Origin of the sequence: Streptomyces sp. NPDC085927, from assembly GCF_044540975.1 — a bacterium.
In the GTDB taxonomy this organism is placed as follows: domain Bacteria; phylum Actinomycetota; class Actinomycetes; order Streptomycetales; family Streptomycetaceae; genus Streptomyces; species Streptomyces hirsutus.
Window position 1 is genome coordinate 328,212 of sequence record NZ_JBITSN010000003.1, and the last position, 53,081, is coordinate 381,292.

Below are 53,081 nucleotides of genomic sequence, written 5' to 3' on the forward strand. Positions count from 1 at the left end.
GGGGGGGGCACGGCCGGATCCGAGCCGAGCGGCACCTCCCCTCCCCGGGGGGGCGCGGGGGGGGCCCCCCCCCCCCGCGCCCCCCCGCCCCCCCCGCCCCCCCCCCCCCCCCCCCCCCCCCGCCCCCCCCCCCCCCCCCCCCCCCGGTCCGCCTTCGGGGCGACGGCAAGGCGCACGTGGCGGACCGACGTCGGAGCCGGAACCTTTCACTCGCACGGGCTGAAATCTGTCCTGGCTGATGTAGACATGCAGCCACGAGGGGCTTAATGTGTCTGCTGTAGCCAGGAAGTCAGCGAGGCGCGGCAGACATGAACTGCCCGCACGGAACAAAAGGTGTGGCACGGCGGTGGAGTGGTGGGGCCGGAGTAGGCTTTGGGTCCCCTCGCTGATCGCCGGGCCGGGTGGCCTCATAAGGGCTGCCGGCAGTACGCAGGACCCGCAGGACCAAGAGGTTTGTCAGAAGGAAGAGAAAAGGAGGCGGACGCCATCAGGATCGCCCGGGCGAGAACGGTTCGCTCGGGTACCGCAGGCCCCGGAACGGAAGGTGGTCCCACGGTCACGCATCCGCGATCCCCGCACTCTCCGCCCCCCGTCGGGGGCAGATGCGGAAACAGAAGGCCGGCCTCGCAGTAAGCCGGTCGATGGTGTTACAAATCCCTCGGGGCCTTGGTGCCGTACGGCACCAAGGCCCCTCGACGCATTCCCCCATTAGAGGTGCAGATGACCGCAGACACACCGCTCGACCGCATCGATGACGACGACTACCCCGCTTACACCATGGGGCGGGCGGCGGAGATGCTCGGTACCACGCCCGCTTTCCTGCGGGCTCTCGGCGAAGCCCGGTTGATCACGCCACTGCGCTCCGAGGGCGGCCACCGCCGCTACTCCCGCTATCAGTTGCGTATCGCCGCCCGCGCCCGGGAGATGGTTGACCAGGGCACCTCCATCGAGGCGGCTTGCCGCATCATCATCCTGGAGGACCAACTCGAAGAGGCCCAGCGCATCAACGACGAACTGCGAAGCGGTGATGTCGGGGCCGGCCACAAGGCGGACGTCTGACCTGTACCTCACAGCGAACGAAAGCCCCACCGGGCCCGTGGCCGACAGCCGCCGGTCAGGCCGGGCGTCGCCGTCCGGCCCGGGACGGCGGCCCGGGGAGACGCGTGGCGGTGCCGCCGTGGCGGCCTTCGGACCGGCAGTCGCTGCTCCGACTCCCGTCGTCCGACCCGCACGCGAGGTGCCGGTCGCGCAGGCTGCGGCTCACGTCACGCAGGCTGCGGCTCACAAGGCACCCCCTGCGCCCTCACTGCTGTCCTGGCACCGGCTCGCAGTTTCTTCCGCCGGTCAGATGGACAGGGGGGCGCCGAGCAGCGCGGAAGCCCGCTGGAGCGGGTCGACGATCTTCGCGGCTGCCGCCTCTGCGGTCTCCGCTGCCTTGGGAGCGGTGCGGCAGGTGAAGCCGAGCTGGGTCATGGCCCTGAGGACTTCACCGCCGCTGAAATCACGGCGGTCCTGGCGGGTGATGACCTGACCGACCTGCTTGGCGGGGTAGTGGCGGCGTCCGATGATCACGGAGTCGCCGGTGACCGGCTCGGGCTTGACGCCCTTCATCGACTCCAGCACGCCGGCCTTGGTGAGCTCGAACGGAAAACGGGCGATGACACAGCGCACGATGCCTCACAAGGAGAGGAAAGGAGAGGAAGGGGGGAACCGGCCGTGGTGAGGCGGTTCAGCGGGAGAGGGTGAGGACGCCCAGGGCGTTGCCGCGGTCGTCGACCACGGGCAGGACCCCGAGCCGCCGGTGCCGCATCGCGTGCTCGGCCTCGGCCACCGGAGTCGGCGGCGAGGCGAAGAGTCCGCCGTCGTCGGAGATGTCGCGCAGGCGGACCCGGTCGGTGTATCCGGAACTCTCCCGCACGGCGGTGAGCCGGGCCCGGGTGACCAGGTCGGTGCACTGACCGTCCTCGTCACAGACGACGAGGTGACCCGTGCGGGCGGCGGTCATGACGGACAGCGCCACCTCGACGGTCATGTCGTCCCAGACCTGGGGCCCGGCCGCGCCCATGGCATCGGCGACCGTCCTGGGCGCGGCGTCGGTGCTCGTTGAGCGGGAATGCATCTGGACCAGCGTCAAGAGGTGCCTCCTGCAGAGATGGGTCGGCTTCCTGATCAGGACGGTTCCGGGTTCTGGATGCGAGGTTCCGGGCACCGGGACCCGCGTTCTGGGTCCCGGAGCCCGGGTTCCGGGTTCTAGGCTGCCGCGCCGGAGACGGACCGCTGTGCGGGCGCGCGCCGGGCCGCCGGGACGGAGCGGCGCCGGCCGCGTGAGGTGGTGCCGCGCTTGGGGCGTTCGACCACCGGTGCGGTGATGACGACCGGGATACCGGAGGGGGCCTGGGCGCCGGTGATGCGGTGCAGGGCCTCCGCACCGGCCCGGACCTGGGTGGTCTGCGGGACGATGCCGGCCATGGTCATGAGGCGGGTCATGGCGCGGCGCTGGTTCGGGGTGACCAGGGTGACGACGCTGCCGGACTCGCCGGCGCGGGCCGTGCGGCCGCCGCGGTGGAGGTAGTCCTTGTGGTCGGTCGGAGGGTCGACGTTGACGACGAGGTCGAGGCTGTCGACGTGAATGCCGCGCGCGGCGACGTTGGTCGCCACCAGCACGCTGACGTGCCCGTTCTTGAACTGCGTCAGAGTGCGGGTGCGCTGCGGCTGCGACTTGCCCCCGTGCAGGGAGGCGGCCCGCACCCCGCTGTTCAGGAGGTGCTCGGTGAGGCGGTCGACGGCGTGCTTGGTGTCCAGGAACATGATCACGCGGCCGTCGCGTGCGGCGATCTCGGTGATGGCCGCGTGTTTGTCGGCGCCGTGGACGTGGAGCACGTGGTGCTCCATCGTCGTGACCGCGCCGGCCGACGGATCGACGGAGTGCACGACGGGGTCGCTCAGGTAGCGGCGCACGAGCAGATCGACGTTGCGGTCGAGCGTGGCGGAGAACAGCATGCGCTGACCCTGGGGGCGGACCTGGTCGAGCAGGGCGGTGACCTGCGGCATGAAGCCCATGTCGGCCATCTGGTCCGCTTCGTCGAGGACGGTGACCAGGACCTGGTCCAGCCGGCAGTCGCCGCGTTCGATGAGGTCCTTGAGGCGGCCGGGGGTGGCGACGAGGATCTCGACGCCGCGGCGCAGCGCGCCGGCCTGCCTGCCGATCGGCATCCCTCCCACGACCGTGGCCAGGCGCAGCTTCACGGAGCGGGCGTACGGCGTCAGCGCGTCGGTGACCTGCTGCGCCAGCTCACGCGTCGGGACGAGGATCAGCCCCAGCGGCTGCCCGGGCTCCGCGCGCTGTCCGGCCGTACGGGCCAGCAGGGCCAGCCCGAAGGCGAGGGTCTTGCCGGAACCGGTGCGCCCCCGGCCGAGGACGTCACGGCCGGCGAGGGAGTTCGGCAGCGTCGCGCCCTGGATCGGGAACGGGACGGTCACGCCCTGCGAGCCGAGCGCGGCCAGCAGCTCCGCGGGCATGTCGAGATCGGCGAAGCTCGCCACGGCGGGCAGCGCCGGGGTGATCGTCTTCGGGAGGGCGAACTCACCCTGCAGCGCGGCGGGGCGGCGGCTGGGACCGTTGGAACGCACCGGTCCGCCGGAGCGGCCCGGGGACGATGAGCCCGAGCCGAACCGTTTGCCGTTCTTCCCGGGAGTGGCGCTGCCGTTCCAAGTGCGGGCGGATCGGTCGTTCGTGCGTGTGCGGTTCATGCGGAGGACCTTCCTTGATGCGGCACATATCAAGGAATTCCCGCAGCAGTGAGCAGCATGGAGAATTGCAAGAACGGGCCGAATGGGGCGCGAAAACAAATGGTGCGCCACGATGTGATTGAGAGGGGAGGTTCTGGCCTCCCTCGGAAAGGGAATCCGTGGATGTAATTCCGCGGATTCCCGCAGTCGTCCCGCAGGGAAAACCACTGCGGGACGTGCATACAGCTGGGGCCCGCACCCCGAAGGATGCGGGCCCCAGCTGTAAGTGTGCGTCGACGTCAGGCGGGAACGATGTTCTCGGCCGTCGGGCCCTTCTGGCCCTGCGCGATGTCGAAGCTGACCTTCTGGCCTTCGAGCAGCTCGCGGAAGCCCTGGGCGGCGATGTTCGAGTAGTGGGCGAACACGTCCGCGCCGCCACCGTCCTGCTCGATGAAGCCGAAGCCCTTTTCTGCGTTGAACCACTTCACGGTGCCAGTAGCCATGTCATATCTCCTTCGGGGCAGTGAGTCGGCACCCGCACTGTACGGATGCCGTGTCGCCGCGATGATCACCCCGCCGGAAAAGAACCGGTGCCAAAAGGCACTTCCAGTGGCGAAGACGCCGACCGAGAAGAACTTGGAATTCGGGAACCACAACTGCAACTGAGATAGACAGTAGCACGTTGCCGCGGTCCGTGTGCGCTGAGGAATTCCGCTCCGGTCGTTACTGCAAGGAAACTGTCCGCACGGTTCCGTAAAACTCTCACTCCGCGGATACAGATATAATGGTGTCCGGACCCCGCTGGTCCGTAAATACCGACTCCGGTCACGAGGACGAAAATCCGGACCGGTGAAGGCGAACAGCGGTGTGCCGGGACCAATTTTGGTGCCAGTGCCGGGGCCGGTGCATCCCGGCCCCGTGCCGGAGCGGCCTCGCTCCGCAGGCACCGGCGAACCCTGCGGAGCGGTTCAGCCACGGACAGGTCCTGGAGGCCGGCCGGCCACGTGCGGCGGTACCTCGCCGAGAGCTCCTCGCTCCGGGCGCGGAGCCGGCGTACGAGCCCCGCCGGCTCCGCGCGTCGTCGGGCCGCCAAGGTGTCGAGCGGGTGATGTGCGGTCGCCCACTTCAGCGGAACCGGCCCGCCGGCGCGGTCCGATGGCTCGGTGAAGGCACCGGCTGAAGGTCCGAGGCGGGAGCAGTCGGGTGGAGTCAGGTGGCGACGAGGGCGTCGTCGGTGGCGCGGGCTCCGGGCAGCCTGTGGCGAGCGGCGACGAGGGCGGAGTCGATGTCACGGGTACCGGTGGACACGCACAGGGTGTAGGCGACGTCATCCATGCGCCGACGTGCTTCCTCGCTGCCGTTCTCGGCATGCAGCGTGCGCAGCGTCTCGTACTGCTCGATCAGGTTCTTCAGCACGTCCGGGTGTGCCATGAGCATCGGAAGTATCCCTTCTACCACCACTCACATGGGTCGTACACGGACCGTTTGCCCCGGCCTCCGGCCGCTATTCCCGTATGTTCCGAGAGAGCGGCCGGAGCCCGTGGGACCGGCGAGGGCTCAGTCGGTGGACGGGGCTTGGCCCGGGGCGCGCCGGATACCCGGCCGGCATGACTGACACACGACCCCTCGCCCTGATCACCGGCGCGTCCAGGGGAATCGGATACGAACTGGCCCGGCAGTTCGCGGAACACGGCTACGACCTCGTGGTGAACGCCGAGGACGAACAGCTGGAGGCCGCCGCGCAGAGCTTGCGGGCGACCGGCGCGGAGGTACGCGCGGTGCGCGCCGATCTCCTGACCGGTGAGGACGTGGACAGGGTGCTGGCCGCGCTCGACGGGCTGACGGTGGACGTCGCCGCCCTCAACGCGGGGGTCGGCCAGGGCGGCGCCTTCGTGGACACCGATCCCGCCGACGACCAGGCGGTCATCGATCTCAACATCACCGCGACCGTCAGGCTGGCCAAGCCACTGCTGCGGGCCATGGTGGCGCGTGGTGCGGGCAGGCTCGCCTTCACCTCGTCCGTCGCCTCGACGATGCCCGGTCCCTTCCAGCCCGTCTACAACGCGTCCAAGTCGTTCGTGCAGTCCTTCGCCCAGGCGCTGCGGGAGGAGGTACGGGACACCGGCGTGACGATCACCTCGTTCATGCCGGCCGCGACCGAGACGGACTTCTTCCGCCGGGCGGGAATGGCGGACGACACCCGGATCGGCACCATGAAGAAGGACGATCCCGCGCAGGTCGCCGAGCAGGCGTTCAAGGCCATCGTGGAGGGCGAGAAGAAGGTCGTCACCGGGTCGCTGAAGGCCAAGGCGCAGGGACTGGCCGGGAAGGTGATCCCCGACGGGGTCAAGGCGGCGGCCCACCGGAAACTGGCGGAACCCGGAACCGGCAAGGAGTCCGGACGGCAGGAGCGAAGCGGTCCCGGCCATCGTCGGTCGTGACGGTGACGGTGACTGCGGCTATGACTGCGACTGCGACTGCGGCTGTGTCGCCGTGCTCGTCCCGGGCACTCCACGGAAATGAGTCCCCACCGACTGGTTCCCGAGTCCCTGGCCCTGCTGACCGAGGGATACGCCTGGCTGCCCGACCTCATGCGTGCCGAGGGTGACACCGCCCTGAACCTGCGCCTCCTCGGCCACCCGGCCCTGGCCGTGCGGGGGCCCGAGGCGGTCCGGTTCTTCTACGACGAACAGCACGTCCGGCGCCACGGCGCCCTCCCCGGCCCGGTCGTGAGCACGCTCTTCGGCCACGGGGCGGTCCATACGCTCGACGGCGATGCCCACCGGTCCCGCAAGTCCTTCTTCCTTCCCCTGCTGGAGGCCGACGCGGTCGCGGGCTCGGCGGAGCACATCACCGCCGCCTGGGACGAGGCGGTACCGGGCTGGCGGAAGCAGGCGGACGTGGTGCTCTTCGACGCCGTCGGCCGAGTGATCACCCGGGGTGTCTGCCGCTGGGCCGGTGTCCCGTTGGCCGAGGACGAGGAAGAACCGTTGGCGCGGGATCTGCTGGCCATGGTGGACGGTTTCGCCACCCCCGGCGCCCGGCACTGGCGGGCCAGGCGGGCCCGCTCACGCCAGGAGAAGCGGTTCGGTGAGCTGGTGACCGAGGTCAGGTCCGGAGTGGTCCGGGCGCCGGCGGACTCCGTGCTGGAGCGTGTCTGCCGCCACCGCGACGCCTCCGGCGCCGAGCTGACGCCTCGGGTCGCCGCGGTGGAACTGCTCAACGTCGTCCGGCCCACGGTGGCGCTCAGCTGGTTCGTCGCCTTCGCCGCGCACGCGCTGCACCGGTGGCCCGAGAACGGGCGGCGGCTGAGGTCGGGCGACGCCGCGTTCGCCACCGCCTTCGCCCACGAGGTCCGCCGCTTCTACCCCTTCGCCCCCTTCCTGGGCGGTCAGGCCGTCACCGACCTGACCTGGCAGGGCCGGAAGGTCCCGGAGGGCGGACTCGTACTCCTGGACGTCTACGGCCAGAACCACGACGAACGCCTGTGGAAGGACCCGTACGCCTTCCGTCCCGAGCGTTTCCTCGAGCGTCCGCCCGGCCGCGACGTGCTGATCCCGCAGGGCGGCGCGGACGCCCGCACCGGACACCGCTGCCCGGGCGAGGCCATGACCGTGGGCATCCTGGAGACGCTGTCGCAGCGGCTGGCCGACTTGCGCTACGAGGTCCCGGCACAGGACCTGACCATCCCCCTGAACCGCATCCCCACGCGCCCCCGCAGCGGAATGATCATCCAGCCGACCGCCACCCCGCACCCCTGAGCCACCCGCTCTCGGGACCTTCCGGATGAGCATCCTTCCCCCTGGTGGCCTACAGGGTTTCGTCATGCGGCTCGGACGTTTCGCGTGTTTGGCACCGGAACCGTCCGGCTACCCGCGCTGATGCGCGGGACGAACGAGCAGAACCGCCGAACCGAACCGTGAACCGAACCGAACCGAACCGGGAAAGAGGCCGAAGAGCGATGTCGAATCCACAACAGCCGGAGATGCGGCGCAGTGACAAGGGCGCGAGCACACCGCAGGACAGCCGGGAGCTCAAGGCGTCGCAGGAGTCCCAGCACGGGACCCCGGCCCACGGCACGGACCGTGGTGACAAGGGTGGCGGCGAGGGCGGCGGCACGCCTCCCGCACAGCGCCCTGACCACCCGGAGTGAAGAGGCTCCACAGGGAGTGATGGACCAGTTCCCCTGCCCCGGCAACCGGTGAGTTCAAAGCACCTGCCGGTTGTCCGGTCCGGGCCCCACCGATTCTTCCGGAAGAAACGCGAGAATGCTCACGGCGCTGACCACTCTGCACACTCTTGATGAGGTCGCCGACAAAGTCCGTCGGCGGAGTCGTCTTTACATCCGCTGGTCACTCGGTCCGGAGACCGACCTGCGCGGTACGTCCAGCCGTGACGAACTCACCGGTGTGCCTCTGCCCGGGCTGTCCGCCAACTCGTTGGACATCGAGCCCTGGTGGCAGGACCGGTCGGTACGGATCTGGGTCGCCCGCCGCCTCTACGACTACTGCCACCTGCCCCGCCATCGGGGCAACGGCGTGAGGCCCTGGCTACTGCGCGGCCAGGAGAGCGGGCGGGGCCCCGACAACGAACCGTTGGTGGATCATGTGGAGCCGCTGGCCTGGATCGCTGCGGCGGTCATCGACGAGGCGGTGGGAGTGATCGAGGAGCAGCCCGGCCCCTGGGGCCCGATGGAGCGTATGGGGCAGGCTCGGCGGCCGGGTGGAGGTACCCCCGGCGCGCGTTGACCGCCTCGGCGACGGCGGTCCGTTTGCTGTTGGCGTGCTGGGGACCTCCCTGAGCATGGTCGAACCGTCACATGGGCTCCGGTTCGGCGATGCTGCCGACCGGGTCGTCGAGCAGGGCGATGCGGGCGGTGACGCGTTTGCCGACGGGCTCGCGCTGGACCGCGAGACTCTGCACGACGGCCATGACGATCTCCAGCCCGTGCTGCCCCACTCGCTCGGCATCGGTGGCCCGGGCCATCGGCAGTAACGGTTCGGAGTCCCACACCACCACCTCCACCATGCCGCCCGCGATGCGCAGGTCCATCAGCACGGGGCCCGGTGCGTACTTGCGTGCGTTGGTGACCAGCTCACTGACCACCAGCTGGGTCAGGTCCAGGGCGCGCTGCGAGACCCGCAGGCCGTGCTCGGCCCGCATCCGGGTGAGGAAGTCCGTGGCGAGGTGGCGAGCCCGGGCGATGGGCGCGCCCTCCCCGCCCAGAGCCACCGTGGTCTGCAGGGCCGGCCGGTCCGGCGTGGCTCCGTCCTCGCCCATGGGCACAGGTTCCATCCAATCGCCTTCGCTTCCCGGCTCGCACCCCCGCGCATACCCGAGTTCGCACTGGTACACGCCTTGCGCCCCCGCCGGTTTCCCCTCCCCGGCGGCGGAGCATCGTCCTGGCCGTGGGGGCGGCACTTCGGGCGGAAGGTCTGATGTGCAAGTATCACCGACATGGCCGAGGAATCAGTACCGGACAGCGAACGAGCCGGACAGCCCGGCGGACTGTCGGTCGCGACCACTACGACCACCGACGGCATCCGCGTGCTCCACCCGACCGGGGAGATCGACCACCACACCTGCGGACAACTGCGGCAGGCCCTGGACACACTCCCAGCCGACCGGCCCCGCGTGGTCATCGACCTGAGCGGGGTCCCCTTCATGGACTCCAGCGGCATCAACATCCTCATCGCCGCCTACAAGAACGTCACCGCGGCCGACGGCTGGATCCGGATCGCCGCACCCACCACCCCCGTACTGCGCGTCCTGCAACTCGTCCGCGTCGACGGCCTCATCACCTGCTACCCCGACCTGAGCCAGGCCCTCGCCCCTTAACCACTCGCACCTCCCCTGACGCCGGACCAGGGAAAGGCCGGGATCCGACGCGGTCCGTCCCTGCGCACGTCCACGACGACCCCTGCGGATGCCAGCCGGACCTCAGGTCCGCACCCCGTGCGGTCACGGTCCCGGCCCTGCCGCGTCCCTGTCCCGGCCGGGCGGTCGCCGGCGGAGCCGGGGAACACGCCCGATCGGCGGCTTTCCGTATCCATATGGTTGCCAAGAGTGGCGGCCTTGCGGGGTGGCCCATAACGTCGGGCTCATGAGGAAATACCAGGTCACGTGCCTTAGTTGCGCCATCGCACCCCTCGTCGTCGGCATGGGTGCCCTCGCTCCGGCCGCCTCCGCCCGCAGTGGACCCGAGCAAGTGGTCCCTCCGGGCCAGTCCGTCCAGAAGGCCGTTGACGCGGCCGCACCCGGAGCCACCATCGTCCTGACGCGGGGCACCTACCGCGGAAGCGTCACGATCACCAAACCGCTGACCCTCCGGGGCGCGGGCGAGCAGACCGTGATCGTGCCCGGAAAGGACGAGGAGGCACGGGGTGCGTGCGCGGAGGCGGGGAACGGCATCTGTGTCACCGGCACGGACGAACACCCCGTCACCGGGGCGCGGATCCAGTCGCTGACCGTCGAAGGGTTCAAGAAGAACGGTGTCTCGGCCACGCGCACCGACCAGCTGAAGGTCCACCGGGTGACCGCCCGGGACAACGGCCAGTGGGGCATCGCGCAGGATCGTTCCACCCGCGCCTCGTTCCGCTACAACACCGCAAGCGGCAACGGCGACGCCGGGCTCTACACCGCCAACGTGTTCGAGGCCGACGCGGAGAGCAAGACCTTCGACACCCACGGCACGGTGATCAGCGGCAACCGACTGACGGGCAACCGGATCGGCATGACCACCCGTCGGCTCGGGAACCTCACCGTCGAGCACAATGTCGTCACCGAGAACTGCGCAGGCGTCTTCGTCGTGCTGCCGCGCACGGTGGGCGACCTGACCGTCCGCCGCAACGCGGTCTACGAGAACAACGAGTACTGCCCCGCCGCCGCGCGCCTGCCCCACCTCCAAGGGGTCGGCATCGTCCTCGTCGGTACGGAGAAAGTACTGGTGACGCAGAACGCGGTCCGCGGCAACGTGGGTGACTCGCCGTACTCCGGCGGGATCGTCGTGTTCGGCAGCATGGACGACGTCCCCAACGAGCGGAACCTCATCCGCGACAACCTCGTGCTGGGCAACCTCCCCGCGGACCTGGCCACCCGCGACGAGAAGGGGAAGGACAACAAGTTCATCAACAACGTCTGCCAGACCTCCGAACCGGCCGGCACCTGCTGACCGGCCGGGCCGCGGCGGCCCGGGGCGGCCGACGACGCGGACGGGCCACAGCAGCTCGCGGGCCGCGCTGACCCGCCGGCACATGACCAGCGACCGGACCATCGCCGACCGGCTCGGCGCCGTGATCCGGGACAGTGGGAGCAGCGTGGGCGGGGCTCCTCCGGAGGGAGCACCGGGCGGACGCAGTGGCACGTGCGGGGCACGGCGCCCGGAACGACGAAGGGCCGACCCGGCTCCGGATGCTTCGGTGCGCCGTCGTTCACCGGCATCGACGTCGACCCGCATGTGAGAAGTGGCTGTTCACGAGATGGCCTACAGGTCTCTTGCGCGGTGCGGGGGTGTGGACTTGTGAAGTCCGCGGCGCCGGGCAGCAGTGGAACGGTTCGGCGTCCGCCGACGTCGTCTCTCTCCGGGGCACGGTGGTCGTGCCCCGGGGAGGGGAGACCGGGTGCACACGGGCGGCTTCGGCAAGTGGACACGGCGGTTCGAGGACGAGCGCGAACGCAGGCGCGCCCAGGGGGACCCGGACTGGGGGCGAGGCGCGACGCTGCATCCGGCGGTGTGGGCCAGTGTCCAGCGCTTCCAGGTCGGCGAGGACGGTGACGGCGCCAACCTCGTGGGCAAGGCGGACGAGGCCGGTGACGGCGACTACGCGCAGGCGGTCCGGCTCTTCGTCGCCGAGGAGCAGAACCACGCCCGTCTGCTGGCCCGTCTGCTGGCTGCGGGGCACATACCGACGTTGGCCGGGCACTGGAGCGACACGATCTTCGTACGGCTGCGGCGTCTCATGGGCCTGCGCATGGAGCTGCTGGTGCTGATGATCGCGGAAGTGGTGGCACTGCGTTATTACCGGGCCCTGCGCGACGGGACCGACGACCCGCTCACTTCGGATGTGGCGGGACGGATCCTGTCCGACGAGCAGCGCCACGTCCCGTTCCACTGCGAGCGGTTGCACGCCTCCCTGGCAGAGCTGCCCCGCGCAACACGCCGCCCGGTGATGGCCCTGTGGCGGCTTCTTCTGCTCACGGTCGCCCTCGTCGTCGCCGCCGACCACGGTCCGGCGCTGCGACGGCTCGGCATCGGACGCCTGCGATTCGTGGCCGATGCCGCGGCCTCGTCCGGCGCGGTCGTCTCCGCGGTGCTGGCGTCCCGCCCCGACGCGTGGACGAGCGCGGGCTGACAACGGACAGCCCACTGCTTCCCACCCGTCTCATCAGGGGGTTTCCCGGGGCAAGGCCGCACGCGGTCGGGCCCGACTCGAACGAGGGCCGGCGGGGAGCGGGACGGCGCAAGGGCTCGCCCCGGCTGTCGTCAGCGCCGGTTCGACCGTCGACGCACGGTGAAGACACAGGCGAGCATGCCGAGTCCCCAGGCGATGAGGAGGGCACCCCACAGGGGCATGGTCACCATCGGGATGAGAAGGCGGATCTCGACGTGCGCGCGGTTCTCGAAGATGAAGACGAGAGCGATCGCGGTGATCAGAACGAACGGTGCGAGACGGCGGACGCCGGGACGGGAAAGGAACGGCGTATGGGCCTTGTGCTCTTTGGTCCGGGTCATGGGGTGTCTCTCCCTCAGGTTGCCCTCGCGTCCAGCGTCCTCTCTCCGTACAGGGCGCGCCACCGAGGGCACCATGCGGGCGCGGCGGCCGGTCGCGCCTTTCCGCGCGTGGCGCATCCCGACGATGTGAGGGGCGGGAGCGTGCGTCGGGCCGGGCAGAGGTGCAGGGGCGCACGGCTGTGACCGTCCGCCCGGAAGGTCGGGACGGATGCGAGCCGGGTCCTGATCCATCGGTGTCGAGCACGGCTTCAGCGAAGTGCCCAGGGCGTGCCCGCTTCCCTTTCACCCGCCGAGGGTGAGGTGACGGCCACGGTCCTGTCGAACACTTGGCGTGGACAGGGCACGCAGCCGTGTACCTGTCCGAGCAGCTTCATGCGTCGGACGGAGCAGGGAGATCACGTGGACCGGTACCCGCCCATAGCGGACCACGGCATGGTCGGCGATCTCCAGACCGCCGCACTGGTGTCGTCCGGCGGAACCATCGACTGGTGGTGTACGCCCCGCTTCGACTCGCCCAGCATCTTCGCCTCGCTCCTGGACAGCGAGCGAGGGGGCACTGCCGTCCGGCCGCGGAGTTCCCGGACGGCGGCGGGCTGACCGTTCGGCAGCTGTACCTGTCCGACACCGCCGTCCTGGTCACCCGGTTCATGGCGCCGGGTGGGGTCGGTGAGGTGGCCGACTTCATGGCGCCCATCGACTCCCCGGCCCCGACGGACGTGCACCGGCTGGTGAGGGTCGCACGGGTCGTACGGGGCAGCCTCCCCTTCGCGCTCAGCTGCCAGCCGCGTTTCGACTACGGCCGAGCCCCGCACGTCAACGTCGTGCAGTCGAGTTTCCCCGAGGAACAGCAGGGAGAGATCTCGGGCCTCTCCCGCAGCGTGTCCCACCTCGGCTCGTCCTTCGGCACGGCCATCGCCGGCACCATCCTCGTCGCCGGTCTCACCAAGGGCGCCTACGCCGCCGCCATGATCACCCTGGCCTGCATCGGCCTCGCCGCGGCGGCACTCCTTCCCCGGGGCAGGGGGCCCGGCACCCCGAAGACTCCACGCCCTGGTGCTTTCACCCTGCCGGGGTGAGGCTGCTGCTCGGGACGTGCCGGGATTCACGCGATGACGCGATGGCGCGATGGCGCGAGTCTTCCGCGCAGAGCAGCACCTTCTTCATCCGCCCGGTGGCCGACCGCGGCCCCTGAGCCGGCTCAAGGGCCGGAGCCGATCCTCCCTGCCGCGCGCGGCCGGCTTCTCGGCCGGCTCCCGCTTCGACTTCGCGGACCGGCCGTCTTGTGTGCGGCTCCAGGGGGCGCGAACGACCACGGGGACCGGATACATCGCCTCCCCGGATCCGGCCGTCACCTCGCTGGGCGATCGAGCCCGGCGCCGGAGACCGGAGCTGTGCCTCTTCCCGGGAGCAGACGGCCCAGCGCCAACCGTGCCACGAGCGGCCAGTCGGCCGTCGCTCCGCTGCCTCGCAGCGTGTGAGGGCGGCGGCGCGGCACGCGGACCCGGAGTGCACCGGGCGCGCTGCGGCACACGACGGGTGACGGCAGGACGACGTGTTCTCCGTCGATGCCGACCGGGAGGGTGTCCGTGCCGGCTTCGACGACGACTTCTTCGGCGTTCAGCCGGACGAGCCCCCCGGAGCGCGGACCGCGCACGATGCGCGCCGCCTCAGTGGTGCTGCCGACCCGCACGCACACCAGGCCGAGGAGCCCCGAGTCCAGCCGCTCCCTGCGCCCCGGACGGGCCGCGTCGACGGCACGTCCGTAGGGGTTGTTGCTGACGAGCAGCGCCTGGAGTCCGTCGATGTGCGTCCGGCCGGCCCGTATCCGCAGCCTGAGCGCGTCCTCGCCGGTGAGGAGACCGGGGAGGGTGCGCAGGGTCGTGCGCGCCTTGGCATCCCGGTACGCGGGGTCGGTGACGACGGACGCGTACGTTCCGAACGAGGCGTTGTTGACGAAGACCCGGTCCGCGGCGTACCCGAGGTCGATGCGGAGTTCGACGCCGTCGGTCAGGGCCTGCAGGGCCGCAGCCGGATCGTCGCGGTCGAGGCCGAGATCGAGGGCGAAGTGGTTGCGGGTGCCCGCGGGGATCACCACGAACGGCAGGTCGTGGCGCGCCGCGACCTCGGCCACCAGCGCCTGGGTGCCGTCGCCTCCCGCCACCGCCAGCAGGTCGGCTCCCTCGGCGACGGCCTGCCGGGCCAGCTCGACGACGTCCTGGCCCGCGTCGAGCAGAACCACCCGGCAGCCCGCCGCCCGGGCCTTCTCCGCCAGCTGGAAACGGCCCACCTTGCCGCCGCCGGAGCGCGGATTCATGAGGATCCAGGGGGCGTGGGGTTCCTTGACGGCAGTCCGTCCGGAGAGGGTGTGACCGTGTGCCGGGGCCGTACGTGCCGCCGTGACGGCCAGCGCCCACAGGGCCAGGGACACCAGGGCCGGCCCCAGCATGCCGAACGCGGCGTACAGGGCGAGCACGGTGACCGGTGCGGCCACGGACAGGACTGCCCCGAGGACACGGAGCACACCCGTGTGTGCCAGGGCCCACCACACGCCGACGGCGGCGAGCGCGAGCCCTGCGATGCCGACCAGTACCCACAGCACGCTCCGCAGACCGGCGACGACGAGCGGCACCAGGATGCTTCCCAGAAGGGCGAGCAGGGCCAGGCGGGCCCGTCCGGCACCGCCTTCGAGCGCGGTCGCGGCCCCTGCCGCGGCCGATCCCCTCGTGTCACCTCTGTGCCGTTCCACTCTGTGCCGTTCCACCTGCCGGCCCTTTCTTCTCGCGCTCTCGGGCACGTGCCGGCCTTCTCTTCTCACGCCGCCCGCGCCGTGCCGGGGCTGCCTCACACGGTGCGCGGTGAGCGCTCCCCGGACAGGTCGGAGAGGTTGCCGCGCTGGACCACGCACAGGGCCCAGATGATGAAGCCCGAGATGGTGATCATCACGACCGACCACAGCGGGTAGTACGGCATGGAGAGGAAGTTGGCGATGATGACGAGTCCGGCGATGGCCACGCCGGTGACGCGCGCCCATGTCGCGGTCCGGAGCAGTCCGATGCTGACGATCACGGCGATCACGCCCAGAACGAGGTGGATCCAGCCCCAACTGGTCAGATCGAACTCGAACACGTAGTGGGGTGTCGTGACGAAGATGTCGTCCTCGGCGATGGCCATGATGCCCCGGAGGATGTCGAGCAGGCCGACGAGGAAGAGCATCACGGCCGCGAAGACGGTCAGGCCGGTTGCCCATTCCTGCCTCGCCGTGGGTGCCGGACGGGTGGGTGTCGCGGTCATCCTGCGCCTCGTTTCGTGGTGTGCGGGTGCTCAGCGACCGGGGGCACGGGTGGTGGAGTCCGAGTGTTCCGCCGGGCCGTGGCCGGTCAGGACCAGTTCCTTCGCCCGGCGGAACTCCTCGTCCGTGATGGCGCCGCGGTCGCGGATCTCGGACAGCTTGGCGAGCTCGTCCACGCTGCTGGACCGGCCGCCGGCCGCGGTCTGCCTGATGTAGGCGTTGAACTCCTCCTGCTGCGCGCGTGCCTGGGAGACCTCTCGGCGGCCCATGTTCTTGCCGCGGGCGATCACGTAGACGAACACGCCCAGGAAGGGCAGGACGATGCAGAACACCAGCCAGCCGGCCTTCGCCCAGCCGCTCAGCCGGTCGTCGCGGAAGATGTCGGTGATGATCCGGAAGAGCAGGATGAACCACATGATCCACAGGAAGAACCAGAGCATGGTCCAGAAGGCGTTCAGCAGCGGGTAGTCGTACGCCAGGTAGGTCTGTGAGCTCATTGTCCGTCCTCCGTTCCGGGCGCTCGCCCGGCAGCGGTTCTGTGCCGTCTTCAGCGTGCCCACGGCAAGCACCGGGCGGCCTCACCCGGCGCGGGTGAGCGTGCGCACCGAGTGAGGCGCCCTCGGCGGACAGGTTCCCGCCCTCGGATCAGGGGCCGGACTCCTCACGGCCACGGGGTGCGGCGGCCGCGAGGACCGCCAGGCCCACCAGGACGGCCAGGACGACGCCGATGACGAGCACCACCGCTCCGACCGTGGGGTGGTTCCAGAGCACCAGCGCCAGCGCCCCGGCCACGAAGACGCCGCCGACGGTCCACGCCTGATGGTCCGCCAGCCAGTGTCCGGTGGACCCGGTGCGCACTCCGGCGCGGCGCAGTGCCCGGCCGGCGGCCGTCGTACCCCGTTGCGCCGTCGTGCGGACGGTGCGGGCGGGGCGTCCGGGACCGTACAGGTACGCCACCAGTGCCGTGATCACCGAGACGACCAGCAGGGTGCGCGTGCTGTCGCGCAGGAAGCGGACGAACGTGTCGTAGATCGCCGCCGCCGCGTCGGGCGGCAGCGTCGCGGGCGGGACCGAGTCCAGGTAGACCCGTCGGGCCACGGCCAGCGCGACGAGCAGCACCACCGTCATCACGCCGACGCCCGCCCCAGTGATCATCAGCATCACGCGGTGCGCCGGGGCGGTCCACACGGCGAGCGCGGCGAGGACGGCGGTCATCAGGGGCAGCCACACGCCGACGACGTCCAGCAGCCGCATCGTGTCCTGCGCCTTGCCCAGTTGCTCCGTCTCGAACAGCGTGACCGTCCGGTCGGTGTCCGGGATCGCGGCGGCCTTGTCGAAGCCCGCGTCGACGAGCCGCTCCCGCACCTGGTCGACGACCTCTCCCACATCCAGCTGAACGGTGCCGCCCTCGGCGCGCACGGCACCCGTGCCGTCACCGGTGAGCATGGTCACCACCGCGGCGTGCGACCGCCGGTTGGCGCTCTCCCACGCCTGCCGGAAGGCGTCGCTGGTGACGACACGGCTGACGGTGCGCTCCACGACGGACCGCACGGCCTCGTGCAGCGGAGCCTCCAGGGACTCGGCCCCGTTCACGACACGGGGTGGTGCCCCGGCGTCCCGGAGAATGTCGGCGAGCGAATCCGTCACCGCCCTCACGTCCACCTGGGCCACCACACGGTTCGTGAGCCGGTCGGTCACGGTCTCCTGCACGGACGGCTCGGACGCCAGCGGCGCGACGGTCTCCACGTACCGGTCGGTGTCGGAGACGGTGTCCTGGACCCAGGCCGCGACGACGGCCAGGGGCGCGAGCAGCAGGGCCGACAGGAGCAGGACCGAGGAGCAGGCCAGGCGTGTGCGCCGGTGACGTATTGCCGCGTGCCGGCGCAGACGCTCGTATTCCGCACGTTCGCCGGTGGTGAGGGCGGGCGGCTGGTTCGCGGGCCCGCCGGGCTCCGGCGGACCGGAGGCAGTGGCCGGGGCCATGGTCGCTCCTCCCGCGGCGGTGGCGGTCAGGACGTGGCGGCGGGTGTGCCCGGCCCCCGGGGCCGCGCCCTGCGGAGCGCGGCCCGCCAGGCGAGGGCGACCACTGCCTCGGCCGTACCGAGCAGGACCAGCCAGAGGCCGAGCAGCCGGGTCAGGGCGCGGGCCGACTCGGTCGGCAGGGCGAGGACCACGATCCCCGCGACGATGGTGAGCACCGCCACCCCCAGAACGATGCCGCGGTGCGGCAGGTCCTCGGCTGCGAGGGCTGTATAGAGGGTGAGAATGCCGGACACCAGCCAGACGACCCCGACGATCAGTGAGAGCGCGGCGATCGTCTGCAGCGGGTTGCGCAGACACAGCACCCCTGCCAGGACGTACAGCACGGCCAGCAGGAGGCCGGGCAGTCGTTCGTGCCCCTGACGAGCGAAGACGGTCACGAACCGGAACGCTCCGGTCAGCAGCAGATACAGGCCGATGAGGACGGCCAGGACGTGCAGGGTTCCCTCCGGCCAGACGAGTATCAGGACGCCCGGTACCAGCGTCGCGAGGGCCGAGCCCAGGAGCCAGGTCCAGGAACGGCCGAGCCGGTCGAGTACGTGTGCGGGATCGCCCATCGGACCGGGGGCCGCACCGTCGGGCCGGTGTTCCCGGCCCGCGGTCGACGCATCACGCGACAAGGCCATGGCTCCTCCTCACGAGATCGGGCGGTCGCTTCCGGACCGGCGACGGGACAGTGGGTGAGTGGCGGAGTGAGAGGACCTGACCGCCCCAGGTTCCCGCCCGCCACCGGTGCCGGGATCACCCACCCCGGGTGATCCGGCGACGTCACCGAGGCGGTGAGAGGGCACGGCCGGCCCCGAGGCGGGGGCCGGGTCGGCACACACCGCCCGTCACGGTCGGTCCGGCAGCTGCCGCATCTCCGTGACGTGCAGCCCCAGCGACTGGCAGCGCGTCAGCAGCCCGTACAGGTGCGCCTCGTCCACGACCGTGCCGAACAGGACGGTCTGGCCGGACATCACCACGTGGTCCAGCTCCGGGAACGCGTTCGCCAGCGCCTCCGACAGGTGTCCCTCGACTCGGATCTCGTAACGCACGAGCGGCCCCTCCACGGACTTGCCCGGGCACCTTCCACGGACCGGCTCAGGACCGTCGGTCGGTACCTTTCCCCTCGAGCGTCTGCCGCCGTACCCCTCAGGTTCCTCACCCGGTACAGGTGACTCGGCACCGCCACGACGCCGACACGGCTCCGACCCGCCGCCGACTCCGCTCCGACTCAATGCGTCAGAGCGAGCTTGAAAGAGACGATCAGCAGGCCAAGCAGCAGATTGACCGTCGCGGTGATGGCCACCAGCCGTCGCGAGGCACCGGCGTGGCGTGCCGCGGCCACGGACCAGCCCACCTGCCCGGCGACAGCGACGGACAGCGCCAGCCACAGGGCACCTCGTACGTCCAGCCCCAGGAACGGGCTGACGGCGACCGCCGCGGCCGGTGGTACGGCGGCCTTGACGATCGGCCACTCGTCACGGCACACGTGCAGGATCACCCGGCGGTCCGGAGCGTGCTGCGCGAGGCGCGCCCCGAACAACTGGGCATGGACGTGCGCGATCCAGAACACCACGCTCGTGAGCAACAGCAGCAGCGCCAACTCGACGCGGGGGAACGACCCCAGGGAGCCCGCTCCGATCACGACCGAGGCCGCGAGCATGGAGCCGTAGACGCCGCCGGTGTAGTCCGTCCGGGCCCGGCGTTCGGCCCGGCGCGCCCGCCGGCCCGTGGCCCGCCCGACTCCGGCTTCGGTCCTGGACACCGGCGACTCCCTCCACTCAGCCCGTCACTCCGGCCGTCCCGGCCGGAGTGCCACCGGAGCCGGGCTCGGACGGGCGGCCCGCCCGGGCGGTCGGCAGGTGCGGTGTGACCAGGAAACTGGCGAGAGCGACGCCGCCCGTGAGCAAGATCGCCGCTTTCAGACCGTCCAACTGGGCGGAGGCGTAGGAGTCCGCGACGGCGTCGGCCTCGGACGGCGGCAACCCGGCCCGCTCGGCCGCCGAACGCACCTGCTCGGTGGAGACGAAGGTGACCCCGGCCTCGAGGCGGACACCGACCTGCTCGCGGGTTTCCGCGGACAGCCGGGGGTCGTCCGCGACCTGGGTGGTGAAGGCGTGGGCCAGCGTGCCGACGAGGATCGAACCGATGAGCGCGGTGCCCAGCGCCGAGCCCAGGTTCTGGGCCGTGAACTGGAGCCCTCCGGCCTCGCTGCGTTCCCCCTCGCCGACGCCGGACTGGACGACATTGCCGAGCTGCGAGGCGAGCAGACCGACGCCGACGCCCAGCAGGGCCATCGCCCCGGCGAACTGCGCGTCGTCGATGACCGGGTCAATGGTGGCCAGCAGCCACACGACGGCCGCGGCCAGGATCGCCAGGGCCAGCCGCACCACCCGGCGTGGCCCCACCCTGCTTCCCAGAGAGGACGCGCACAGGGAGGTCACCAGCATGGTGGCGGACACCGGCAGCAGGCGCAGCCCCGTCTGGAACGCGTTGAAGCCCTGCACCACCTGGAGATACAGCGGAATGGCGAAGAACAGTCCCAGCAGGATCAGATTCTGGCTCAGCAGAGTCATCAGGCCGGCCCGCAGCACGGGCCTGCCCAGCAGGGACAGGTGCACCAGCGGGTCGGCGCCCCGGTCCTCCCGCCGCCGCTCCCAGTACCGGAAGACGGCCAGGACCGCCACGCCGGCGCCGACGACGAACAGCGTCGGGGCGAAGCCCAGGACGGTGAAGGGAGGGTTGCGGGGCTGTACCCAGCCCCAGGTGCTGCTCTGCAGCACCCCGAGCACGCCCAGCCCCAGTCCGGCCGCGGAGAGCACCGCGCCGACCCCGTCCAGCCGGGGCCCGGGCCCGGCCGGAGCGGGCGTCGAGATCACCCGGCGGCACAGCAGGACGGCTACGACGACCACGACCTCGCCGGCGAAGACCAGCCGCCAGGTGAGGTAGGTCGTCATCCAGCCGCCCAGCAGCGGACCGACCGCGATGCCGGCACCGGCGAGCCCGCCGATGACCGCGTAGGCGACGGCCCGGTCCCGTCCGCTGTAGGACTCCGCGACGAGGGCCGCCATGGCCGGCAGCACCATGGCGGCTCCCAGACCTTCGATGACGGACCAGCCCAATGTGAGGACCCACAGCGTGGGCGCCACGGCGGTCAGGGCCGATCCCGCGCCGTAGACGACCAGCCCCACGAGGAACATGCGGCGTCGCCCCACGATGTCCCCGAACCTGCCACCGATGATCATGAAGGCCGCCATGACCAGCGCGTACAGGGTGATGACGGCCTGGATGGCCGTGACCTCCGTGTCGAAGTCCTCGACCAGCCGGCTGATGGACACGTTCATGACGGAGGTGTCCAGGACCATCAGGAACTGGGCCGTGCCGAGGACGATCAGGGCCCGCCAGTGCTTCACGCCGTCCCACCTCGCCGAGTCGGCCGGTACGCCGGAGCCGAGACGCCAGGCCGGTGACCGGTACCCGCGTGACCGGTACCCGCCCACCGCTCCCGCCGTCGCATCCGGCGTTCCCTCCATCGCACCCGATGCGGGCGTCCCGCGCCTCACCCTCCACGGGGGAGAGCCGCCCCGGCGCTGCCCCGACACCGGCGGGCGGGCGCGCGCCGAGCGTCCCCTGCCCCTTGCGGCAGCGGCCGCGTCTTCGGCTCCGCCGGGGTGCTGTGCTCTGCCTGCCGTCACGCGCCGCCCTGTCACAGGAGCCGTACCGCGGTGATGAGCCGCCACCGGATGAGGCAGGCCCTGGGGGAGTGCCGGCGGGGCGGGGCTGTAGGCCGGACGGCGCGGCAGCACATGGCCGCCGCGCCGCAGGAGCGGTGTTTCCTCACCACCGACCCCGACGACTTCAAAGGGCTGGACGACCTCCTCACCGCCGTACCGGTCACCCGCCCGAAGACGCCCCACGAAAGCTGACGCCAGGGCACCGGTGCGATGGGAGCGCAGCGGACTTCGTGGTGCGAGCGGGGCGGGCAGCGCGGCGGGGACGCCGGCGAGAGGTGCGTGGGGGCTCCTGGTGTACATGCGGAGTTCACCGCATGAACCTGATCCGGCAACCGGGCCCTTGGCGGAGATCGGCACGGTGTGCCCAGCCCCGTCAAGACGAGCACCGGTACGGCGGCCGATCACGTTGCCGAGCCGCTGTCAGGAGCCCGCCGCCATGATGGACAAGCCACTCCCGGGACGTGCCACCGTTGTCTCCACCGACCGTGTCGGCGGGGCGGACCGGGCCAGGAATCCGTGGTGGGACAACACCCGGTTCCTCTCCGCCGTGCTGATCGTGATTCTGCACACCGGCGGCAGCATCCTGGCGCGAGAAGACGTGCTGCACTCCTTCCACATCGCCAGCTGGGCCTTCCGGGTGCCCGCCTTCGTCATGTTGGCCGGTGTGTTCAGCAATGCGGGGCCGCTCGGCCCCCGTTCCCTGCGCACCCTGCTGCAGAGCATCGTGCTGCCCGCCCTCGCGTTCAGCCTGCTCTACTCGCTGGAGAGGTACTGGCTGGGCAACGAGTTCATCGTGCATGTCGTCCAACTGCCGTGGACCCTGTGGTTCCTGATGTCCCTCTTCTTCTGGCGGCTGCTCCTGCCGTTGGTGGTCCAGCTACGTCACCCACTGCTCGTCACCACGGGCGTCGCCCTCGCCGTGGGGTACGTCGAGGAGTTCGGGCTGGCCTTCTCGGCGAGCCGCACGCTCGTCTACCTCCCGCTGTTCTATCTCGGCTGGCGGATCGGCCAGGGCTTCCTGAAGAGCTGGTTCACCAGCCGCTGGAGCCTGTTCGTGGCGGTCGCCGGGATCCTTGCCTCCTGCGTCGTGGGGTGGCTGTGGCACAGGGACATCAAGGGCAACTGGCTTTCCATGCGCCATCCCTACTCCGTCGCCGACCCGCTGAGCCTGGAATGGGCCTGGGTCATCCGGCTGCTGGTGCTGGCCTCGGCCGCGGCCCTGGTGCTCTGTCTGCTGCGGCTGATGCCCCGGCGGCGGCTGCCGCTGATCACCACGTTGGGTGCCGGCGGGTTCACGGTCTACCTACTGCACCCGCTGGTCATATTGCCGGTCCGGGAACTGGGCTGGATATCACGGGTGAACACTCCGGTCGAGATCGTCGGTCTGGTGCTGTGCGCGGTTCTGCTGACGATGGTGCTCGGGTCCCCGCCGGTGCGCCGCCTGGTCCGTCCGCTGACCCGGCCGTCCACCGGCTGGCTGTTCGCCCCCGCCGCGCCCGGGCCGCAGCAGCCGGAGCGGGTACCTGCCCACGCACCACCCGTACCGGAGCCCGCGCGCACCCCGTAGTCCTCCGCGGCGAGCTCCTCCTCACTCCTTGAATGTGGCCTCATGCCGGCGACGACGACAGGGCTCGCTGCGGGGCTGACCCACGGCGGAAGGCTGTCGACGCCTGGGGACCGGGTTCGTTGATTACCCGGTGTTCCCGGTGTTCCCGGTGTTCCTCGCGGATCCCCGTACGATCTGGCACGCGTCTGGCACGAACTCTTCGTCCCGGACTACGGGCGGGGAGGTCGCTGAGGTCTCCCGACCTGATCACGGGGGTGGCAACGGTTCGTGCCGGCCGCCTGCGGTCGCCACGGTGGCTGTACTTCTCTGCTGTACCGCAGATCAACTGCCGATGATCCGCACGATCGGCTCCCGAGACGCGACCTCGATCGCTCCCCAGTCGCCTTCGAGTTGGTAGACGGCCCCGAGCTGTCGCAGCGCATCGATCCCGCCCCAGTCCTGCTCGCCGCTGGCATCCACTGCCGGCCTGATGCTGCTCCGGCGGGTCCAGGTAAGTTCTTGAACCGCGGGAAACTCGATCACGGCCTTACGAAGCAGGCAACCTCACCTTCGAGTGGGTCCCGGTATGACGGATGGGCCCACCCGATCATGAGGTCCAGCGTGATGTCCGGTCGGCCTGGTGTTGCCTGGATCTCCAGGACGAAGCTGTCCTCCAGGCTGGTGCCGTCGAAGCCGGGGAAGCTCGTGCAGTGGATCGGTTCTGCCATGCGTTCCTCCCGGACAGGGGCCCATCGGGGCGCCGTCCATAGGTCGAGGACGGCGCCCCCGGTTGGGCACGGGATTTGACCAGGTGGCCTCATCCTTATCAGGTCGATCACGGGGAGTCGTCGACGTCGGCCAACCGGCCCTGCGCTTCGGTCGATCGTCCCCTGAGGTCCGGCGCCGGCCGCCCCTGCTCGTGCTTGTTGGTGTCAGCCACTGATGTCGGTCGCTGCACGCGGTCTTGACAAGTGACCTCACTAGCGCCCGCACCACAACGAGGCACTCAGGACGCTGGTGGGGTGCGCTGCCGGGCGCGCCAGGGCCTACCGCGGTTGCGGTGCGCGGCCGGCTGCACTCAGGCCGGCGCTCGGCGGCTTGCCCGGCCCGACAGACCACCTCTTGCAGCGGTGCCCTCGGACTCGGCGGCTCAGGACGGTTATCCCATTCCTGCGGGGTACTCATCCTTGGATAGGGTCCATAACGGACAATTCGGAGGAAGTGCAATGGCGACTCAACCTCGGTCGGACATGGCAACCCATCCCGACATCGTCGCAATGCGCAATCGACACGAGATGGCCGAACGCTTCGCGTCCACCCCAAGGGCGCAAGCCGTCGAGGCCATGGCCCTGATCACAGGGCTCTACCTCGCAGCCTCACCGTGGATCGCGGGATTCAACAACTTCTCCACCCTGGCGGTCAACAATCTGATCGTCGGCATCGCCTACGCCCTCCTCATGAGCGGTGGCTTCGGCCGGGCATACGAGCGTTCGCACAGCATGGCGTGGGGTGCTTGCGCGCTGAGTGTGTGGACGATCTTTGCGCCGTGGGTTGTGGCAGGTGACGTCAGCACCACCAGGACCATAGTCAACAACATCATCGTCGGCTTGATCGCCCTGATGCTGGCCCTCATGGCAGCCGCAGCTGCCCGCCCGGTGGATCAGTCGTCCGGCGACCGCTCTTCTGCGCGTAGGTGATCAATCCCCATCCGAAGGCCGTGACCGGCCTCAACCCACCACTCACCCCAGCTCCCATCCGTACGCCCTCGACCCACACACCGTGGAACGGGCGTGGTTCCTGGCGTCCAGGCGGAGCGCGCCACTGTACGAACGACCTGGACACCAGGGCCATGTCTGCTCGGCTCTGCCCGTGTCGGCGGTGTACGGGATGGGAGCACCCCCCCCGCGCACACCACTACGGGCCCGCAGACCACTACGGGCCCGCAGCCGGCAACGGCGCCCCCTCCTTTCCGGTGCCGGCCGATCCCCCGCCGGAGGCATGCTCTTGACCGCGGGCCGCTCCACGCGGTGCTCGACTCATGGCCACCGGCCCCATCCACCTGTGGGCGCGCGGAGACGCGGCCGGGCTTGATGAAGCAGGGAAAGCCTTATCCCACCGAGATCAGTTGCTTGCCGTCGTGGCTTCGTACGTGGGGCATTGCCGTCCAAGGCCTCTAGGAGCCTGATCGCGGAGACCTCGGACGTGTGCTTGACCCGTTCAAGGCCCTGACCTGGGCAAACGTTGCCTTGAGTGTGTCACGGTGCCATCACCCGAGATGCGCCCGATGCCGGAAGCGAACCGTACCCGCCGTCGTTACCAGCGCGGTGATCCTCAGCCGCCTGAGCTTCGGACAGGGCAGTGACAGGACAGTGAGACGGGCCGCCCTGTCGCCTACGCGCGCCAGTAGCTGCGGCGGAGCAGTACCGCCAGGGGAACGATCTCGATACGGCCGAGGAACATGAGAGCGGTAAGGATCACCTTCGACAGGTGCCCGAGCGGCGCGTAGGAACCGAACGGGCCCACCTCGCCGAACGCCGGGCCGACGTTACCGAGGCAGGCCGCGGCAGCGCCGAGTGCGGTGAACGCACCGATTCCGGTCGTGCTCGCTTCGGCGTCGAGAGCGAGGCCGAACGTCCCGAGCGCGAGGACAAGCACGTAGAGGAAAGCGAACACGAGCGCCGAGCGGAGCGTGGGGTTGTCGACCACACGGCCGCTTACCCGCACCGGGAGAACAGCGTTGGGGTGAACGGCTTGCTCCAGCTCGTGGCGGGCGAAGCGAAAGAGGATGAGATGGCGAACGACCTTGATCGAGCCACTCGCCGACCCGGCGCAGGCCCCGACGAACATCAGCGCCAGCAGGGTGAGCGTCGCGAGTGTTCCCCAACTAGACCAGTCCAGTGTCGCAAAACCGGTGGTGGTCATCACCGAGACCGCCTGGAAAGCCGCGTGCCGGACGCCGCCGAGCCCGTCCACCGTGCCGTCGGCGAACAGCTCGACACCCATGACGGACGCGCTCACGGCCAGCAGGACGAGATACAGGCGCAGCTCCTCGTCGCGAGACACGGCCCGGATGTGACGCAGCGCAGCGAGGCGGTACAACCGCAGCAGGTTCACCCCGGCCACCGCCATCAGCCCGCACAGCGCCCACTGCGTCACCGGCGCGAGGCCCTGAGCCGAGTCGGCCTCCGGGGTGAACCCGCCGAGGGACACGGCGGACGTCGCGTAGGAGAACGCGTTGAAGAGACCCATCCGCGGGTCCAGCCCGGCCCACCCCAGGGAGGCCAGGACCAGCATGCCGATCACCGTCACCGCGAGGTAGACCTTCCAGAGCCGCCGGGCGGTCTCGCGAATGGTCGCGCCGAGCGACTCCACCTCGACCGGCCCCGGTAGCTCGGAGCGCAGGAGCTCGCGTCCGCCGATGCGCAGACGCGGCAGCACCGCGAGCGCCAGCACGATGATTCCCAGACCGCCCAGCCAGTGGGTGAACTGGCGCCAGAACAACATGTCGAGTCCGAGCGCGTTCACGTCGGTCAAGACCGTCGCGCCGGTGGCGGTGAACCCCGACATCGCCTCGAAGTAAGCATCGACCGGGTGATCGAGCTGCGGAACGCGGCCGAGCACGAACGGCAGCGCACCGAACACGGGCACAAGCAGCCAGACGGCGACGACGACGAGGAATCCCTCACGGATGCCCAGCGGGGGCCGCTTGCCCGTCAGACGCTTGAGCGCCAGGCCCGTCACGGCCACGGCAAGTCCGGCGACGAGGAAGGGCCATGGGGGCTCACCGGCTGCAAGCGCGACGACCGCCGGCGCAACGAACGCGACCGCGAACCACGCGAGCAGAGCACCGACGACGCCCAGCGCGGTCCGCACATCGACGCCGAGCCGTCTGCGCGGGCGCCACCGTCGCGGACGCGGCGACGAGTGCGACGGCCTCACAGGTCGTGCTCGATCACGGGGACGCGTTCGGGTTCGGTGAGGACGATTACGCGGTCCCCGGGCCGCAGTTCGTCCTCACCGTCGGGGAAGAAGACGGTGCCGCCGCGAACGATCGCGCCCACGCCGGCTCCGGGAAGCGCGTCGACCGGACCATGTGCGAACCGGCTGTCGGGCCGGACGGTGATGTCGAGCACCTCGAAGCGGTCGTCCCCCAGCATCGCCATCTGGTGTGTGCGCTCGTCGAACGTGAAGCGGGCCATCTTCTCAGCGGTTTCGTCACCCGGGTCGATCGTCACGTCGACGCCGGCGGCTTCGAAGACTTCGGCGGCAGCGGGGTCGTCGAGGACCGTCAGCGTGAGTCCGACCCCGTGGACCTTTGCGAGCACCGCCGCGTGCAGGTTGCGCGAGTCGTCTCCGCCGGCGAACACCGCTGCCCCCGCCGCACCGATGCGCTCACGACGCAGGAACGCCGGGTCGAGGCCCGTCGCGTGGAACACCCGTGCCCGGTCGAGTGCGGCCGCGGCCGCGCGCGCCCGTGCCGCATCCGGCTCGATCAGCCGCACGGAGAGCCCTTTGTCGAGCAGCACTCGAGCAATAGCCGTCCCCATGCGCCCGGCGCCGAAGAGCGCGACGTCATCGACGGGATCGGCCCCGGTGACCAGCCGGCTCCACGTGCGCGCCGCTGCAAGTGACGCCATCACGATCACCCAGTCGCCAGGTCGCATCACCTCGTGCGCAGTCGGTCTGATCCAGCTCCCGTCGCGCACGACGGCGACCACCCGCGACGCCGCGGGCAGGTCCGCATCACGCAGGGGGCGGCCGGCGAACAACGGCGGCTTCGCCTCGCGGATGTCGACGCCGAGCACGACCACCTCGCCGCCGGCGAAGAAGTCCACATGCCGCGCACCCGGCACGTGAAGGGTGCGCGCGACGGCGCTCGCGGTCTCGAACGCTGTCGAGACGAGGAGGTCCACATCGAGATCGCCCGCACGCCAGGCTGCCAGGTAGTCCATTCCGGTGGCACGGACGACCGTCCGCGCCGACGACAGCCGACGGGCGAGCATGGCGGTCACCAGGTTGACCTCGTCCCGCGACGTGCATGCCAGGACGAGCCCGGCGTCAGCCACCCCGGCTTCGAGGAGCGTCTCACGCCAGGTGCCACTACCGCGCGTGATCCGCACGTCGTAGGCGTGCGACACGGCCTCCAGGCGCGCCTCGTCGATGTCGATCACCGTGCACTCGTGCGTCTCGGCGAGCGACTTCACCACGGTGTGACCGACCTGGCCCGCACCCACCACGATGACCTGCATGCCAGCATCGTGGCACGCACGGATGCCGGCCGCCGTTGCAACGTCAGCACCGAATCCCTCAAGGCCGACCACGAGCACACCGGACCGCACGCGCCACGCCACACCTGCCGACCGTGGCGCGGGGACGGCCGGAATACGCTGGAAACGGGCCGCGGAGCCCGACTGGTGTTTCTGGGGGAGGAATACGTAGGGCTGGCCGGGACCCGCTGTACGCGGCCTTCGTGCTCGCCATCGCCATGGGGCTCCGCCGGGGTGAGATCGTCGGCCTGCGCCGGCCGGACCTCGACCTGGACAACCGCGTCCGCTACGTCCGACAGCGGACCCAGCGCCGCCGGGGCGTCCTCTACGACGACGATCCCAAGAGCCGCCGTCGCTGCGTCTTCCCGCTGTCCGTGCTCTGCATCGCCCCGCTGCGTTGGCACCGGATGGGGCGGGGCAGGCAGCTGCTCGGGCCAAGGCGGGGGAGCAGTGGCAGGAGTCCGGCTACGTCTTCACCACCCACACCGGCCGCCAGGTCGAGCCGCGGAACGTCTACCGCTCCTTCACCCGTGTCGCCCGGTCCGCCGGCCTTCGCGTGATCCGGCTGCACGACGCCCGACACGGCACGGCGACCCTCCTCACGGCGGCCGGGGGCGCGCCCCGCGTCGTGATGGAGATCCTGGGCCACTCGCAGATCAGCATCACCATGGACGTCTACACGCACGTCATGCAGGACACGCAGCGCGAGGCCATGAGCCACATGGGCCGCCTACTGCGGAGGCGCTCCGGTCGTCACTGATCGCCCGCGTCGATGTCAGGATTCGAACCTGCGACACCCGCTTTAGGAGTTTTCCCCGGGCAGGGATTTGACCTGCGAAAACGTCGACCTCGGGGTGTCTGGCCCGGGAAAATACGCTTCAGTGGTTCTCGTGTGTTCGCAGGATTTCCCAGCCTCATGTGTGCCGAATCCGTTCCAGGCGTTCACCGGGCCGGGTGCGGGCCCGGCGTCCGGACGGATACCCGCTCCGGGCACAAAGCTGTGAGCGGACGGGCGGGAACCCGTAGCCTGGGACCAGTACGCTACGCCACCTGATCAGCGCGGAGGGGATGCCGATGACCACAGCTCCCAGCGGTGTGCCTCACTCGCCGTCCCAGTCGTCGCATCCGCTGCGGACCATCCGTGACATCCGGGAGTCCCTGCCCGAGGACCAGCGCCGGCACTTCGACAGGGAGCTCGCCGACACGGAGATCGAGGCGCTGCCCGAGATGCTCCACCGCTGGGTGACGCTGAGCAATGACGGCTTCGAAGAGTTCCTGCTCTCCGCTCCCTTCGAGGGTCTGGAGTTCGGCGCTCGTTCCTACGATGAGCAGACGGACACCGAGTGATCTACCTGCTCGACACCAACGTCGTTGCCGAACTCACCACCCGGGCGAAACCAGACCCGCGCGTCATGGCCTGGTTCCGTTCCACGGCCAGGCCCGACCGCTTTCTGAGCGTGATCACTGTTGCCGAGATCGAGGCAGGGGTGGCCGCCACCCCGGATCCCGTACGACAGGCCCGCTACGCCTGAGCTCTCGCTGCGGTACGGCGCGAATATCGCGACCGCATCGCGTCGATCGGCGGGCCGGAAGCAGCCGCCTATCTCACGGTCCACAAGACGCTCAAGGCTGCCGGCGCCGGCATCGACCCACCGGATGCCCTGATCGCTGCCACCGCCTTGGCCAACGGCTGGACGGTAGCCACCCGGAACATCAAGCACATGGCCCGGACCGGGGCTCTGGTGGTCAATCCGTGGGAGCAGCAACTGTAGGTCGATGGGTTCTTCACTTACATGTGGTGCGAGACCGGAGGCCCCGCCGCCCACTCGGGCGGCGGGGCCTCCGGTCTGCTTTTCTCCGTGCCCCCGGCAGGATTCGAACCTGCGACACCCGCTTTAGGGGTTTTCCCCGGGCGGGGCTGTGGCTTGCGGAGACGTGTGCCGCAGGGTGTCTGACCAGGGGAAGGACTCCTCAGCGGTTCTCACGTGTGCACGGTGCTTCCCGTCCTCATGTGTGCTGAATACGTGCCGGTGGACGCTGTCCGGCGAAGGCCATGGGTTGCTTGGGGGGCCCGGCGAGCGGCCGGAGTGAGGTGCGGGCGTCCCGTCAGACCTTCTCGACTCGCACGGAGTGGCCCGCGAGGAGCTGATTCATGTCGTCGGTGTCGGAGGTGAAGACGGTTGCCTGGGTCCCCTGTGCGGCTTCCCGCCCGGCCACAGCCGCCAGAACGGCGTCGATGGCGTACTTGTGCCCATGCAGGCCGGCTGTCTTCAGCATGTCGCGCGCCATGGCGATCACCTGGTCGTCCGTGTGCACGACGCGGATCCGGGACAGCGTCCAGTTCCACAGCGCCTGCCTCGACGCTTCGCGCGGGTCCCATGCCTCCAAGGTGGTGAGGGCCGAGGTGACGATCGGGATGTCGAGCCGAGGGGCCGTCTTGAGCAGCGCAGCCATCTCCCGATCGCCCTGGACCGCCTTGGAGAGAGCCTCGGAGTCGAACACGAAGACGCGCTGCCGTGGCCGGGGCAACTTCGCTCGGACAGCGCGGCTCACGCGGCCTCGCCCGAAGCCGACCGCTGTTCGTCATGCCAGCCGTCGATGGCGGCGATGCGATCCAGCGCTGCCTGCTGCTCGTCGTCCGTCACGATGCCGTGCTCTTCCTCGAGACGGTCGGCCAACTCGCGCAGTCGGTCCATCGCGTCCTGATGAGCGGCGGCGGCCGCGATGTAGCCGGACACTCCGCGTGCGTCGACGCGCTCCTTGATCGATTCCACCAGCTCTTCCGGCACGGTGATGGTGATCTTCCGAGTTGCCATACTTCAAGTATGCCAGGTTCTGGGTGGTGCGGCTTGACTCCTCGAAGAAGCCGGTTCCGAAGAGCAGGGGTGCACGGGATGCCGCCCTCCACCCGGGCGAGGACTCCGGCTTGGCCTGCCACGTCCCGATCGGGCGCAGATGCAGCACGACCCGCGACAGACGAAACCGGGCAAGATCACTTCACGCATTGTCGTTGGTGTATCACCGACGGCAGTGCCGCTGAACTACGTTTTCCGGCCTGCGCGGACTGGCCGGAGCAAGCTATTCCGATTGCAAGGGTCTTGCGTTCTCCGACTTTCTCGCTGCCGACGACCTTGTGTTCTCCGTACGTAGGTGGAACATTCCTTACGAACTAGCGAATTGGGCTGGTCCGGGAGAAATTACCAGACCAGCCAAGTCGCCGCCGAGAAGTTAATTGGGGAGAGGGATCGAGTCATGCAGAAGGGTGCTTATCGGCGTACCGTGACGGCCTTTGCGCTGTCCGCATCGCTATGGGGAGGCGCAGCAGTCGCGGCACCGCAAGCCAGTGCGAGCACAAGCCAAGGAGTGGTCTACGGCAGCGGCGTGATCACTGACGACTGGGGCGACGAAGGACCGCTGGACTACAACTCTCACGACTACAGCAGGGCCACAGCTATGTGGCAGATAGTCCTCCGAATGGAAGGGCTTTATACAGGTTCAAACGATTGCGACTTCGGCCCAGCCACAATCGCGGCAACGAAAGCTTTCCAAAAGCGTCACGGACTTGAGCAAGACGGCAGTGCGGGTCCTGCGACGTTGAGCGTTGCGGATAACTATCTCTCACTAGCGAGCGACGGCGTTACCGTCTCCTACAAGGGGCAGGGTGCGTTTCAACGAAAGAATGGCACCTACTACATTTGGAGCACAAAGGGCTCGTGGATGACCGCCGCGTATAACTCGTCAAGCGGGTGCACGCTCTAGCCTCAATACCGGTAATTTAGGCGCAATCTGGTCGTTGTTGGTGGTGTGCCGAGAGCGGGTCAGCTGAAGTCATCTGGTGAACGCCTGTCGGACCGGGTCGCGGTCGGGGTGTTGACGCAGGCGTTTCCTGCGGTGCTTGTGGACGAGGTGCCGGCAAAGACGGGCCGGGTGCAGCAGCGGAACCGGCTGTTGCCTGCCCGGCTGGTGGTCTACTTCGTGCTGGCGATGTGCCTGTTTTCGGGGCAGAGCTATGAGGAGGTCGCCCGGCTGCTGACCGCGGGTCTGCACGGTGAGCGGCGGTGGCGGGCGTCGTGGGCGGTGCCGAGTTCGGCGGCGATCTGGAAGGCCGGGTCGCGGTTGGGGGTGGCGCCGCTGCGGGAGTTGTTCGCGCGGTGTGCCGGCCGGTTGCCGCACCGGGTACTCAGGGTGCTTTCTATCGCGGCTGGCGTCTGACCGCGATCGACGGCACCACGTTCGATCTGCCCGACACGAAGGCGAATGTGGAGGCGTTTGGCCGTCCGTCACGCTCCGGACGGGGTGAGCAGAACGTCGGCTACCCGCAGATCCGGATGGTCGGGCTGGTGGAGTGCGGCACCCGCGCCGTTTTCGACGCTGCAGTCGGTCCTCTGCGCACTCGCGAGCGAGCCCTGGCCCGGGCGGTCCTGCCGTCTCTTCGGCCGGGGATGATGCTGCTGGCCGACCGTGGCTTCTGCAGCGTGGACCTGTGGTCCACAGTCGCGGCGACCGGGGCCGATCTGCTGTGGCGAGTCCGCAAAGACCTCGTACTGCCCGTGGTCGAGCAGTTCCCGGACGGTTCCCACCTCACAGAGATCTTCGACCGCAGCGACATCCACCACCTCCGTCGTGGGGTCCCGGCACGCGCGGTGGAGTACGCCATTGCTGGCCACGAGGGCGTCCACCGGCTCCTCACCGCGATCCTCGACCCGGATCAGGCCAGCCCCGAAAAGACCGCACTAAGCCGTAGAGTCCCCGTCAGCAAGCTGCCGGGGACTCGTGAACGATTTAGGCTAGGAAGGCACTGATCTGTAATCGCATACGATATCCGCGCCGTTCCAACACGCTTCCACCCCTATGACGGTGCCGGAGAACGTCCGGTTCCCGCACCCGGCGGCCGATCCATTTCCGTCGCCGACTTTGACCGGAGATCCGCTTCTGAAGTAGAACGTACCGGAGACCCCGACCCCGTCCGCCTCCATGTCGCAAACCTCAACCCAGTGGCGGTCCGCCCCGACGCCGACGTAATTGCTGAACACGTTCATCCGCCAGTAGCTCGCCGCTTGAGCCGGGAGGCTGGAAGCGAGAAAGAGCAGGGCGGCACCCACAAACACAGCAGCGAACCTGGCAAATACCGATCGACCGATCTTCATCTGTCCCCAATCAGAATCCAGTAGCGAGCCTATTCATTGGTTCCCCTGTCGGCCCGCGGTTGTTGTGGCCCCGGTGAGAGAGGTCGGCACTCTGACCAGAGGGGATCTTGTCAGAATCTCCAGATGGGCGGGAAGGGTTCTTTCAAGCCATCTTTGAGTCAGTGTCCTGAGTCGGAGATTCTCTGGCAGGAGCTGGCGAGTCCGTCCAGGATCTCGTCGGCGGTCTTCGTCCAGACGAATGGTCTGGGTTGTTCGTTCCAGTCGTCGACGCAGCCTCGGATGTCATGCACGAGCGTTTGGGTGGAGCGGTGGGCACCGCGACGGAGCTTCTTGCGGTCAGTTCCCCGAACCACAGCTCCAACAAGTTCAGGCAGGATGAGCCGGGGGGTGTGAAGGGGGCAAGGCCCAAGAACTATCCGCCGGAGTTCAAGGCGGACGCGGTCGCGCTGTACGAGTCGCGGCCCGAAGCGACGATCAGGTCGGTCGCCGCCGATCTGGGGATCAACCCGGAAACCCTGCGGAACTGGGTCCGGGCAGCCGGAGCAATTCGGCCCGGGGACGCCGGACTCAGGAACCGGCCCAGCCGCCGACCCCGCTGGAGGCGGAGAACGCGGCGCTGCGGAAGAAGGTCCGCGAGCCGGAGGAGGAACGTGAGATCCTCCGGAAAGCAGCCAAGTATTTCGCCGGGGAGACACGCTGGTGAACCGCTTCCAGTGCGTCGCCGACCATCAGCGCCGTTACGGCGTGAAGCGGCTGTGCAGCATCCTCGTCGTCGCCTGCTCGAGCTTCTACTACTGGCGCCGGACAGCCGCGGGCCGGGCCGCCCGGCAGGCGGCCGACGCAAGCCTGGCCGCCCGGATACGCGCGGTGCACAGGAATCGGATGGCACCTACGGAGCCCCGCGGATCACCGCGAGACGAGCGGTGCGGCGGTCAACCACAAGCGTGTCGCCAGGATCATGCGGGCATCCGGGATCGAAGGAGTCCGGTTGCGGCGCCGGCACCGCACCACCGTCCCCGACCCTGCCGCGGCCAGGGCGCCGGACCTGATCGGCCGCGACTTCACCGCCCAGAGGCCGAACACGAAGTACGTCGGCGACATTCCCTACCTGCCCATCGACGGCGGGAAGTTCTGTTACCTGGCGACCGTCATCGACCTCGCATCGCGGCGTCTGGCCGGCTGGGCAATCGCCGACCACATGCGCACGGACCTGGTCACCGACGCCCTCGCGGCGGCGATCCGCACCCGCGGCAGTCTCGCCGGATCGCTCATGCACACCGATCACGGAGCCCAGTACACGAGCAGGGCCTTCGCCGAAGCCTGCAGGTCAGCAGGCGTCCGACGAAGCATGAGCGCAGTCGGATCCAGCGCGGACAACGCACTCGCCGAGTCCTTCAACGCCACCTTCAAACGCGAGACCCTGCAAGGACGGAAGAGCTGGCCGGACGAGCGTGAGGCCCGCCTCGGCGCGTTCCGATGGCTTCGTCGCCACAACACCCGGCGCCGGCACTCCCGCCTCGGACAACGATCACCGATCACCTTCGAGAACGTCCTCCAACTCACACCAACTACGCTGGCACAAGCCGCACAACCCGTGTCCAGGATCCGAGGTCGAGGCCCACTCCTCGATCACCATCATGTCGGACACGTACACGAGCCTGCTCCCCGAGGCGGATCTGGCGATCGCGGAGGCCGCAGCCCGGCTCGTGCCGCGAGCGCGCGCCACAGCCGAGGACACCCGGCCTGGGGCGGGCGCCCAGCCCGGCGAGACCAGCGAGTCCATGCCGGATGATGCTGATCCGTGGGGACGGATCGGGGACGGCAACTCCCCGTCCGCTCACGCAAACGGCCTCGGACGAGAAGTCCAAGGCCGAGTAGAGCCCCTCCCTAGGGGATAAACCCCAGGTCAGAGCGGTAACGCGTTGTGCCCCCGGCAGGATTCGAACCTGCGACACCCGCTTTAGGAGTTTTCCCTGGGCGGGGCTTTGACCTGCAGAGATGCAGGCTAAAGGGTGTCTGGCCCGGGAAAGTACCCCTCCGTGGTTCTCGTGTGTTCGCGGGGTTCCCCGGCCTCATATGTGCTGAATCTGTTCCAGGAGGGCTGCCCGTGACGACTGCCGGCCTGCCCTGGTCGCTCACTGCGTTCACGGTCGAAGGCTTGTCGGCGCAAGTCTTCGGCCATGAAGTGCTACCCAGTAGCACCGAGTGCTACCGTGGTTGATATGAGCGTTCAGCCCGAAATCACCCAACGGGATCTGCGCAGCCGGTCCCGAGAGATCATGGATGCCATACAGGGCGGCCAGTCGTTCACCGTCACCCGCGACGGACACCCGATCGGTCAGCTCGTCCCGCTGCGCCGACGCCGTCGGTTCGTCTCCCGCCAGGAGTTCGCCGCGATGTCCAGGACTGCGCCCGACATCGACCTCGACACGTTCCGCGCCGACCAGGGCGCCACGGCCGACACCTACCCGGACGATCCCTATGCCCGCTGACCGCTCGACGTATCAGCAAGGTCTCCTTGATACCAACATCATGATTCTGCGCCGCTGGGTGGCCCCCGAGGAGCTACCGGACGAGATGGCGATCACCGCCATCACCCTGGCCGAGTTGTCCGCCGGCCCGCACGAGGTCCGTCGCAACGACGAACAGAGCAGTTACGACGAACACGCCGAACGTGCCCGCAGGCTCGATGTCCTGCAACGCGCCGAGAACGAGTTCGACCCCATCCCCTTCGACGCCGAAGCGGCCCGCATCTACGGCCGTATCTGTGCCGCAGTGATCAGCGCGGGCCGAAAGCCGCGCCGCCGGGTGGCCGACCTGATGATCGCTGCCATCGCCGTGGCCGAGGACCTTCCCCTCTTCACCACCAACCCCGACGACTTCAAGGGGCTGGACGACCTCCTCACCGTTGTACCGATCACTCGCCCGAAAGTGCCCCACGGGGGCTGACGCCAGGGCACCGGTGCGGTAGGAGCACAACGGACTTCGTGGTCCGGGCGTGGCACAGACGCGATCATGCAGCAGGGCCGGTTCGGGGGATCAGGCCCCTCGAACCGGCCCATGGCTACTGTGCCCCCGGCAGGATTCGAACCTGCGACACCCGCTTTAGGAGTTTTCCCCGGGCAGGGCTATGACCTGCGAAAACGTCAGCCTTGGGGTGTCTGGCCTGGAGAACCACCCCTCCGTGGTTCTCACGGGTTCGCGGAGCTTCCCGGCCTCATGTGTGCTGAATCCGTTCCGGGCCGACTGCAGGGGGGACCTCTTGTCGCAGGTCGCGGGCGCGCGGCCAGGGGGAGACATGGGCCGCGGAGGTCCGCGGAGGCTTGCGCTATGCAATTGGAGGTATATACCGTTGATTGCATGACGGAGCGGTGGGAGATCGAGATCGAACCCGAGGTGCGGGATTGGCTGGAGCTACTTCCGTTCCGCCTCTACCGGCGGGTGGAGGACAAGACAGACCGTCTGCTGGACGAGCCGACGACGCTCGGGGAGCCGTACTCGCGTCACCTGGGCGGCAAGCTGCGCGAGCTGCGCTTCGAGCTGGACGGCGAGGCCGTGCGCCTCCCGTACTGGCTCGCTCCCGGGCAGCGGATCGTTCTGCTGACGGTGTTCCGCAAGACGAGGATGCGTGAGGCGGCGCAAGTCGAGCGTGCGCACCAGGCCCAGAAGGTCTGCGAGGCCGAGCATGGTCATGCCCAGTACACCTACGAGCGGCGCAAGGAGAGCTGATGAATCACAGCACGTGGAGGACGCGCCGGGCCCGGCAGCTTGCGGGTGAGGCGGTGGAGTACGACCAGGAGTACGTCGACGCGCGGCTGGCCGGCGATCTCGGGCAGGCGGTCTACGACCGTCGGATCGAGCTCGGCCTGTCCCAGGCGGAGCTGGCCGAGCGGGCCGGGATGACGCAGCCTCAGGTCTCCCGGATGGAGGGCGGCGACACCGTGCCGACGCTTCCTCTGCTGCGACGCTTGGCCAAGGCCCTGGACGGCACGCTGAACCTGACCATCGACGAAGGCGACTCGCATGTCACCTTCACTCCGCACGCCGCCTGAGCCGCTGGCAGGCGGGCCGTCGGCCATGAATCCCGAAGGGCACCTACGAGAGTTCGTAGGTGCCCTTCTGCTGTGCCCCCGGCAGGATTCGAACCTGCGACACCCGCTTTAGGAGTTCGATCCGAACGTGGCCCGGTAGCGTCACCACACGGTCGGGTTGGCTGAGGCGGGCCGTGCTTGGGTGCCCACGTCCGGTGCTGTTGATGTCACCCGTGGATGTCAGCCGGAGCTAGCGCTTCTTGCGGATCCTGCGCTTCTTCTCCTTGGCTTCTTTCTCCTTGCGCTGGGCCACACCGTACGCGGACCACGGTCCCTGATGAACCGGGCACCGGGATGTGCCTGTCACCACCTTCCGCTGACACGACCCTCCTGTCTTGGTCGTCGCACCACACTTCGCCACGCTGCCTCCCCCTCCGGTCTCGACACGCAGTACGTCAAGCTCTAGGCACGGTGACTTAGCTTCTGCTGACGGGGAAGGCGCACGCTGGATCTGCCAGGTGCACGCGGGCGCACACCAAGACCTCAGCTTGGGAAGCTGCGATCATTTGGGGCTGACTCGGTCGCTGACCTGCGCGAACGGCATGGGTGCCGCCTCGTTGGCCTCGGCGGCTTTTACCGTGGTTCCCCGCTGCTTCCCGCTCGGTCTGGTGCGCTTGTGGTGCAGCGGTGTTGTCAGCGCTCGCCCGTACGCTACGAAGCGTTGGGTCGGTCTGCTGCCGCTGTACAGCGAGAGCGCGACCAAGGGGGGTGGCTCAGAAGAGGTCCCCGAACCACGATGGTCCGGGACTTCGTGAAGCTCCGATACCACCCCCCTCCCAAGCCTCCGGGGACGTGCACGACTTTCCCACTGTGTTGGTGCCCCACGGGACCGCGTACAGGGTTGTTGTGGTTCCCCGCTCGATCGGGCGCGCGAGGGGCACGGAAGGGGCACGCGCGGACGGCTATTGAGAGATCAGAATCTCGTAAACGATCTCGCAGAGCGCGGCGGGCACCACGATGTCCGCGGTCTCCACAGGTCGCCCGTCGTCGCTGTAGTACGTCCGCCGGATGTGCGTGACAAGCGAGCCCTTCTGGATGCCGAGGAGTGAGGCCTCCTCGGCGGTCGCCTGCCTCGGCTCCGGCTGCTCCACGACGTGGCTGACGGTGATGCCGATCTCCGCCATGCGGTTCACGACCCCAGCCCCGGCGTGCGGCCCTCCCTCGGGGAGGACGACGAGCGTGCCGGCGGTGAGGTCGTACGGCTCCCAGCTCGTCGACAACTGCACCGGCCGGCCGTCGGCGAGGAACTCGTACGCCGTCCGCACGCACAGCTCACCTTCGGCGATACCGAGACGCGTGGCGATCTCCGCCGGTGCCGGCACCTTGGCCTCGGTCCGGCTCTCCCAGTCACCTTGCCTGCCCACGGCCTTCATGTCGGCGCGGAACGGGGAGCCGCTGGGCTGCTCGCGCGCCGATGATCGGACCACCCGTACGCGCTGCCGTGGCTCGGCGACGTAGGTGCCGGAACCGGCGCGGCCTTCCAGCACACCTTGGGAGATCAGCAACTCCTGTGCTCGGCGCACCACGTTGTCGCCGACGCCGTACTCCTGGCCGATGTGGGCGCGGGAGGGAAGCCGGTCCCCCGGCTCCCACTCGTGCTCCGCGATCCGCCGCCGTAGCTCGTCGGCGATGCGGAGATAGGGCGGTTGCTCAGGCATATGGAAAATCTAGTCCACTAGCTCTAATCTAGTTAACTAGCTTCACTCAAAGTGATCGCCGCTAACCGGAGGGCTGCCCTGTGCCTGCTTCCAAGGAGCGCGCGGAGGCCATCGCCGCCCGGTTATCGGCCGTCGGGCTCGCCACGCGCGTGGAGGAGCGCGACGACTGCATGGCCATCGAGGCGGAGGTGCCGGAACCACTCGCCGCCGAGTCATGGCGGGAGGTCCTGGAAGCGGTGGCTACGGCCGACCGCTTCGGCCTCCTCGCCACCAGTTCGAACGACCGCACCCTCTGGGCGGTCGTACGCAAACGGTCCCCGCGACGGGCGATGTCGGGGGACCGGGTCATCAGCGATAGGGGCTGAACACCGTGCTCAATCGTATCCGCCGTACCGTCTCGCACCTCAGGGAGCGGTACCTCTACAAGGGCCGGCACCGCCGCTCCGAAACGCCTGTGCGGCCGGTGGCCGTGTCCCCGGAAGTCGCTTACGGCGCAGTGCTGTTCCTGCGTCGGCACCGCGAGCACACGGGCGTTCTCGTGGGGGAGGAGACGGCGCTCGTCCGCCCGTATGTACTGGCCAGTGAGGCGCGAGCACGGCACCGCTCGGCGGCCGTGAGCTGCGCTCCCCTCGCCGGTCCTTGGTACGCCTCGGCGGGTGACCGCTGATGCCGTCCCGCCAACAGCCCCACACCACCCAACCGGGGCCCGACTCCTACCGGTCGACCTCCTGCCGCATCGGCACACACCACGCCTGCGCGGAGTCGTCCCCGGTCACCGCACCGGTCGACGTGCCGGTGATCTATGAAGCCTGCGACTGCTCGTGCCACACCATCGCCAAGTGCCCGGCACCGACAAGGGCGGCACGGTGAGGGGGCCGGCACTCAGCGGCGCGGTGCTCTCCCCCGTTGAGATCACCTCGGCCAGCGTGCAGCTCGGCGACGTCGTCCAGGTCGGGGGCCAGCAGTGCCGGGTGACCGACCTCTTTCAACTGCCCGGCGGAGCGAAACGACTCGTGTTCGACTCGGGCGAGTTGCTGACCATCCACACCGGAACCCGGCTCATCGCCCTGCGGCTCGTGCGAGTGAGAGGCGGTGATTCCGCCCGTGCCCTCGCGACGCGACGCCATCGCCGATGACCTCCGCGACCGGATCGTCACCGGTCGCCTCAAGCCCGGCGAACGCCTGCCGTCCGAGGCGCATTTGGCCGCGCAATACATGGTCAGCACACCGACGCTGCGGAATGCCCTCGCCGTACTCCAGGCGGAAGGCCTCGTCGAGAAGACCCACGGCAAGGGGAACTTCGTCCGCCGTCCGCTCCACAGGATCACGTACGTCGGCGGGAGGCGAACCCCGGACGCGCACAGCATGGATCTCGCATCCCTGAGCGTCACCGTCCACACCACCAGGGTGCGGGCCCGCGGGCATCTCGCGGACCTGCTGAAGATGCCGACCGGTACCCCTCTGACCGAGATCCTCTGTCTCGGCCATGAGGACGAGAGACCTCACAGCCTGGCGCGCATCTACGTCCCTTGCGACCTGGCGCCGGCCGCCGTGCTCCGCGAGCCACTTCTGTACGGGGCGGTGGTGACGCGACTGACGGAACTCCGCCCGCCGCCGGCTGAGGTCCGGGAGGAGATCAGCGTTCGCCTCCCGACGCCGGAGGAGGCGTCCGCACTTCGGATCAGCTCTGCCCTGGCAGTCCTCGCCATCACACGCCAGACGGCCGACACCGCTGGACGCGTGGTCGAGGCGGCCCTCCTGGTGCTCCCGGGAGACCGCGCCGACGCGGTGTTCACCACTCACTACGTGATCGACGAGAGGTCGACGAAAGCATGACGACGTCAAACGAGCTGCGGCTCCTCCCCTGGACGGGGCCCGACGGCAAGCCGTGCTTCCTCAGCACTGATGACAGCGGCGGCTACATGTCCCGCCTCGCCGACAACATCGAGTCAGTACAACTCGGTACGGCAACCGAACTACTGGACCAAGCGATCGACATGCTCGCCGCCGACACGGCCCCGGACGACATGCGTCTTCTGGCGAAGAACCTGATCGGAGCCCTGAGGGACACGCTCCGCGTGGCGACCAGCAGAGGCCACCGCTTGAACAGCCGCTCTACAAATCGCTCTTCCTGCTGACCAGCGAGCCTGACGAAGCCCACGGTTCCGACCAGTTCGGATGCCGTGGGCTTCTGCCGTCGGAAGTGCTGCCGGGTAACCACTGCATTAGACGTTCGATCAGGGCGCGCTGGACCTGCTGCAAGCAACTGGCACGACGGCCGGACAAGGGTCCTCGTGTACGTCCCCCTCCGGCGTCGTTGATGTCAACCATGGATGTCAGAACCTGACGGTGTGCTTGGACTGCTGATACCGACTGTGGGATGCCGTGCTGGCAGCTCTGAGCCTTCGCGTAGATTGGTCATCCGTACATGGGGAAGTCATTTCCCAGGATGATCCGCCAAAGACGGATGGCTTCACGGTGGTCGCCTCGGCTCTCAGCGGCCAACGCCAGGTCTGCTCTGTCCCGGGCACTCTTGAGACTGTCATTCACGGCGTCTCTTCTCGCCCAGCCCAAGTAGGTGGAAAGGTCGCCACTAAATCCCGCAGGATCATGCACGGAGAGATTGTGAAGGTTGTAGTCGAAGAACAATCGCAGCGCTTTCCTTGAGTTACTTCCCAAAGTTCCGTACGTGTGTGCGACCAGCATCTCAAGGTGGAATGAAGAAAGGTGTGAGCTGTGCGCCTTGTTCCACTTCTTGGCGAACCGAATTATCTTCTTAAGGTTGCCGCCCAGGTTGTTGTTGCGATCGTTGAGGTAAGTCTCGTGTTTGTTGGGGTTAGTGGTCAACCAGTTGCCCGCCCCATCAGGGATGCCGTAATCGCCACTTGTGTACTTCTCAACCGGCGCCACGTCCACGCTTAGACCGTCGGCGTAGAAGAACCGAACAGCCTGGCCGCGAGCGCCTATCTTACGTACGGGCGAGTTTTCATTAAGAACCTTCCGTACCCGATACAGAAATTCAGAGGAGTTATTCCGGTACCTTCTGTTCCACAGATCTTGGTCGACATGCAGATGTACCAGGAGGTCGATGTCATCGACAGGATTGCAGGCGGTGCTCCGCCCGAGTGAGCCGATGATTTTGTGAGACTGGTAGCGGATGTTGTTGCTGACAGGAAATGCAGCCTTGATGACGTTTGCGACGGCATCTCGGCGCCCGTGGACTTTAGTCCAGGTGGCAGGCGAGGGCTTCACCTTGGCATGGAACTCGTTGAACGCGTCCGCGGTAGTCGTTGCCATCCCTACTCCCCCTCATCCGCGGTGTAGCTCTGTCCACCGCTGCTGATGTTCTTGCTGGACTTCCTGTAGGCCAGGCGGCCCGGTGGGTCGGACGTTTTGTTGAGCTCGTCTCGAGTGCTGGTGAGATTGCGTAGTGTGTCTCGCGCGTCCTCGCGGTTCATGTCAGCAAGATCAATCGTGAGGAACTGTCGAGCGGCTGTCTGCAACTGAAGGTAGGCATTCGCCGACGCCTGTGCCTGTGTCATGCGGCGCGACGCGTTCACGGTCGTCAGAGTGGCGCTGAACGCGGCTGAGATGAGAGCCAAGACCCCTGGCCAGATGCCGAGGTCGCCGCCGAGGGCAGTTCCGCCTGAGACGGCGGCAAGCGCTGCTGCCGGTACGCCGAGCGATAGGTTGATGAGCCGCCACAACTTGGCCTGTTCGAACTGTCCTTGAGCACTCCACAACGCACTTTCGTGGATGCGGTCGGCTTCCTCTGCGATGGCTCGGTGCGACTCAGGGATGCCGTTGGGTATCAGTGACACGAACACCTCATTGGGTCAGTAACCGTGCAAGCAGGCGAAGACGGGGGGCAACCGGAGTAACGGGGCAGTTTAGACGGCTGTGTTCACGATGTACCAGAGGTGCGCATGTGATGCGATGCTCTGCCGCATCCACCAACTTGCAGCAGGCTCGGGTGAGAAGAACCGGCCTACATAGCCGGGCTTGGTGAGAAACACCCCATCTTGCCCGACCGCTACCCCTTGGGGGAAACCCGTAAGGCCCGGCGCCTCTGACCTGCGGTTTCCCTGCTGCGAGGTCGCGGCACACTTGTCACTGTCGGTCACCCTTGATCGGCCTCGGGGACCCTCGCACGGCCCAGGGACGGCCCAGCGTTGGGAACCGCTCACTCAAGCGACTGGGTCGCCACCCGCAGCTGCTCGCTGTGAAGCCAGGTGAAAGTGCGATCCGGCTCCAGACGTGCTTCTCCCCAATGGATCACATGGATGCCGCCCTCCGGGTCGGCGGTGAAGAACAGGCACACCAGCTTCGTGGACGCACCCAGCGCCTCGAAGGTCTCGTGCAGATTCTCGTACTCCTCGGTCGTGTACTCGTCATCCAGCGGGAAAAGGCCGTCCTCCGGGTCGGGCCCGTGACTCAAGAGCATGCGGCGGCGGGTAGGGGAAGCGTCGGCAGCCAGGCGCGCCCGTTCAAGAGGCTTGAGCCGGTTGGCGTACTTGAAGGGGAAGAGCGCATGGTCGTTGATGACGGCGTACTCGTACCCGCGCAGGTCCCGTACGGCTTCTCCCAGCTCCCGCGCGATGTCCGCCAGGTTCTCGCGCACTGCCTCCGCCAAGGTCGAGCCGTAGGGGCTGCGCTTCTTCAGTCTCGCGGCGAGGTGCACTGCATGAGCACGGGTGTGGGCCCGAGCCAGTTGTTCCGGGATCGCTTCGACGAGCCTGCCGGCGTGCCGCCCGAACCGCCGCACGGCCCAGTCCGACGGCTCCCCACAGTTGCCACCCAGCACAGACATGCAGAGCCCCTCCCCCAGTCACCCCCCCCGGCCCTACCAACTGTGTGACATGCCCCTGGAGCTCCAACAAGGGAGCGATCCGGCCATATGGCACGAGAAGCCCGTTGCCATCGCCTACAAGAGTGGAAGAGCAGGGGCTTAGAAGATGCGGGCACGCGGTGGCAGGCTGGTTGGATCGCCTCGTGCCGCCACCGTGCCGGGCCGCCGAGTGCTGCTACTGTCCGCCGTCGTTGCCGTCAATACTGCCGTCACTGCCGGCGGATGCGACATCGTCGGAGCCTGCATTCCGGTCCACTAGCACGAGACCGTCTTGCATATGCTAGGGAAGTAGTTTCTCTTCCACTTCTTTCTCGCCAAGCGGAGAGATATGGACGACGCCTTTTGAACGGTCGTACTCGATCAGTCTTGTTTGATGAAGGCGATCCAGCACCCGTCGATAATTCCCTAGCTTTTCTTGCTCCAGGTTCTTGGCTAGGTCTTTATCCGACTGTGATCCAAGTTCAGAGTAGAGAAGGAGCAGAGTAGCGTTCGCGAGCGTCATTGACGCATCGAGAATCCTGCTAACGTCCCCAACTTTCCAAACGGCCGGAACGGTGCGATCGGTTAGGTTCTTGACCACTTCACTTGCAGTCGAGGTGTCCGTGTTGTGGAAGATGCGGACAAGTTCAGCCATCACCCATTGGGTCGTATGCAGAACAAAAGTCGCATCCATGTGATTGGCGTCGACCTCCCCGCCCACGTGCCCCACGCCTCGACGATTACGCACATCATACAGTGGGACTAGGACGCGAGGGACGGTTAGGCGCGCCGACTCAGAATAGGTCGTGGGGGCATTCGAGAGCTTCTCGCATGCATCCTTGAAGCGTGAAGGCTTCTTCGCTTTGTCTGGGTAGTTATTTCCATCGAGGTGGCCAGCGACGATGGAGTAAACGATCTCGCAGAATCTTCCCCCGTTTAGCTCCGATGCCTCCCACCGCCCCTCCCTGTAGTTCCTCGTGATCTTATCGAACTCTTCGATCAGTTCGGATCTCAGGGAGGGAGGAAGGTTACCTAGAGCGCTGGCTGGATCGATAATCATGGGAGCGGATCAGTCTCCTACTTCTTGGCCGGCATGTCGTGTTCCGCGAAGTCCCGACCCCGCTGCGTGGTCTTGATGATCCTCATGTTCGACGTATCCAGCCAATGATGTCTACTGGAAGTTGCCTGGAGGGCATTTTCTGGGTTACTCGGATTTCTCCAAGCTGCTTCTTTGTATGCAGCCATTACGTGGCCGACGCCGATTTCCTCCAGCTCAAGGATTTGTTCGAAGTAGTAGACCGCCACCAAGCCTTTCTGGTCGATTGTTTTGGGCTGCTTCTCTTCGATGAATTCCTTAAATGACGTCTTGCCCTCAGGGCGGAAGCCGATATCTTTGACCGCTGTCCAGTTTCGCTTGGGCTTCGCCTTCCTTCTTTTCCTTTCGATAGCGTTAGGTTCGGCTGCGGGTTCATTTTCTTCAGTGACGTGGTTGTTGTCGTCGTTGCCCGTGACAGTGGTCGCGCCTGAGTCGGTTTCTCTCGTCGCGAATCCTTGGTCAAACCCAGCGATGGCGCCTGCCGAAGGGATATTTAGAGTGCCAACAAGAGCCTCAAACGCTTGCCGCTGAACGTCCTCGGAAGTGAACGCGTTGATGGCTTCAGCGATACGCGGCATGGAATCCAGTAGCTTGTCGAACTCTTGCTCGCCCATGTGGCCCCCACTTCATCCTGAAGGTGTCGTCTCCGACTTGATGCCCCCACCGTCGGATCGGCCTATGGTCGCCCCGATCGGAATGGTTTCGCAACCCATCTGGATCAGTTCGAGCTCACTTTGTTCCTAATTAAACATCAGTTCGAATATGGGTGGCTGAGATGTCGAGGTCGGTGGAGCGGCTTTGGGCGGGAGCTGCTTTGGCGCGAGTGATCATGGCCCCGTAAGCTTCCGGCGCGTCGGGCAGTCTGTGGACCTGCCTGGTAAAGCACGATGTTGGGGCCATGATCTTCGAGGCTCGCGCCAAAGTGGCTGCCTAAAGCCGTGGAGCCGACCGGCCTTAGCCACAGAGGGTTTTTCCTGCCTCTGCCCGCATGCACGCAGCGCGCCGCCGGGCGCGGCCAGCCGGGACGAAGGCAGGAGGCAGGCCGCGCCGTAGAGGCGGCGCGCGCCCGCGCCGTGCGCGGGCCTTGATGAAGTAGGGAAAGTCTTATCCCGCTGTGATGAGCTGCTTGCCGTCGTGGCTCCGCACGTGGGGGCTGTTGCCGTCCAAGGCGTCCAAGAGCCTGATCGCGTAGACCTCGGACATGCGCTCGCTGACCTCGTCGGGGGTGAGCCAGGAGACGGCTGTTGACTCGTCAGAGGTGCGCTCGGTGCCGCCGGAGGGCTTGCAGCGGAAGACTAGGGCCACGATGCCGCGGGTCGTGTTCTTGTAGACGCCGGTGAGTTCGTCGACCTCGACGTGGATACCTGTCTCCTCCAGGACCTCGCGGGCTACGCCGGCCTCTGGGGTCTCGTCGAGTTCGAGGATGCCGCCGGGGAGCTCCCATGTGCCGTTGTCAGCTCGGCGGATCGCCAGGAGGCGTCCGTCCTCGCGCACCACGACTCCGGCAACGGATACGGAGTGCAGGGGTGGGGACGTTGCTTCCTGTGATTGACTCATGTACAGGAGCATAGGAGGCAGAGAAGGGCTATGGGAACTGCGGTAGGAGGGGGCAGGTCGGGGCCTCGGTATGTGCAGATCGCCGATGAGATCGTGCAGCAGATCCGGGCCGGTGTGCTCAAGCCTGGTGACATGGTGCCGAGTGAATCGGAACTGGTGGAGCGTTACGGCGTCTCCGGCGGCACGATCCGTAAGGCCATGGTCGAGGTGCGGGCGAGTGGGCTCGTGGAGACCCGGCACGGCAAGGGCTCGATCGTGAAGGACCGGCCGCCGGTGCGGCACCGCTCCTCCGATCGCTTCCGGCGCTCGCTGCGGCAGGGCGGCAGGGCCGCGTATCTCGCGGAGTCCGCGCAGTCTGGTGCCACGGCCAAGGTGAGCGTCCTCTACATCGGTCCGATGGAGGCCCCCGAGGATGCCGCCCGGCGACTGGGCGTCCCTGCCGGTGCTCAGGTGCTCGCGCGCCGGCGTCTCTACTTCCGCGACGGCACGCCGGTCGAGACTGCCACCTCGTACCTCCCGTGGGATGTGGTGAAGGAGATCCCGGAGTTGTTCGCCGAGAACCCCGGCGGCGGTGGCATCTACGCCCGACTCGAGGAGCACGGGCATGAGTTCGCCGAGTTCGTCGAGACGCTGCAAGCACGTCCGGCCACCAAGGGGGAGGCCTCGGAGCTGGTCCTCAGCCCAGGGGCGCCCGTGGTTCACCTGATCCGGGAGGCCCGTACGACTGAGGGGCTCGTGGTCGAGGTCTGTGACACGCTCATGGCCGCTGACCAGTTCGTTTTCGAGTACCGGATCCCCGCCGCCGACTGACGCGCGCTCAACTTCCTCCAACCCGTCGTGAGTTCTGTCTCGCGGCGGGTTGACTCATGTATAGGAGTCGGGCACTCTTCCTCATGTCACTCATATACATGAGTGACGGAGTTCAGCCTCTCTATAGGAGTGATCTGCTGTGCGTCAGATTCCCGTCGACACCTCCGCCGCAGTCGTGATGGTCGCCAAGACCCCGCAGCCGAAGGTGAAGGACCGTCGTACCGGTGAGATCGCCACCGACATGGAGACCGGCGTCAAGCTGATGACGGTCGACGTGATGTTCGCGGCCAACGACGAGGTGGAGATCCTCTCCATCACCGTCCCCGAGACCGGCATCTCCGGTGAGCTGACCATGGGCACCCCGGTCGCGCTCACGGGGCTGATGGCCCGGCCGTGGGAGAACGAGTTCAACGGCCAGAAGCGGCACGGGATCGCCTTCCGCGCGGTCGCCGTCACCTCGCTGGCCGCTGCGGGCTCGGCACCCAAGGCGGCCTGAGCCATGACATGGCCGACGGTCTTACTGCTGGTGGTCGTCGCCGCTGCGGGTCTCCTGCGGTGGCGACGCCCCACCTGGTACTGGCTGACCTTCGGGGTCACCCTCGCCGTCCTGCGGGTCCTTCTCCGCTACGCCTCGGTCATGGACGCCTGCGGCCTGACGGTCCCGCCCTCGCGCTGGCGGCTGGCGCTCGCCCGGATGGCCAATCGCCCGGCGCCGGAGTCCCGTTCACCGCGCATCCTGCGCCTGCGGCCCACCCGCACCGGCCTGGTCCTCCGGCTCAAGCTCCGCCCCGGTCAGGACGCCTTCGACGTCGCCGCCGCCACGGACCGGCTGCGCCACTCCTTCTCGATGTACGACGTCACCTCCCGTGAGCTGCGCTCGGGTGTCGTCGAGATCCGGATGACCGGATACGACGTGCTCAAGCGGGTGCAGATGCCCGCCGAGACCGACGCCCGCCCGATGCGGGTCCCGGTGGCTCTGCGGGAGGACGGCTCGGTGCACTACCGCGACTACCGGGCCGTACCGCATGGCCTGACCCTCGGGGCCACGGAGTCCGGCAAGTCCGTCTATCAGCGCAACCTCGTCGCCGGCCTCGCCCCGCAACACGTCGCGCTGGTCGGGATCGACTGCAAGCAGGGGGTGGAGCTGTTCCCGCTGGCCCGCCGGTTCTCCGCGCTGGCCGACAACCCGGATACCGCGCTGGAACTGCTGGAGGCGCTGGTGTCCCACATGGGGGAGGTGTATCAGCTCATCCGGGCCGAGCAGCGGATCACCGCTGACGTACCGGATGCCGAGATCGCCGCCGACATCTGGGGCCTGCCCGAAGACCTGCGGCCGGTGCCGGTGGTGGTCCTGGTCGACGAGGTCGCCGAACTCGCGCTGTTCGCCAGCAAGGAGGAAGAGAAGCGCCGGGACCGGATCATCACCGCCCTGGTCCGCCTGGCCCAGCTCGGCCGCGCGGCCGGCGTCTACCTGGAGATCTGCGGGCAACGCTTCGGCTCCGAACTCGGCAAGGGCATCACCATGCTCCGCGCCCAGCTCACCGGCCGTACCGCCCACCGTGTCAACGACGAGACCAGCGCGAACATGGCTTTCGGCGACATCGCCCCGGATGCCGTCTTGGCCGCCATCCAGATCCCCGCCGAGACACGCGGCATCGCCATCGCCGGGGACTCCACCGGCGGCTGGCACCGCATCCGCGCTCCGCACACCTCGTTGCGCCAGGCCGTGAACACCTGCAACAAGCACGCCGACCGCACCCCCGACGTGCCCGCTCTCGCGCCCTTCCGGCCCGCGGTCGCCCCGCTGCCGTCGGCCCGTGTGCCGCTGTCCAAGACGGCCCCCGCCACCGCCTGACCCACCCCCGCTCCCACGGTTGGCGCGACCACCCTTCGCGCCAAGCCCCTACCCCCGCCATGCCTCATCACAGGAAGGAGCCGTGATGGCCCGCCCCGCTCTCCGCATCGACGCCGTACTCGTCCAGGCCGTCATTGCCGGGGCCCTGTCCTTCGCCCACCTCCACGACCTCGCCGCCGCTGCCGGACAGGACGGCTGGAAAGCCTGGGCCTACCCCGTCTCCGTAGACCTGCTCCTGGTGGCCGCCTGGCGTCGGCTACGTACCGATGGGCCGTCCCGGCTGGCCTGGTGCTGGTTTCTGATCGCCCTGGTCGCCTCGCTCGGCGCCAACGTCGCCACCGCCGGACTCCTCGACCTGGACGATGTCCCGGCCTGGCTGCGCATCCTCGTCGCCGCCTGGCCCGCCCTGGCCTTCATGGGCGGCACCCTCCTCGCCCACTCAGCCGCGGACCGCTCCTCGACTCCGCAGTCGCCCTCCGCCCCGGACCCGAACCCGGCACCCCGGGTGCAGTCCGAACCGGCCGCCGTTGAGCCGGACCCGGCGCCTGAACCCGTCGCGGTCCCCGTACCCGACGAACCCCCGGCCCTGCCCACCGCCGAACCGCCCCCGGCCGTAACGGTCCCGGCCGCGCTGGTCGACCACGCCCGCAAGGTCGCCGACGACCACCACGCCCGCACCGGCACCCGGATCGACACCGACACCCTTCGCGCCCGCCTCGGCGTCCCGCCGCACCTCGCCGACGCCATCGCCGCCCAACTCACCTGACCAGGAAGGGAGGAACGGCCGATGACCCGTGACCCGGCCGACCTGACCGCCGCTGACTACCTCGACGGCGCCCGCGAGATGACCGTTGCGAACCGCCCCTACCTCGCCCACCTGCTCGCTGAGGAAGCCGCCCAGCGCACCACCGACCAGGCCACCGCCGCCGGTATCCGCGCCACCTTCCCCGCCCCGACCACGACCCGAGAGGAGACCGACTGACATGCCCGCCCGCGACTTCTTCCACTCCGTGATGCGGATCGGCCCGGTGCAGATCGGCACCCACCGCGACCGCAACGGCCAGACCAAGTACGCCGCCGTGTGCAGCGCCGACGGTTGCGGCTGGTCCGCCGACTACTCCAGTCGGTCCGCCGCGCAACTCGCCGCCCGCACCCACCGCTGCCGCATCCGCTAGGAGGCCGACCCATGGACGTTCCGCTCTGGCTCGCCCTGCTGGTCGTCGGCTACCTCGGCGTCAAGCTCGTCCGCCCGCCCTGGTGGCTCATCGCCGTACTCCTCCTCGGCGGCTTCCTGCTCGCCGACAGCGTGCTTGCCCCGGTCATCGACAGCTTCACCAAGTAGTCCGCCACCACGTCGCCCGCCCCGAAAGGAGAACACCGATGCTTCGCCCGAAGGTCCCGACCAACCCCACACCCACCCTCCAGGCCTCGCCGACCGTGGCGATCGAGCCGACCGCCGTCATCCCGAGCACTCAGGCACCGCCGCCCGCTCCGGTCGCACCGGCACCGCCCCGGCCCACGGTGCAACTCACCCCCGGCACCGCGCTCGCCCTCGTCGGCGGCGGCACCGCCGTCGTCCTGGTCGTCGGCGCCCTCCTGGTCTCCATGCTCCTGGCGGTCGCCATCACCGGCGCCTCGGTCGCCGTCTGCGCCCTGGTGATCCGCTCGCTCGTCAACGCCGACGCCAAGCGTCGCTGACCGGCCCCCGGGCGGCCTCGATACCGCCAAGCATCCGCCGCCCGGGAGCCGTTCCTGTCCGATCTCACAACCGGAAGGAAGAACCCAGCATGGCGCATCGCGCCTCGCCCGTGCCTGAGCCGCTGCTCGACCCGACCACCCTCGGCGATCTGCTGAGAGTGGCCTCGGCCTCCGACTACGCGCGCTGGGAGGACCAGATCCGCCGTACCGGCGGCTGCGCCGACCCGATCCACCTGACCGGCTGGGTCCTCCACAAGGACAAGACCACCGGCGAGACCCTGCACCACTACACCACCGCTGGCGAGCCCGGCGGACGCCTTCGCCTCGCCTGCGGCAACCGCCGCGCCTCCCGCTGCCCCTCCTGCGCCTGGACCTACGCGGGCGACACCTACCACCTCATCCGCGCCGGCCTGGCCGGTGACGACCGCCGCGACATCCCCGCCACCATCCGCGATCACCCGCGCGTCTTCGCCACCCTCACCGCCCCGTCATTCGGCCCGGTCCACAACCGGCCCGACCGAGGCGTCTGCCGCTGCGGCACCCAACACGCCCCGGAGGCACCAGAATTGGGCACCGCCCTTGACCCGGCCACGTACGACTACGCCGGATCCGTCCTGTTCAACAACCACGCCGGACAGCTCTGGCAGCGCTTCACCACACGACTGCGCCGTGAACTCGCCGCCCGTGCCGGCCTTTCCCGCCGGGAACTCGCCGACCGCCTGCGGGTCTCGTACGGCAAAGTTGCCGAGTTCCAGAAGCGTGGCGCTCTGCACTTCCATGCCGTGATCCGGCTCGACGGGCCCGAGGGCGCTGAGTCGTCGCCGCCCGCCTGGGCCACGGTCGATCTCCTCGCCGACGCGATCCGTGCGGCTGCGGCGCACTCCTACACGTCGGTCTCGGTCCCGGCCGCCGGGGACCAACCCGCCCGGTCGTTCCGCTGGGGGACACAGCTCGACGTCCGCCCGGTGAAGGCGTTCGGGGACGGCTCCGACATCACAGAGCAGGCGGTCGCCTCCTACGTCGCCAAGTACGCCACCAAGGCTGCGGAGAACACCGGCACCCTCGACCGCCGCATCGGCGAACTCGCCGAACTCGACCGCCACGGCGTCCCCGACCACACCCGCCGCCTGATCACTGCATGCCGCGACCTCGACCCGCTCTATCCCGACCGGCGGCTGTGGGCGTGGGCACACATGCTCGGCTTCCGCGGCCACTTCTCCTCCAAGTCCCGCCGCTACTCCACCACCCTCGGTGCCCTCCGCCAGGCACGCGCCGACTACCAAGCCGCACAGGATGCCGCCGCCTTCCGCCTGGACGACCGCGAGCCGGAGACCGTCCTCGTCCTGACCGACTGGCAGTACGCCGGCCACGGCCACACCCCCGGTGAATCCGCCCTCGCGGCCACCATCGCCCGAGACCTCCAGCTCAACCGCGAGACCGCCCGCGAAGCCCTACGTGACCAGATCGCTCAGGAAGGAGCCGCAGCATGACCACCGCAACACCTGATCTGCTGACCGTGCCGGAAGTCATGACGCGTCTCAAGGTCGGACGCTCCAAGGTCTACGACCTGATCCGCTCGCGTCGCCTGGTCTCGATCAAGATCGATGGTGCCCGCCGGGTCCCCGCCGATGCCGTACGTGACTTCATCCTCGACCGGATCGAGGAGGCTGCCTGATGGCCGGCCAGCGCAAGCGCAATCCGAACGGTGCGGGCACCATCACCAAGCGCAAGGACGGCCGCTATCAGTGCGCGGTCTACGTCCTCCAGCCGGACGGCACCCGCGCCCGCAAGTTCGCCTACGGCAAGACCTGGGCCGAGTGCGACGCCAAGCGCCGGGAGCTGCTCGCCAAGGTCGACCAGGGCGTGCCCGTGCCCACCCGCTCGGCCAAGCTCTCCGAGTGGCTGCCGTACTGGCTGGACAACGTCATCAAGCCTCGGCGGAAGCTCAGCACGTACGACAAGTACGAGGCACACGTCCGGCTCTACCTGGTGCCCCTGCTCGGCGCCAAACGACTCGAAT

Annotated in this window: 66 protein-coding genes and 5 pseudogenes (1 of these 71 only partly in view); 41 read left to right on the plus strand and 30 right to left on the minus strand. The window is 68.6% G+C overall.

All coding sequences use genetic code 11. From position 1 onward, the window contains the following. Positions 1-720: 720 nt before the first annotated feature. Positions 721-1,059 carry a MerR family transcriptional regulator gene (locus tag ACIF80_RS10455; protein ID WP_399801983.1) on the plus strand — a complete coding sequence of 113 codons (339 nt, stop codon included), beginning with the start codon at positions 721-723 and terminating at the stop codon, positions 1,057-1,059. A 285-nt stretch (positions 1,060-1,344) separates the two neighbouring features. Here the strand turns inward: ACIF80_RS10455 and ACIF80_RS10460 are convergent, their stop codons facing one another. From ACIF80_RS10460 to ACIF80_RS10480, 5 genes are all read right to left on the minus strand, one after another. Further along, positions 1,345-1,671, minus strand: coding sequence for an SCO5918 family protein (locus ACIF80_RS10460; RefSeq protein ID WP_399801986.1), 327 nt, complete (start codon positions 1,669-1,671; stop codon positions 1,345-1,347). Between the two features lie 58 nt (positions 1,672-1,729). Beyond that, a complete protein-coding gene (locus ACIF80_RS10465; RefSeq protein WP_399801989.1) occupies positions 1,730-2,134 on the minus strand; it encodes a CBS domain-containing protein in 405 nt (134 codons plus the stop codon). A gap of 116 nt (positions 2,135-2,250) precedes the next feature. Further along, positions 2,251-3,750, minus strand: a complete 1,500-nt coding sequence (locus ACIF80_RS10470; RefSeq protein WP_399801990.1) for a DEAD/DEAH box helicase — start codon at positions 3,748-3,750, stop codon at positions 2,251-2,253. A gap of 278 nt (positions 3,751-4,028) precedes the next feature. Then, positions 4,029-4,232 carry a cold-shock protein gene (locus ACIF80_RS10475; protein ID WP_004986771.1) on the minus strand — a complete coding sequence of 68 codons (204 nt, stop codon included), beginning with the start codon at positions 4,230-4,232 and terminating at the stop codon, positions 4,029-4,031. A 706-nt stretch (positions 4,233-4,938) separates the two neighbouring features. After that, entirely contained in the window at positions 4,939-5,166 is a 228-nt protein-coding gene (locus ACIF80_RS10480) for a DUF5133 domain-containing protein (protein WP_399801992.1), read from the minus strand. A 170-nt stretch (positions 5,167-5,336) separates the two neighbouring features. Between ACIF80_RS10480 and ACIF80_RS10485 the strand changes: the two genes are divergently transcribed. The 4 genes from ACIF80_RS10485 (at position 5,337) to ACIF80_RS10500 (ending at position 8,477) form a co-directional block, all read left to right on the plus strand. Next, positions 5,337-6,170 (plus strand): SDR family NAD(P)-dependent oxidoreductase, encoded by an 834-nt coding sequence (locus tag ACIF80_RS10485; RefSeq protein WP_399801995.1) that lies wholly within the window; start codon positions 5,337-5,339, stop codon positions 6,168-6,170. 78 nt (positions 6,171-6,248) lie between these two features. Continuing rightward, a complete protein-coding gene (locus tag ACIF80_RS10490) occupies positions 6,249-7,490 on the plus strand; it encodes a cytochrome P450 (protein ID WP_399801997.1) in 1,242 nt (413 codons plus the stop codon). A gap of 200 nt (positions 7,491-7,690) precedes the next feature. After that, positions 7,691-7,882 carry a hypothetical protein gene (locus ACIF80_RS10495; protein WP_399802000.1) on the plus strand — a complete coding sequence of 64 codons (192 nt, stop codon included), beginning with the start codon at positions 7,691-7,693 and terminating at the stop codon, positions 7,880-7,882. Positions 7,883-7,997: 115 nt separating this feature from the next. Then, complete coding sequence (locus tag ACIF80_RS10500) at positions 7,998-8,477, plus strand: DUF6098 family protein (RefSeq protein ID WP_399802002.1); 480 nt, start codon at positions 7,998-8,000, stop codon at positions 8,475-8,477. A gap of 67 nt (positions 8,478-8,544) precedes the next feature. Here the strand turns inward: ACIF80_RS10500 and ACIF80_RS10505 are convergent, their stop codons facing one another. Continuing rightward, positions 8,545-9,024: an ATP-binding protein gene (locus ACIF80_RS10505; RefSeq protein ID WP_399802005.1), complete on the minus strand. Its 480-nt coding sequence runs from the start codon at positions 9,022-9,024 to the stop codon at positions 8,545-8,547. A gap of 162 nt (positions 9,025-9,186) precedes the next feature. Here ACIF80_RS10505 and ACIF80_RS10510 point away from each other — a divergent pair, with 162 nt between their 5' ends. From ACIF80_RS10510 to ACIF80_RS10520, 3 genes are all read left to right on the plus strand, one after another. Then, positions 9,187-9,567, plus strand: coding sequence for an STAS domain-containing protein (locus ACIF80_RS10510; protein WP_399802007.1), 381 nt, complete (start codon positions 9,187-9,189; stop codon positions 9,565-9,567). 265 nt (positions 9,568-9,832) lie between these two features. Next, positions 9,833-10,900 (plus strand): nitrous oxide reductase family maturation protein NosD, encoded by a 1,068-nt coding sequence (locus ACIF80_RS10515; protein WP_399802010.1) that lies wholly within the window; start codon positions 9,833-9,835, stop codon positions 10,898-10,900. A 448-nt stretch (positions 10,901-11,348) separates the two neighbouring features. After that, positions 11,349-12,080 (plus strand): ferritin-like domain-containing protein, encoded by a 732-nt coding sequence (locus tag ACIF80_RS10520; RefSeq protein WP_399802012.1) that lies wholly within the window; start codon positions 11,349-11,351, stop codon positions 12,078-12,080. Between the two features lie 131 nt (positions 12,081-12,211). Here ACIF80_RS10520 and ACIF80_RS10525 read toward each other — a convergent pair whose 3' ends face one another. Next, positions 12,212-12,460, minus strand: a complete 249-nt coding sequence (locus ACIF80_RS10525; RefSeq protein WP_399802014.1) for a hypothetical protein — start codon at positions 12,458-12,460, stop codon at positions 12,212-12,214. A gap of 372 nt (positions 12,461-12,832) precedes the next feature. Between ACIF80_RS10525 and ACIF80_RS10530 the strand changes: the two genes are divergently transcribed. Together ACIF80_RS10530 and ACIF80_RS10535 are read left to right on the plus strand one after the other, a co-directional pair. Next, on the plus strand, positions 12,833-13,057 hold the full coding sequence (locus ACIF80_RS10530; protein ID WP_399802015.1) for a trehalase-like domain-containing protein: 225 nt from the start codon (positions 12,833-12,835) through the stop codon (positions 13,055-13,057). After that, entirely contained in the window at positions 12,949-13,536 is a 588-nt protein-coding gene (locus ACIF80_RS10535) for a hypothetical protein (RefSeq protein WP_399802667.1), read from the plus strand. The genes ACIF80_RS10530 and ACIF80_RS10535 overlap by 109 nt, the downstream gene beginning before the upstream one ends. A 272-nt stretch (positions 13,537-13,808) precedes the next feature. Here the strand turns inward: ACIF80_RS10535 and ACIF80_RS10540 are convergent, their stop codons facing one another. From ACIF80_RS10540 to ACIF80_RS10575, 8 genes are all read right to left on the minus strand, one after another. Then, positions 13,809-15,206 carry a diacylglycerol/lipid kinase family protein gene (locus ACIF80_RS10540; RefSeq protein WP_399802018.1) on the minus strand — a complete coding sequence of 466 codons (1,398 nt, stop codon included), beginning with the start codon at positions 15,204-15,206 and terminating at the stop codon, positions 13,809-13,811. Positions 15,207-15,301: 95 nt separating this feature from the next. Then, positions 15,302-15,751 carry a hypothetical protein gene (locus ACIF80_RS10545; protein ID WP_399802020.1) on the minus strand — a complete coding sequence of 150 codons (450 nt, stop codon included), beginning with the start codon at positions 15,749-15,751 and terminating at the stop codon, positions 15,302-15,304. A 30-nt stretch (positions 15,752-15,781) separates the two neighbouring features. Further along, positions 15,782-16,246, minus strand: a complete 465-nt coding sequence (locus tag ACIF80_RS10550; protein ID WP_399802023.1) for an SHOCT domain-containing protein — start codon at positions 16,244-16,246, stop codon at positions 15,782-15,784. A 148-nt stretch (positions 16,247-16,394) separates the two neighbouring features. Next, positions 16,395-17,732 (minus strand): hypothetical protein, encoded by a 1,338-nt coding sequence (locus tag ACIF80_RS10555; protein ID WP_399802025.1) that lies wholly within the window; start codon positions 17,730-17,732, stop codon positions 16,395-16,397. 26 nt (positions 17,733-17,758) lie between these two features. After that, positions 17,759-18,415 carry an HdeD family acid-resistance protein gene (locus ACIF80_RS10560; RefSeq protein ID WP_399802028.1) on the minus strand — a complete coding sequence of 219 codons (657 nt, stop codon included), beginning with the start codon at positions 18,413-18,415 and terminating at the stop codon, positions 17,759-17,761. Positions 18,416-18,622: 207 nt separating this feature from the next. After that, entirely contained in the window at positions 18,623-18,826 is a 204-nt protein-coding gene (locus tag ACIF80_RS10565; protein WP_399802029.1) for a hypothetical protein, read from the minus strand. Positions 18,827-19,005: 179 nt separating this feature from the next. Then, positions 19,006-19,539, minus strand: coding sequence for a hypothetical protein (locus ACIF80_RS10570; protein WP_399802031.1), 534 nt, complete (start codon positions 19,537-19,539; stop codon positions 19,006-19,008). Positions 19,540-19,555: 16 nt separating this feature from the next. Then, positions 19,556-21,187 (minus strand): MFS transporter, encoded by a 1,632-nt coding sequence (locus ACIF80_RS10575; protein WP_399802032.1) that lies wholly within the window; start codon positions 21,185-21,187, stop codon positions 19,556-19,558. 330 nt (positions 21,188-21,517) lie between these two features. On the opposite strand from ACIF80_RS10575, the gene ACIF80_RS10580 reads away from it, so the two are divergent. Together ACIF80_RS10580 and ACIF80_RS10585 are read left to right on the plus strand one after the other, a co-directional pair. Continuing rightward, positions 21,518-21,700 carry a hypothetical protein gene (locus ACIF80_RS10580; protein WP_399802034.1) on the plus strand — a complete coding sequence of 61 codons (183 nt, stop codon included), beginning with the start codon at positions 21,518-21,520 and terminating at the stop codon, positions 21,698-21,700. A gap of 244 nt (positions 21,701-21,944) precedes the next feature. Beyond that, positions 21,945-23,075 carry an acyltransferase family protein gene (locus ACIF80_RS10585; protein WP_399802036.1) on the plus strand — a complete coding sequence of 377 codons (1,131 nt, stop codon included), beginning with the start codon at positions 21,945-21,947 and terminating at the stop codon, positions 23,073-23,075. Positions 23,076-23,396: 321 nt separating this feature from the next. Here ACIF80_RS10585 and ACIF80_RS10590 read toward each other — a convergent pair whose 3' ends face one another. Next, on the minus strand, positions 23,397-23,597 hold the full coding sequence (locus ACIF80_RS10590; protein WP_399802038.1) for a hypothetical protein: 201 nt from the start codon (positions 23,595-23,597) through the stop codon (positions 23,397-23,399). Beyond that, positions 23,594-23,782, minus strand: coding sequence for a hypothetical protein (locus ACIF80_RS10595; protein WP_399802040.1), 189 nt, complete (start codon positions 23,780-23,782; stop codon positions 23,594-23,596). The genes ACIF80_RS10590 and ACIF80_RS10595 overlap by 4 nt, the downstream gene beginning before the upstream one ends. A 522-nt stretch (positions 23,783-24,304) precedes the next feature. On the opposite strand from ACIF80_RS10595, the gene ACIF80_RS10600 reads away from it, so the two are divergent. Then, positions 24,305-24,751 carry an SPW repeat protein gene (locus tag ACIF80_RS10600; protein WP_399802043.1) on the plus strand — a complete coding sequence of 149 codons (447 nt, stop codon included), beginning with the start codon at positions 24,305-24,307 and terminating at the stop codon, positions 24,749-24,751. A 694-nt stretch (positions 24,752-25,445) separates the two neighbouring features. Here the strand turns inward: ACIF80_RS10600 and ACIF80_RS10605 are convergent. Continuing rightward, on the minus strand, positions 25,446-26,927 hold the full coding sequence (locus ACIF80_RS10605; protein WP_399802045.1) for a TrkH family potassium uptake protein: 1,482 nt from the start codon (positions 26,925-26,927) through the stop codon (positions 25,446-25,448). A 62-nt stretch (positions 26,928-26,989) separates the two neighbouring features. Continuing rightward, complete coding sequence (gene trkA / locus ACIF80_RS10610; protein ID WP_399802048.1) at positions 26,990-28,405, minus strand: Trk system potassium transporter TrkA; 1,416 nt, start codon at positions 28,403-28,405, stop codon at positions 26,990-26,992. Positions 28,406-28,500: 95 nt separating this feature from the next. On the opposite strand from trkA, the pseudogene ACIF80_RS10615 reads away from it, so the two are divergent. From ACIF80_RS10615 to ACIF80_RS10630, 4 genes and pseudogenes are all read left to right on the plus strand, one after another. Then, positions 28,501-29,081: pseudogene (locus ACIF80_RS10615) on the plus strand (tyrosine-type recombinase/integrase); the annotation flags it as partial. A gap of 314 nt (positions 29,082-29,395) precedes the next feature. Then, complete coding sequence (locus ACIF80_RS10620) at positions 29,396-29,668, plus strand: hypothetical protein (RefSeq protein ID WP_399802050.1); 273 nt, start codon at positions 29,396-29,398, stop codon at positions 29,666-29,668. Continuing rightward, a complete protein-coding gene (locus ACIF80_RS10625; protein ID WP_399802052.1) occupies positions 29,665-29,853 on the plus strand; it encodes a hypothetical protein in 189 nt (62 codons plus the stop codon). The genes ACIF80_RS10620 and ACIF80_RS10625 overlap by 4 nt, the downstream gene beginning before the upstream one ends. A gap of 30 nt (positions 29,854-29,883) precedes the next feature. Beyond that, positions 29,884-30,093 (plus strand): annotated as a pseudogene (locus tag ACIF80_RS10630) (PIN domain-containing protein); the annotation flags it as partial. A 334-nt stretch (positions 30,094-30,427) separates the two neighbouring features. Here the strand turns inward: ACIF80_RS10630 and ACIF80_RS10635 are convergent. Further along, positions 30,428-30,874 carry a hypothetical protein gene (locus ACIF80_RS10635; protein ID WP_399802054.1) on the minus strand — a complete coding sequence of 149 codons (447 nt, stop codon included), beginning with the start codon at positions 30,872-30,874 and terminating at the stop codon, positions 30,428-30,430. Next, complete coding sequence (locus ACIF80_RS10640; protein ID WP_399802056.1) at positions 30,871-31,137, minus strand: hypothetical protein; 267 nt, start codon at positions 31,135-31,137, stop codon at positions 30,871-30,873. Before ACIF80_RS10640 ends, ACIF80_RS10635 begins: the two co-directional genes overlap by 4 nt. A gap of 436 nt (positions 31,138-31,573) precedes the next feature. Between ACIF80_RS10640 and ACIF80_RS10645 the strand changes: the two genes are divergently transcribed. The 3 genes from ACIF80_RS10645 to ACIF80_RS10655 all read left to right on the plus strand — a co-directional run bounded on the left by ACIF80_RS10645 (position 31,574) and on the right by ACIF80_RS10655 (position 33,123). Next, positions 31,574-32,080: a peptidoglycan-binding protein gene (locus ACIF80_RS10645; RefSeq protein ID WP_399802059.1), complete on the plus strand. Its 507-nt coding sequence runs from the start codon at positions 31,574-31,576 to the stop codon at positions 32,078-32,080. Between the two features lie 147 nt (positions 32,081-32,227). After that, complete coding sequence (locus ACIF80_RS10650) at positions 32,228-32,533, plus strand: transposase domain-containing protein (RefSeq protein ID WP_399802628.1); 306 nt, start codon at positions 32,228-32,230, stop codon at positions 32,531-32,533. Next, complete coding sequence (locus ACIF80_RS10655; RefSeq protein WP_399802061.1) at positions 32,473-33,123, plus strand: IS4 family transposase; 651 nt, start codon at positions 32,473-32,475, stop codon at positions 33,121-33,123. The genes ACIF80_RS10650 and ACIF80_RS10655 overlap by 61 nt, the downstream gene beginning before the upstream one ends. On the opposite strand, the gene ACIF80_RS10660 is transcribed toward ACIF80_RS10655, so the two are convergent. Both ACIF80_RS10660 and ACIF80_RS10665 read right to left on the minus strand, forming a co-directional pair. Continuing rightward, positions 33,109-33,468 (minus strand): hypothetical protein, encoded by a 360-nt coding sequence (locus ACIF80_RS10660; RefSeq protein WP_399802064.1) that lies wholly within the window; start codon positions 33,466-33,468, stop codon positions 33,109-33,111. The two genes, ACIF80_RS10655 and ACIF80_RS10660, sit on opposite strands and share 15 nt — an antisense overlap. 158 nt (positions 33,469-33,626) lie before the next feature. Next, positions 33,627-33,862: pseudogene (locus ACIF80_RS10665) on the minus strand (IS630 family transposase); the annotation flags it as partial. On the opposite strand from ACIF80_RS10665, the pseudogene ACIF80_RS10670 reads away from it, so the two are divergent. The 5 genes and pseudogenes from ACIF80_RS10670 to ACIF80_RS10690 all read left to right on the plus strand — a co-directional run. Next, positions 33,858-35,056, plus strand: a pseudogene (locus tag ACIF80_RS10670) (IS3 family transposase); the annotation flags it as partial. The pseudogenes ACIF80_RS10665 and ACIF80_RS10670 overlap by 5 nt on opposite strands. Before the next feature lie 634 nt (positions 35,057-35,690). Continuing rightward, on the plus strand, positions 35,691-35,960 hold the full coding sequence (locus ACIF80_RS10675; protein ID WP_399802066.1) for a type II toxin-antitoxin system Phd/YefM family antitoxin: 270 nt from the start codon (positions 35,691-35,693) through the stop codon (positions 35,958-35,960). Continuing rightward, the gene (locus tag ACIF80_RS10680) at positions 35,950-36,417 is read left to right on the plus strand and encodes a type II toxin-antitoxin system VapC family toxin (protein WP_399802069.1); all 468 of its coding nucleotides are present in this window, start codon (positions 35,950-35,952) and stop codon (positions 36,415-36,417) included. The genes ACIF80_RS10675 and ACIF80_RS10680 overlap by 11 nt, the downstream gene beginning before the upstream one ends. A 411-nt stretch (positions 36,418-36,828) precedes the next feature. Further along, complete coding sequence (locus ACIF80_RS10685) at positions 36,829-37,197, plus strand: type II toxin-antitoxin system RelE/ParE family toxin (RefSeq protein WP_399802071.1); 369 nt, start codon at positions 36,829-36,831, stop codon at positions 37,195-37,197. Next, complete coding sequence (locus tag ACIF80_RS10690) at positions 37,197-37,520, plus strand: helix-turn-helix transcriptional regulator (RefSeq protein ID WP_361211459.1); 324 nt, start codon at positions 37,197-37,199, stop codon at positions 37,518-37,520. The genes ACIF80_RS10685 and ACIF80_RS10690 overlap by 1 nt, the downstream gene beginning before the upstream one ends. 941 nt (positions 37,521-38,461) lie before the next feature. Here ACIF80_RS10690 and ACIF80_RS10695 read toward each other — a convergent pair. Further along, positions 38,462-39,217 (minus strand): GntR family transcriptional regulator, encoded by a 756-nt coding sequence (locus ACIF80_RS10695; RefSeq protein ID WP_399802073.1) that lies wholly within the window; start codon positions 39,215-39,217, stop codon positions 38,462-38,464. 80 nt (positions 39,218-39,297) lie between these two features. Here ACIF80_RS10695 and ACIF80_RS10700 point away from each other — a divergent pair. The 5 genes and pseudogenes from ACIF80_RS10700 to ACIF80_RS10720 all read left to right on the plus strand — a co-directional run bounded on the left by ACIF80_RS10700 (position 39,298) and on the right by ACIF80_RS10720 (position 41,355). Continuing rightward, positions 39,298-39,575 (plus strand): annotated as a pseudogene (locus tag ACIF80_RS10700) (hypothetical protein). Between the two features lie 12 nt (positions 39,576-39,587). Next, positions 39,588-39,884: a hypothetical protein gene (locus ACIF80_RS10705; protein WP_399802076.1), complete on the plus strand. Its 297-nt coding sequence runs from the start codon at positions 39,588-39,590 to the stop codon at positions 39,882-39,884. A 172-nt stretch (positions 39,885-40,056) separates the two neighbouring features. Continuing rightward, the gene (locus tag ACIF80_RS10710; RefSeq protein WP_399802079.1) at positions 40,057-40,353 is read left to right on the plus strand and encodes a hypothetical protein; all 297 of its coding nucleotides are present in this window, start codon (positions 40,057-40,059) and stop codon (positions 40,351-40,353) included. Next, a complete protein-coding gene (locus ACIF80_RS10715; protein WP_399802081.1) occupies positions 40,322-41,053 on the plus strand; it encodes a GntR family transcriptional regulator in 732 nt (243 codons plus the stop codon). Before ACIF80_RS10710 ends, ACIF80_RS10715 begins: the two co-directional genes overlap by 32 nt. Further along, complete coding sequence (locus tag ACIF80_RS10720) at positions 41,050-41,355, plus strand: hypothetical protein (RefSeq protein ID WP_399802083.1); 306 nt, start codon at positions 41,050-41,052, stop codon at positions 41,353-41,355. Before ACIF80_RS10715 ends, ACIF80_RS10720 begins: the two co-directional genes overlap by 4 nt. 280 nt (positions 41,356-41,635) lie before the next feature. Here ACIF80_RS10720 and ACIF80_RS10725 read toward each other — a convergent pair whose 3' ends face one another. The 6 genes from ACIF80_RS10725 to ACIF80_RS10750 form a co-directional block, all read right to left on the minus strand. Next, positions 41,636-42,514: a hypothetical protein gene (locus ACIF80_RS10725; RefSeq protein ID WP_399802086.1), complete on the minus strand. Its 879-nt coding sequence runs from the start codon at positions 42,512-42,514 to the stop codon at positions 41,636-41,638. A gap of 2 nt (positions 42,515-42,516) precedes the next feature. Continuing rightward, positions 42,517-43,038 carry an SLATT domain-containing protein gene (locus ACIF80_RS10730; RefSeq protein ID WP_399802087.1) on the minus strand — a complete coding sequence of 174 codons (522 nt, stop codon included), beginning with the start codon at positions 43,036-43,038 and terminating at the stop codon, positions 42,517-42,519. A gap of 362 nt (positions 43,039-43,400) precedes the next feature. Then, complete coding sequence (locus tag ACIF80_RS10735; protein ID WP_399802089.1) at positions 43,401-44,027, minus strand: hypothetical protein; 627 nt, start codon at positions 44,025-44,027, stop codon at positions 43,401-43,403. Positions 44,028-44,346: 319 nt separating this feature from the next. Continuing rightward, on the minus strand, positions 44,347-45,105 hold the full coding sequence (locus ACIF80_RS10740) for a hypothetical protein (protein WP_399802091.1): 759 nt from the start codon (positions 45,103-45,105) through the stop codon (positions 44,347-44,349). Between the two features lie 17 nt (positions 45,106-45,122). Then, positions 45,123-45,755: a hypothetical protein gene (locus tag ACIF80_RS10745; RefSeq protein ID WP_399802094.1), complete on the minus strand. Its 633-nt coding sequence runs from the start codon at positions 45,753-45,755 to the stop codon at positions 45,123-45,125. A gap of 490 nt (positions 45,756-46,245) precedes the next feature. Next, positions 46,246-46,710 carry an NUDIX hydrolase gene (locus ACIF80_RS10750; RefSeq protein ID WP_399802096.1) on the minus strand — a complete coding sequence of 155 codons (465 nt, stop codon included), beginning with the start codon at positions 46,708-46,710 and terminating at the stop codon, positions 46,246-46,248. 18 nt (positions 46,711-46,728) lie between these two features. Here ACIF80_RS10750 and ACIF80_RS10755 point away from each other — a divergent pair, with 18 nt between their 5' ends. The 11 genes from ACIF80_RS10755 to ACIF80_RS10805 form a co-directional block, all read left to right on the plus strand. Further along, positions 46,729-47,508: a GntR family transcriptional regulator gene (locus tag ACIF80_RS10755; protein WP_399802098.1), complete on the plus strand. Its 780-nt coding sequence runs from the start codon at positions 46,729-46,731 to the stop codon at positions 47,506-47,508. Between the two features lie 139 nt (positions 47,509-47,647). Then, entirely contained in the window at positions 47,648-48,004 is a 357-nt protein-coding gene (locus ACIF80_RS10760; RefSeq protein WP_399802101.1) for a hypothetical protein, read from the plus strand. A 3-nt stretch (positions 48,005-48,007) separates the two neighbouring features. Then, on the plus strand, positions 48,008-49,363 hold the full coding sequence (locus ACIF80_RS10765) for an FtsK/SpoIIIE domain-containing protein (protein WP_399802104.1): 1,356 nt from the start codon (positions 48,008-48,010) through the stop codon (positions 49,361-49,363). A gap of 85 nt (positions 49,364-49,448) precedes the next feature. Then, positions 49,449-50,129, plus strand: coding sequence for a DUF2637 domain-containing protein (locus ACIF80_RS10770; protein ID WP_399802106.1), 681 nt, complete (start codon positions 49,449-49,451; stop codon positions 50,127-50,129). 21 nt (positions 50,130-50,150) lie between these two features. Further along, complete coding sequence (locus ACIF80_RS10775; protein WP_399802108.1) at positions 50,151-50,345, plus strand: hypothetical protein; 195 nt, start codon at positions 50,151-50,153, stop codon at positions 50,343-50,345. Position 50,346: 1 nt separating this feature from the next. Further along, positions 50,347-50,538, plus strand: a complete 192-nt coding sequence (locus tag ACIF80_RS10780) for a mobile element transfer protein (protein ID WP_399802109.1) — start codon at positions 50,347-50,349, stop codon at positions 50,536-50,538. 11 nt (positions 50,539-50,549) lie between these two features. Continuing rightward, positions 50,550-50,705, plus strand: coding sequence for a hypothetical protein (locus tag ACIF80_RS10785; protein ID WP_355899800.1), 156 nt, complete (start codon positions 50,550-50,552; stop codon positions 50,703-50,705). A gap of 38 nt (positions 50,706-50,743) precedes the next feature. Next, positions 50,744-51,061, plus strand: coding sequence for a SpdD-like protein (locus tag ACIF80_RS10790; RefSeq protein WP_399802112.1), 318 nt, complete (start codon positions 50,744-50,746; stop codon positions 51,059-51,061). Positions 51,062-51,171: 110 nt separating this feature from the next. Next, complete coding sequence (repSA, locus tag ACIF80_RS10795) at positions 51,172-52,551, plus strand: replication initiator protein RepSA (RefSeq protein WP_399802631.1); 1,380 nt, start codon at positions 51,172-51,174, stop codon at positions 52,549-52,551. Next, the gene (locus ACIF80_RS10800; protein WP_388446329.1) at positions 52,548-52,736 is read left to right on the plus strand and encodes a helix-turn-helix domain-containing protein; all 189 of its coding nucleotides are present in this window, start codon (positions 52,548-52,550) and stop codon (positions 52,734-52,736) included. The genes repSA and ACIF80_RS10800 overlap by 4 nt, the downstream gene beginning before the upstream one ends. Further along, positions 52,736-53,081: the 5' portion of a tyrosine-type recombinase/integrase gene (locus tag ACIF80_RS10805; RefSeq protein ID WP_399802114.1), read on the plus strand. The gene runs 818 nt beyond the window's last position; only the first 346 of its 1,164 coding nucleotides appear in the window; the start codon lies at positions 52,736-52,738; its stop codon lies off the right edge, out of view. Before ACIF80_RS10800 ends, ACIF80_RS10805 begins: the two co-directional genes overlap by 1 nt.

What these genes read in the sequence shown, in the direction of transcription:
- ACIF80_RS10455 (WP_399801983.1), top strand. Translation starts at nt 721, where the DNA reads ATGACCGCAGACACACCGCTCGACCGCATCGATGACGACGACTACCCC.
- ACIF80_RS10470 (WP_399801990.1), bottom strand. Translation starts at nt 3,750, where the DNA reads ATGAACCGCACACGCACGAACGACCGATCCGCCCGCACTTGGAACGGC.
- ACIF80_RS10475 (WP_004986771.1), bottom strand. Translation starts at nt 4,232, where the DNA reads ATGGCTACTGGCACCGTGAAGTGGTTCAACGCAGAAAAGGGCTTCGGC.
- ACIF80_RS10480 (WP_399801992.1), bottom strand. Translation starts at nt 5,166, where the DNA reads ATGCTCATGGCACACCCGGACGTGCTGAAGAACCTGATCGAGCAGTAC.
- ACIF80_RS10485 (WP_399801995.1), top strand. Translation starts at nt 5,337, where the DNA reads ATGACTGACACACGACCCCTCGCCCTGATCACCGGCGCGTCCAGGGGA.
- ACIF80_RS10490 (WP_399801997.1), top strand. Translation starts at nt 6,249, where the DNA reads ATGAGTCCCCACCGACTGGTTCCCGAGTCCCTGGCCCTGCTGACCGAG.
- ACIF80_RS10495 (WP_399802000.1), top strand. Translation starts at nt 7,691, where the DNA reads ATGTCGAATCCACAACAGCCGGAGATGCGGCGCAGTGACAAGGGCGCG.
- ACIF80_RS10500 (WP_399802002.1), top strand. Translation starts at nt 7,998, where the DNA reads ATGCTCACGGCGCTGACCACTCTGCACACTCTTGATGAGGTCGCCGAC.
- ACIF80_RS10505 (WP_399802005.1), bottom strand. Translation starts at nt 9,024, where the DNA reads ATGGAACCTGTGCCCATGGGCGAGGACGGAGCCACGCCGGACCGGCCG.
- ACIF80_RS10510 (WP_399802007.1), top strand. Translation starts at nt 9,187, where the DNA reads ATGGCCGAGGAATCAGTACCGGACAGCGAACGAGCCGGACAGCCCGGC.
- ACIF80_RS10515 (WP_399802010.1), top strand. Translation starts at nt 9,833, where the DNA reads ATGAGGAAATACCAGGTCACGTGCCTTAGTTGCGCCATCGCACCCCTC.
- ACIF80_RS10525 (WP_399802014.1), bottom strand. Translation starts at nt 12,460, where the DNA reads ATGACCCGGACCAAAGAGCACAAGGCCCATACGCCGTTCCTTTCCCGT.
- ACIF80_RS10530 (WP_399802015.1), top strand. Translation starts at nt 12,833, where the DNA reads ATGCGTCGGACGGAGCAGGGAGATCACGTGGACCGGTACCCGCCCATA.
- ACIF80_RS10545 (WP_399802020.1), bottom strand. Translation starts at nt 15,751, where the DNA reads ATGACCGCGACACCCACCCGTCCGGCACCCACGGCGAGGCAGGAATGG.
- ACIF80_RS10550 (WP_399802023.1), bottom strand. Translation starts at nt 16,246, where the DNA reads ATGAGCTCACAGACCTACCTGGCGTACGACTACCCGCTGCTGAACGCC.
- ACIF80_RS10555 (WP_399802025.1), bottom strand. Translation starts at nt 17,732, where the DNA reads ATGGCCCCGGCCACTGCCTCCGGTCCGCCGGAGCCCGGCGGGCCCGCG.
- ACIF80_RS10560 (WP_399802028.1), bottom strand. Translation starts at nt 18,415, where the DNA reads ATGGCCTTGTCGCGTGATGCGTCGACCGCGGGCCGGGAACACCGGCCC.
- ACIF80_RS10580 (WP_399802034.1), top strand. Translation starts at nt 21,518, where the DNA reads ATGAGGCAGGCCCTGGGGGAGTGCCGGCGGGGCGGGGCTGTAGGCCGG.
- ACIF80_RS10585 (WP_399802036.1), top strand. Translation starts at nt 21,945, where the DNA reads ATGATGGACAAGCCACTCCCGGGACGTGCCACCGTTGTCTCCACCGAC.
- ACIF80_RS10595 (WP_399802040.1), bottom strand. Translation starts at nt 23,782, where the DNA reads ATGGCAGAACCGATCCACTGCACGAGCTTCCCCGGCTTCGACGGCACC.
- ACIF80_RS10600 (WP_399802043.1), top strand. Translation starts at nt 24,305, where the DNA reads ATGGCAACCCATCCCGACATCGTCGCAATGCGCAATCGACACGAGATG.
- ACIF80_RS10620 (WP_399802050.1), top strand. Translation starts at nt 29,396, where the DNA reads ATGACCACAGCTCCCAGCGGTGTGCCTCACTCGCCGTCCCAGTCGTCG.
- ACIF80_RS10640 (WP_399802056.1), bottom strand. Translation starts at nt 31,137, where the DNA reads ATGGCAACTCGGAAGATCACCATCACCGTGCCGGAAGAGCTGGTGGAA.
- ACIF80_RS10645 (WP_399802059.1), top strand. Translation starts at nt 31,574, where the DNA reads ATGCAGAAGGGTGCTTATCGGCGTACCGTGACGGCCTTTGCGCTGTCC.
- ACIF80_RS10660 (WP_399802064.1), bottom strand. Translation starts at nt 33,468, where the DNA reads ATGAAGATCGGTCGATCGGTATTTGCCAGGTTCGCTGCTGTGTTTGTG.
- ACIF80_RS10675 (WP_399802066.1), top strand. Translation starts at nt 35,691, where the DNA reads ATGAGCGTTCAGCCCGAAATCACCCAACGGGATCTGCGCAGCCGGTCC.
- ACIF80_RS10680 (WP_399802069.1), top strand. Translation starts at nt 35,950, where the DNA reads ATGCCCGCTGACCGCTCGACGTATCAGCAAGGTCTCCTTGATACCAAC.
- ACIF80_RS10685 (WP_399802071.1), top strand. Translation starts at nt 36,829, where the DNA reads ATGACGGAGCGGTGGGAGATCGAGATCGAACCCGAGGTGCGGGATTGG.
- ACIF80_RS10690 (WP_361211459.1), top strand. Translation starts at nt 37,197, where the DNA reads ATGAATCACAGCACGTGGAGGACGCGCCGGGCCCGGCAGCTTGCGGGT.
- ACIF80_RS10695 (WP_399802073.1), bottom strand. Translation starts at nt 39,217, where the DNA reads ATGCCTGAGCAACCGCCCTATCTCCGCATCGCCGACGAGCTACGGCGG.
- ACIF80_RS10720 (WP_399802083.1), top strand. Translation starts at nt 41,050, where the DNA reads ATGACGACGTCAAACGAGCTGCGGCTCCTCCCCTGGACGGGGCCCGAC.
- ACIF80_RS10725 (WP_399802086.1), bottom strand. Translation starts at nt 42,514, where the DNA reads ATGGCAACGACTACCGCGGACGCGTTCAACGAGTTCCATGCCAAGGTG.
- ACIF80_RS10735 (WP_399802089.1), bottom strand. Translation starts at nt 44,027, where the DNA reads ATGTCTGTGCTGGGTGGCAACTGTGGGGAGCCGTCGGACTGGGCCGTG.
- ACIF80_RS10740 (WP_399802091.1), bottom strand. Translation starts at nt 45,105, where the DNA reads ATGATTATCGATCCAGCCAGCGCTCTAGGTAACCTTCCTCCCTCCCTG.
- ACIF80_RS10745 (WP_399802094.1), bottom strand. Translation starts at nt 45,755, where the DNA reads ATGGGCGAGCAAGAGTTCGACAAGCTACTGGATTCCATGCCGCGTATC.
- ACIF80_RS10750 (WP_399802096.1), bottom strand. Translation starts at nt 46,710, where the DNA reads ATGCTCCTGTACATGAGTCAATCACAGGAAGCAACGTCCCCACCCCTG.
- ACIF80_RS10755 (WP_399802098.1), top strand. Translation starts at nt 46,729, where the DNA reads ATGGGAACTGCGGTAGGAGGGGGCAGGTCGGGGCCTCGGTATGTGCAG.
- ACIF80_RS10765 (WP_399802104.1), top strand. Translation starts at nt 48,008, where the DNA reads ATGACATGGCCGACGGTCTTACTGCTGGTGGTCGTCGCCGCTGCGGGT.
- ACIF80_RS10770 (WP_399802106.1), top strand. Translation starts at nt 49,449, where the DNA reads ATGGCCCGCCCCGCTCTCCGCATCGACGCCGTACTCGTCCAGGCCGTC.
- ACIF80_RS10775 (WP_399802108.1), top strand. Translation starts at nt 50,151, where the DNA reads ATGACCCGTGACCCGGCCGACCTGACCGCCGCTGACTACCTCGACGGC.
- ACIF80_RS10780 (WP_399802109.1), top strand. Translation starts at nt 50,347, where the DNA reads ATGCCCGCCCGCGACTTCTTCCACTCCGTGATGCGGATCGGCCCGGTG.
- ACIF80_RS10785 (WP_355899800.1), top strand. Translation starts at nt 50,550, where the DNA reads ATGGACGTTCCGCTCTGGCTCGCCCTGCTGGTCGTCGGCTACCTCGGC.
- ACIF80_RS10790 (WP_399802112.1), top strand. Translation starts at nt 50,744, where the DNA reads ATGCTTCGCCCGAAGGTCCCGACCAACCCCACACCCACCCTCCAGGCC.
- ACIF80_RS10800 (WP_388446329.1), top strand. Translation starts at nt 52,548, where the DNA reads ATGACCACCGCAACACCTGATCTGCTGACCGTGCCGGAAGTCATGACG.